The sequence below is a fragment of the Haloferula sp. A504 genome, from assembly GCF_044385805.1.
Classification (GTDB): Bacteria; Verrucomicrobiota; Verrucomicrobiia; order Verrucomicrobiales; family Akkermansiaceae; genus Haloferula.
This window is the reverse complement of record NZ_JBISBU010000041.1, coordinates 1-49,372: the sequence shown is the minus strand read 5'-3', so window position 1 is coordinate 49,372 and position 49,372 is coordinate 1. Positions and strand designations below refer to the sequence as shown.

Below are 49,372 nucleotides of genomic sequence, written 5' to 3'. Positions count from 1 at the left end.
CAGTCGGTGGTGGCCGGTGGTGGACGTCCTTCGGACTTCTACGCGGTGGACTTTGCCGATGCGCTGCTCGACGACAACAGCGAGCCGCAGACCGACCCGCTGTTCAGCTTCTACACGCGTGACGGATCGAACAACGTGACCTCGATCGATCCCCGCCCGACGGTGCTGAACACGAGTGTGCAGCCCGGCGCCCCCGTGGCAGCTGCTTACCGCGGTGCCTTTGACTCGGAGGATCTCTGGATCCTCAAGTGGACGGCACTTTCGGATTACGGGCTGCTTCGTCCCACCGCGGCCGACACCGACGGCGACGGCCTGAGCGACGACGACGAGAACAACATCTACGGCACCAACCCGAACAACCCCGACACCGATGGTGACGGCGTGGGTGACGGTGTGGAAGTGGCGAATGTCGCGCTTGGTTTTGATCCTCTCGTGGACGACGCCGCGACGGTGCTTGGCAGTGTTTACACCGAGTCCGCCATCTTGGACCTTCGTACCGCTGCTGGTGTGACGGTGCAGAAGGTCGGCAACACCGCCACCCTGTCCGTGCCGGTTGAGAAGTCCGACAACCTGGGTGGTTGGGATCCTGCCGGCAACATGACCCTTGACGTTGACGTCACAGGACTTGATCAGCAGTTCTACCGGCTCAACGTCCAGGACGCGAATTAAGTTGCTGCTGAAAGATTGCGAAATCCAAGCCGCCCGGTCATCCGACCGGGCGGCTTTTTGCTAGGGGAGCGCCGGGCTCACCCGGCATTCTTGAGCGGGGAGCAATCGCTGGACAAAGCGGATGCTTGACAGCGATGGAAAGTGTTCTCCAGCCGGGTCAATCCAGAGTGTCGTCACCTGCCGCGCCGATGGGTTTGACGAAACCGTCACATTGGGGCCATCGGCAAGCGCGGGTGTTCCCGATTGGATTCCGGCGCTGCCACCACCATGCGTTTGAGCCGATTCTTCATCGCCCTGCTATCCTTGGGAAGCGGGGTCCTTTTCGCCCAGGACGAGCCGGTCTCGAAGACCGAGGAACTCAAGGATTCCGTCCGTGAGTGGATCGAGACCATGCGCGAGATCCAGAACGCCGAGGATGCGTGGGAGCGCGATCGCGTGTTGCTGGAAGACCAGCGGTCGGCGCTGGAAAGCGAGATCGCGGACCTGACCGAAAGGGTCGGGGAAGCGAAGGTTGAAAAGGAGGGTGCCGAAAAGGAGTCGCTCGACGAGATTGCCAAGCGGGACGCGCTGGTCGCCGCCAACGACATGCTGGCCGTAGAGGTGAGGAAGCTGGAAACCGCGATGGTCGAGCGCCTGCCGTCGTTTCCCCGCCCGCTGGCCGACGAGCCACGGGTCAAGGAGTTGATGGAGCAGATTCGCCAGGATGCGGCCCTTTCCGGAAAGGAGGCGGAGGGGGGGCTGACCAAGCGACTGAACAACGTGATCAACCTGCTGACCGAAGCCGAGAAGTGGCAGCAGACGGTGCACCTTCGCGACGAACTGCACGTCTCCGACGACGGCCAGAAGTTCAACATGAAGGTCGTCTATTTCGGGCTGGGCGCGGCCTATGCGGTGAACGGCGCGGGCAACTTCGCGCTGGTGGGCACACCGGGTGACGAGGGCTGGGTCTTTGAAACGCGCAACGACCTGGCCGGGGACATCAAGGAGATGGTGGACGTGCTCAATGGCGACGTGGACGCCCGCTTCGTGGAACTTCCGATCGATTTGAAATGAGAGCCTTGATTCGTATGATCCTGCCCGTCCTGGCGGTGCTTCCCGCACTCGGGCAGACGGCCGCCGAGAAGCAGCTCGCCGAGGCGCGGCAGGAGTTGAAGGAAACGCAGATGGAATACACCGGGATGCGCACGGCCTTGTTCCGTGACATCAACCGTCTCGATGACCAGGCGATCGAGCTGGGTCGGGAGTTGCGGGCGCTGGAGACCGAGGCGGCCCGCCGCACCAGTCGCCGGGCGGCCCTGCAGCGCGAGATCGAGGGCCGGCAGGCGGGCTTCGACTACGCCACCGGCGTGTTGAACAACTACGGCGGCGGACTGCTGACCCGCACCCACCCGGCCGAGAACCAGCTCTACAAGGAGCGCTTGGAGGATGCCTCGGCCAAGGCCGCGGCCGCCGGTGACGACCTGGCGGCGGAATTGGGTCATCGCCTCGAAGCGGCAAGGATCGGGCTCGAGCGCCTGGCGGCGGTTTCCGGCGGGCACCGCTTCGAGGGGGAGGGGCTGCGCAACGGCAGCGAGGCGGTCAAGGGCAAGCTGCTGGTGCTCGGGCCGGCGGTTTACCTGAGCGAGGGCGAGGATGGATTCGAAGGCGTGGCGACCTTCGCCGCGACCGGTACCTCCCTGCCGACCGTGGTCGGCATCACCGGCGTCGAGGACGATGCGATCTCCGAGGTTCTGGCGACGGGATCCGGGAAGCTGCCGCTCGATGCCAGCATGGGCAAGGCCCTCGAGGTGCAGGCGGCCGAAGAGACGATCGGCGAAACGATCGCCAAGGGGGGCATCGTCGGATACGCCATCCTTTCCCTGGGCTTGGTGGCGATCGCGCTGACCGTTTTCAAAGTGCTCGAAATCACGCGCTTCCCGGTGCCGTCGCGCCGGGTGATCAACGAGATCATCGACGACCTGCTTGCCGACCGTCGCGAGGAGGCGGCCAAGCGGGCCGCCAAGCTCAAGGGGCAGGCCGGGCTGATGGTCAGGGCCGGGGTCGAGAATTTCTACGAGAAGCGCCGGGTGCTGGAGGAGGCCTTGTTTGAAAAACTGGTGGTCGTGAAGCCGCGGCTGGAGCGCTTCCTGCCCTTCCTCGGGCTCACTGCGGCGGCGGCGCCCCTGATGGGTCTTCTCGGCACCGTTCTCGGCATCATCAAGACCTTCAAGGCGATGGCGCTCTACGGTTCCAGCAACCAGAAGGCGTTCACCCAGGGGATCTCCGAGGCGCTCATCACCACCGCCGAGGGCCTGGTGGTGGCGATTCCGGTGCTGGTCCTGCACGGCCTCATGCGCAGCCTCGCCAAGGGCAAGTTCAGCGAGGTCGAGGGGGTCGCCATCGCGCTGATGAACGGCACGACCGAAATGGAGAAAACCGGGCCGGGTTCCTCGAAGGATTCCGACGATGACAAGGACATGGATCCCGAACTGATGCCGAACCCGGCTTGAGCTCGATGAACGTTTTCCGGGAAGCCCTGCAGATCTTCACCACCGGTGGGGGGATCATGTACATGCTCGGCGGCGTGGCATTCATCCTCTACGCCAGCGCCTTTGCGGCCCTGGCCTACGTGAACCGCGGAAACCTGACCGGCAAGGACGCGGAGGAGTGGCCCGAATGGCTCGAGGATCCCGAGCATGCGAAGGGCCGGATGGGGGAGGCGCTGCGCTATGTCCTGCACGGCGACCGGTTGACCATTAAGACGGTTCAACGACGGGTGCGCGAAGTGCGGCTCAACCTCGTCTCGGCCATCGACCGGCGCCTGCTGGTGATCAACACCCTGACGGCGGCGGCTCCCCTCGCCGGCCTGCTCGGCACGGTGATGGGGATGCTGGCGATGTTCGGCGGCCTGGCGCAGGGCGGGGCCGGCATGGAGGCGGTCGCCAGCGGCATGCAGGAGGCGCTGATCACCACCCAGACCGGGCTGACCATTGCCCTTCCGGGACTTTTCATCGCGCTCGTCGTGAAGGGGAAACGGGACGCCATCTCGGGCGCGCTCGCCCGGCTCGAAAGCCTGATTCTCACCACCCGGTTCAAGAAAGGTTAGATCATGTTCGGACGCAGTATCGGAGACGAAGCCGACGAGGAGGTTCACGTGGACCTCTCCCCGATGATCGATTGTATTTTCATCCTCCTGATCTTCTTCATCGTCTCGACGGTCTTCGTCGAGGAAACGGGAGTCGAGGTGAACAAGCCCGACGTCGGCGCCGCCGCCAGCGCCCTTGACAGCAATTCCATCCTCCTGGCTGTGACGGAAGAGGACAAGGTCTTCTACGGCGGCGAGAGCATCGGCATCCAGGGGGTGATCGGAAAGATCAAGCCGCTGCTCACCGAGACCCCTGACATGCCGGTGATCATCCAGGGCGACGAGTCGGCCAGCCACGGCGCGGTGCAGAAGGTCCATGGTCAGGCGCTGCTTGCCGGCGCGCAGAAGGACAAGATCTCGATCTCAACGAAGTAAGTGAAAAGGCAACTCCACGTTTACCGACCGCCCCGCGGGCGCAGGACCGGGATCTTCGCGATCCTCGGCGGCGTCGTGGCGACGGTTGCGGTCTTCGTGGCGATTCCGCTTTCGCAGAGGCTGGCCGAGCAGTTCTCGCCACCCGCGGCACCGCCGCCGGAGGTGACGATCGATCCGCCGGAGGACTTCGTGGTCGAGTTGGAGGAACCTCCGGAGGAACCGGACGAACCGCCGCCGGAGGAGCCACTCGAGGAACCTGCGAATCTCGATCTGGGCATGGATCTCGGCGACCTCTCGGTCGGTACCGGCGGGGCCTTCGTGGTGGAAATTCCGAAGTTCGCCATGGCCGGCGGCGACGACCCCTTCGGCGGGGGCATGATGGACAGCCCGCCGCAGCCGATTTCCAAGTCGCAGCCCGTCTATCCCAGCCGACTGCTGAGCAAGGGCATCGGCGGCAAGGTGATCGTCGCGGTGGTGGTCGACAACTCGGGCAAGGTCACCAGTGCGCGGGTGCGGACGTCTTCGGGCATCCGCGATCTCGACAACGCGGCGCTCAAGGCGGTGCGCAAGTGGAGGTTTCAGCCGGCTGTCCGGGGCGGCAAGAAGGTCAAGGCGACGGCGCTGGTGCCGTTCAATTTCGAAGTGAAGCGATGAAGAGAGAACCACGAATGGACGCGAATCCAACTACGCCAAGGCTACGTCGGACAGGTGGACGCGAATGCCGACCATGGAAGATGGCGGATGGAAGATCCTCCTTTGCCGAGGCTACGGCGGCCAGGTGGTGGATGGGGGCCTTGACTGCTGTTTCCCTGATGACACCCGCTTTCGGCGACAAGATCATCCCTCCCTCGAACCTGTTCCGCGATCCGCAGTTCGTCCGCGACTTCGTCGGCAGCTACGGCTTCCACTCCGAGGTCGAGCCCAAGGTGTCGCCCGAGGAAAGCCGTATCCTGGTGAAGCTGCGCGAACTCTTCGAGAAAGGTCGTTTCAGCGAAGCCGAGTCGGAACTGGTCCGCTTCATCAAGGAGACCGAAGCGCCGAGTGATCCCGAGAAGCAGCCGCGGGAGATCAGCCCGGCGATGGTCTTCGTTCTCGGCAACCTGTATTTCTCGGCGGACCGCACGGAAGAGGCGCGCCGGGCATTCCTCGAAGCCATCCGCCGCTTTCCGAAGTTCCGGCGGGCCCACGTGAACCTCGGCTATCTCTACGTCTCGAAGGAGGACTTCGACAAGGCGATGCGGCACTTCCAGGAGGCGGTGTCCCTGGGCGAGGGCAATCCCCGGGTCTTTGGACTGCTCGGCTATTGCTATCTTTTGAAGCAGCAGCCGCTGGCAGCAGAGAACGCCTACCGCCAGGCCTATCTGCTCGATCCCGGCTCGAAGGACTGGAAGTTGGGCCTGGCCCAGACCCTGCTGCAGCAGGAGAAACTGGAGGAGGCGACCGCGCTGCTCGGCACGCTGATCGAAAGCTACCCCGAGGACCAGCAGTTGTGGTTGCAGCAGACCCAGGCATTGCTCGGGCAGGAACGCAAGATGGAGGCGGCCGTGAACCTCGAGATCCTGCGGATGAAGGGGCTGGCCGGCGAATCCGAACTCAATCTCCTCGGCAATCTCTACATGGATCAGGGCGAACCGCAATTGGCCCTGTTCGCCTACCTGGCGGCGATCGAGAAGGGCAAGGAGCTGGACATCGAGCAGGCACTCAAGTCGGCGAAAATCCTCAACGACTACGGCTACCCGGAGAAGGCGGACCAGTTCGTCCGGCGCGTGCGGGCACTCGGAGGGGATCAACTCAGCGAGGAGGACGAGGTGGCGATCCGCCTCGTCGAAGTCGGCATCGCCCGCAGCGCGGAGGACCTCGACCGGGTCGGGGTGCTGCTCGAGGACCTGCTCGCCCGTGATCCGGCGAATGCCGAAGTGGTGCTCGAACTTGGAAAGCACTACGACACCCTGGCCAAGCTGGAGGAGGACGACGAGCAACGCCGGGAGTTTCTTGCCGAGGCCAAGACCCGCCTGCAGATCGCGTCGGGCATGGACGAGGTGGCCTACGGTGCCAATCTCGCGCTCGGCCAGCTTCACGTCCGCGAGAAGCAGTATGTGGATGCACTGCCGAAGCTCGAGCGGGCGCTGGAGTTGAAGGAGAGCGACACCTTGAAGTCGTATGTCGCGAAGGTGCGACGGGCGGCCGACCGCCAGCAGCAGCGCGAGGAGCGCGAGGCGGCGGAGCGCGAGGCGAAGGAAGCGGAAGAGAAAGCCGAGAAGGAGGCCAACCAATGATCATGAGAACCATTCCGGTCGTCGCGGGAATCGTGGCGCTGACCGTTCAGGCGGGTGCCAACGAAGCCCTCGATATCCTCGAGGGCAACAAGCAGGTGGAGGAGCTGAATCTTCCTCCGCTGCCCGAGGAAGAGGAAACCGCCTCCGATGAACCCGTGGTCTTCGTCGAGCCCGAGTGGGCACCGAGTCCGCTCGATCCGGTCTGGTCCCGGGCGGTCCTGTTCGAGGACGAGACGAATCCGTGGGTCCAGCAGGTGGCGATCATGGGTCTCTACCAGTGGGGCGGGGCGTGGGGGACGGCGGAGGTCGAGGGCGGCCGGAACGTGCGACTCGACACCACCCGCACCCGGCGGGCGCGTCTCGGGACCCGGATGAAGATCTTCGGGAATACCGAGCTGGAGGCGGTGGGCGAGTTCGCCGGCGATGCCCGCTACCAGCGGATCGAGACGCTCAAGGGCAAGACCAAGGTGCTGCCCAACCACTACGTCGAGTATGGCAAGTTCCGCCCCCGCTTCGGCATCGAGGGTTCGAAATATTCGAGGGATCCGGCGTCGTTGCTGACGCCCGAGACCACGCTTCTGACCAGCATGCTGATGCCGGCGAGCACCCTCGGCATCGCCTTCGGGCAGGAGTGCGCGCCCTGGGACTGGAGCGTCGGTTGGTTTTCGGGCGACACCGATCGCTACGTCCCCGGCATCGAGGGCCGTGGTTTCATCGCGGCCAACCTGGCCTACGAGACCGGTGAACGGCTGGATGACAACTCGGTCATGCGGACCCGCTGGCACCTCGACTACATTTACAACCTGGACGGGCGGAAGGGAGCCGGCACCCCGCGCTACCGCCCGAACGGCATGACGGCCTCGAACGGTCCGCAGCCGGTTCCGGCCAATCCGGCCTTCCGGCACCTCGTCTCCACCGGGATCGAGCTGGAGGGGGAGCGTTTTGCCTTCGAGGGCGACTTCATGCTGGCGAACGGCGATCTCAACGCCTGGGGTCTCACCCTGACTCCGAGCTACTGGGCCATCCCGGGAACGCTCAATGTCGTCGGCCGCTACCACTACGCCGACACCGACAACCCGGGCGGCCTGGTGGGCGGTCTGGGGGCCGGCAGCGATCCCTTCTATGATTCCTCACCGGTCTTCGTCGGTGATGAATTCCATTCGTTCTACCTCGGAGCGAACGTCCATCTCTATCAGGATAAGGTGGTCTTCCTCAACGGTCTCGAATACACCATCCTGGAGGATCAGGCCGGCGGCAACTTCGACACCGACGCGTGGATCTGGCATTCCGGGGCGCGCGTTTCATTCTGACCGATCCATCCCATGAGGCTTCTCTCCTTCCTTTTCGTTCTCGCCGGGCTCTGCCACGGCGCGGATCTCGACGTCGAGGCCGTCGGCCGCGATCTCAACGGCTGGCGGGGCGGAGTGGCCCGATATTCGCTTTCCGGCACGAACTTCGAAGTGACCCGGCCGGTGACCCGGAACGATGCCAACGGCAACCTGATCGCCACGACGGTGATTCGCGAACTCAAGGGAGGGACCCCGGTCTTTGAAGGTTCGCTCCGGATGCTGATCTCCCCGGACGGCCTGGTCCGGACGATGTCGATGGAGGGAACGGTGGATGGAAGGGAATTCACCACCGGGGAAACGACCCGTCCCGAGCCGATCCTTCCGGCTTCCGGAAGTCCGGACGGCGCGGTCGATGGAGAGGTCGACGTCACCCCCGTGAATCCCGAGAAGAGCATGCGGGAGTCTTTTTCCCAGGCCCTCCGTTCCGCGGTCGAGCGGGCCGGAAGCTCGAAGAAGCTGGTCAAGCGGGACCTCAGCTCGTGGATTTTTTCATCCGAGGCTTCGTCGGGTGAGGTGATCGCCGGTGGGGCGGATCCGGTCATCCAGGCGATCTTTCGCCAGAGCCGGGGCTGAATCGCCGGGCACCGGAAACCGGTTTTCATTGGACCTTCGGCGGATCCGGTTAAACTGCGCGTATGATCAAGCTTCTGGTGATTTCCGGCAGTGCGCGGCGTGACTCCGTGAACCTCAAGCTCGGTCGCGTTGCGTGCCGGATCGGAGAGGGACTGGGGGCGAGCTGCAAATTGATCGACCCGCGTGAATACGAGCTTCCGATCTATGATGGCGATCTTGAGGAGAAGGAGGGTCTGCCGCCGGGAGCGGTCGAACTGAAGAAGGCCTTCGAGGCGGCGGACGGCCTGCTGTTCTGCTCGCCGGAATACAATTCGTCGATCACGCCGCTGTTGAAGAATCTCATCGACTGGGTCAGCCGTCCGGCAAGCGGGGACGAGGCACCACTCTCCGCCTACCGCGGCAAGGTGGCCGGCCTGGTGTCGGCGTCACCGGGTGGTCTGGGCGGCATGCGGGGCCTGGTGCACCTGCGTTCGATCCTGGGGAACATCGGGGTGCACGTGATCCCCGCCCAGTATGCCCTGGCCGGCGCCTACGGGAAATTCGATGATTCCGGCGAGCTGACCGACGAAGAAGCGGTCGAAAAACTCACCGGGGTGATGAAGCAGCTGGTCGAAACGACCCGGCGGCTGTCGGATTGATCGACGCACCGGTCCCGGACCGTAAGCTTCCCCTGCCAGGCGGGGTCGGTCCGCTCTCTCTCCACCCACGAATCGCATGAAACTCCCTTCCATCACGTCTCTCATGATTTCCGGCATCGCCAGTCTGTCCGCCGCCCACCCGGTGCCGGATAGCGAGAGCTGGCTCACCTTCGAAGGGAAGGAGGGTCCCGGGAAGGGCAAGCACGTCGTCCTCATCGCCGCCGATCAGGAATATCGCAGCGAGCAGGCCATGCCGATGATGGCCCGCATCCTCGCCGAGCGCCACGGCTTCGACACCACCGTGCTCTTCGGGGTCAACGAGGACGGCCTCGTGGATCCGACGCTGCCGGTCTACCCCGAGAAGGGCAGGGAGTCCGAATTCAAGGAGCACAACATTCCGGGACTGGAGCATCTCGCGAGTGCCGATTGCGTGATCTTCTTCCACCGCCTGCTGACCTTGCCGGACGACCAGCTCAAGCACATCGTCGCCTACCTCGACTCCGGCAAGCCGATCATCGTGCTGCGGACCGCCAACCATGGTTTCCGCGGGCCGATCCCCTACGAGATCGATGGGAAGCCGGTGCGCTTCGAGGACATCATCGGCGGTCGCTTTCTCGCGCACCACGGCAACTGGCAGCGCGACTCGACCCGCGGTGACATCGTGCCGGAGATGAAGGACCATCCGGTGCTTGCGGGGGTGAGGGACATCTGGGGGACCTCCGATGTTTACCGTACTTACAAGGAGGGCGAGGGGCTGCCGGAGGGCTGCACGGCCCTGGTGAACGGCCAGCCGCTGATCGGCCGGGAGAAGGGTGGCGCCGACAATCCCGAGAAGGAACCGCTTCCGGTGGTGTGGGTGAAGAACTGGAAGACCAGCAAGGGCGGGTCCGCCCGGGTGCTGCACTCGACCATGGGCAGCGCCAAGGATCTGCGGTCCGAGGGTCTGCGTCGCCTGGTGATCAACGGAGTTTACTGGGGCATGGGCATCGAAGACAGGATCGATCCCGAACGCAGCGTGGACCACGTCGGCAGCTACAAGCCGCTCGACAGCGGCTTCGCCTACGACAAGCTCGGTGTGGTTCCCCGCAAGCCGGCGGATTACGTCGAGTGAACCGAATCAATAATCCACCGACTGCAGATACAAGCCGTCGGCGGGAGCGCAGAAGCTGGAGCGGCCGTGGGGTAGGCCCTCCGGTTGATCGAGGAACCGTGCGAAGTCGTCAGGCGGCAAACGGCCTTCGGCGACGCGGACGACGGCTCCGGTGAGCAGCCGTACCATCTTGTAGAGGAACCCATCGCCGCTCCAGGTGAGCCGCCAGCCGTGGTCGAGGGGCTCGACGCTGGCGCGGGTCAGGGTGCGGTGGTGGTCGGTGGCTTCGGTCTCGTTGCCCCGCTTCGCCGCAAAGGCCTCGAAGTCGTGCCGGCCGAGGGTGATCTGAAGCGCGGCTTCGAGCTGGGTGGGATCGAACTGCCGCGGCAGGTGCCACGCCAACCCGGCGCGGAAGGGCGAGAGCACCGGCTCGGTCGCGATGTCGTAGTGGTAGGTCTTTCCCTTCGCGGAAAAGCGCGCGTGGAAGTCCGCCGAGGCTTCCTCGGCACCCAGGACGCGGATGCTGGGTGGCAACTTGGTGTTGAGGGCGGGGACCCAGTTGAAGGGGTTCATGGTGAGCGCTTCGGGGGCGTCGAGGTGGGCGACCTGGGCCAGGGCGTGCACGCCGGCGTCGGTGCGTCCGGAACCATGGACGCGGACGGGCTCCTTGGCGACCTCGGTGGCCGCCGCTTCAAGAAGGTCCTGGACCGTGTTGCCGCCGGGCTGCGACTGCCATCCCTCGTGGGGCCGGCCGTCGTAGGAAAGGGTCAGCTTCAAGCGCATGGGGGGGAGGCTGCGCCTCCAAGTTCCAAGTGAGAAGTTCCAACTTCCAAGTGCCCAGACCGGGGAGCGGGTTTTGTCATTTGTCATTTATCATTGGTCATTGAAGGCGCAGCCTTCCGACGTGGATCGGGAGATCGAAGGATTCATCCGCTTTGTCGCGGTGGAGCGGGGGCTTTCGGAGGCCTACCAGCTGTCACTGCGCCAGACGCTTGAGGCGCTGGGTGGCTGGATGAAGAAGCGCGGGCTGCCGATCGAGGACCTCGGCACCGACGAACTCTCGGAGTTTCTTGCCGATCGCAAGCGTGGCGGACTCGCCGCGTCGTCGCTGCGGATCGCGACGGTGCACCTCAAGGTGTTCTTCCGCTGGCTGGCGGCGACCGGGGTGTTGCCGATGGATCCCGCCGAGCCCCTGCTGGCCCCACGCTCCGGCCAGGCGCTGCCGGAAACACTGAACCGGACGATGATCGAGCGGCTGCTGGACGGCATCGATCTCACGCGGCCGCTGGGGCTGCGGGACCGGGCGATGCTCGAGCTGTTCTATTCGTCGGGACTGCGCCTGAGCGAGTTGTGCGGGCTGAAACTCGAGCAATACGATGCCGACGACCGCTTCCTGCGGGTGACCGGCAAGGGCAACAAGACGCGCGTGGTGCCGGTGGGCGGAAAGGCCCGCGAGGCGCTCGAGGCGTATCTGGCCCGGGAGCGCCGGAGCCTGGTCGGGAAACGAACGGGCTCGGAGGTCTTTCTCAGCGTGCGGGGTGGGCGGCTGTCTCCGGACCGGGTGCGGCAGATCGTCAAGGAGCGGGCGGCCCAGGCGGGGATCGAGAGCAAGATCTACCCGCACTTGCTGCGGCACTCGTTCGCGACCCATCTTCTCGAAGGAGGTGCCGACCTGCGGGTGATCCAGGAGTTGCTCGGCCACGCCGACATTTCCACCACGCAGATTTACACCCACATCGACGGCGCACGGCTGAAGTCGATCCACAAGAAGTTCCACCCGCGCGGGTAGCGAACTCCGGACGGAGTGGCTCCTTGCAGGAGCCATGGCAGGGCGGGGCGACCTTCAGGTCGCGACTGACGGCTTGCCTCGATTCACCACGGGACCTTTCCCAGCGGACGGGAGTCCGCCCCGCCCCGTTATGGCGCTTTCAAAGCGCCACTCCCTCACTGCCCTTTCGAGCCGTAGGGCTTGATCTCGAGCGGGGGCGTCTTTTCTTCGGGCAGGGGAACGGCCTTCTGCGGTTCGGCTTCGCGGTCGTCCTCGGCCCGGCCGGCACCGCCGTCGGCGGGAGGCTCGGCCTTGAGCAGGCGCACGGCCTGATAGAGGAGGTTGTAGTTGTGGCGGACCGCCGCCGGGAAGGACACCCGCCCGGCTTCGACGATCTTTTCGCGCATCAGCTTGCTGGAAAGGTCGGCCACCAGGTTGCTGCCAATCTTCACCGCGCCTTCCGCCCCGACCAGGGCACCTCCGGCGTCGGCGGTGCTGCGGATGAGGTCGCTGGAAACGGTCCGCCCCTGAACGGCGAGGGTGGATTTGGCCGAGGTCACCGATCCGTCCGGGCCGAAGCTCACTTCGAGCACGGCATGGTCGTCGCTGGCGAGCCAGCCGCGGCGGTGGTCGATGCGGATCGAGGCAAAGATGCCGCCGTCGGGCGAGGGCGAGATCTCCGGCTGGTAGGTCCGGTAGTCAGCTCCCGAAAGGGTGTAGTCGACCGTCTTGTTTTTCCATCCGCCGAGGCTCTCGCCGAAGGCCTCGATGTCGATCTCGACGGCGGCGTGGAGCCCTGCGGGCAGCAGGAACAGGCTGAAAAGAAGCGGGCGGATCATGGTTCGTGGGGGAAGGTTACGGATCGGCGGGTGTGGATTTGTCCCGCATTCATCCCGGAAGCGCCGCCGGGCCGGGGATTTGTCGAGGGGCATTGCCAAGCACCGGGGCGCACCGATAGGCTGCGTCCGTGAGCCGGGCGGTGGATCTCCTCCTTGATCACCTGCGGGCCGAGCAGGCCCGGGGGGTGGAGCATGTGTACCTCGACGAGGAGGCGCGCGAGGTCCTGCGCGACCTTCATCGACGGACGGTGGCGGCGAAGAAGAACAAGGGAGGGACCGCCTCGTCGGCCCCCACTCAGGCGACTCCGGCTCGATCGAAGACGACGGCCCCGGCGAGGCCGCGGGAGGCACCCGCCGCGCCGCCGCCCGCCGAGTTGAAGGTCGAGGGCGCCACGGCGGCCGAGCGCGTCGCCTCGCTCAAGGCGCAGGCGGAGAACTGGCAGCCGGCCAGGGCGATGGGAACCCTGCGGGAGAAGATGGTGTTTTCGGTGGGCGATCCCGAGGCCGAGCTGATGCTCGTCGGCGAGGCTCCCGGCCACCACGAGGAACGGCAGGGCGAGCCCTTCGTCGGCCCCGCCGGCCAGAAGCTCAACGACATCCTCAAGGCGATGGGGGTCGAGCGCACCGGCGTTTACATCTCGAACATCGTCAAGTTCCGCCCGGCGATGCCGAAGCAGACCTCCAACAACCGCAAACCGACCCCCGAGGAAATGGCGGCCTGCCTGCCCTTCGTCCGCGAGGAGGTGAAGGTCGTGCGTCCCAAGTGCATCGTGGCCCTCGGCGGCACCGCCGCGGAAGGATTGCTCGGGCTGAGCGGATCGGTCGGCGCGATGCGCGGAAAGTGGCACGAGTTCGACGGGATCCCGGTCCGCGTGACCTATCACCCGGCCTATCTCCTGCACGGCTCCGCCGCCCTCGGCGACAAGCGCAAGATCTGGGAGGACATGCTCGAGGTGATGGAAATGCTCGGCCTGCCGATCTCGGACAAGCAGCGCGGGTTCTTCCTGCCGAAGGGGTGACGGGTTTTTGCCTCTCCAACCCGGGAATTGTCCATTAGGTTGCGCGTTGACGATGGATGGAAATCTCACGGAGCTGATCACCACCGCGTTTACCGGCGGGGCGAGCGATCTGTTCATTACGGAAGGTGAGCGGCCCCGGGTGCGCCATGATGGAGAGGTGATCATCGCCCATGGCGGCGGGGTGGATCGCGCGGCCATTGCCTCGATCTGGAACCAATGCGGCCTCGATCCGGAGCGGGATCTGGATGGCGACGCGAGCCTGGAGGTTCCCGGTGCCGGCCGCCTGAGGGTGAATGCCTTCCGGACCCTCGGCCGCCTCGCGGTCGTAATGCGGCCGATCAAGAGCGAGATTCCGGATTTCGACACGCTCGGACTTCCCGGCGAGGTGCTCGGCCGCTGGTTGGAACGCCGCTCCGGGCTGGTGCTCGTCACCGGGCCGACCGGCTCGGGGAAATCGACCACGGTCGCCGCCTGCCTGCAGTGGATCAACCAGCGCGAGGCGAGGCACATCGTGACCATCGAGGATCCCATCGAGTATCTGTTCCGGAACGACCGATCCTTCTTTTCCCAGCGCGAGGTGCACCACGACACCGGCGACTTCGAGAAGGCCCTGCGCCAGGCCCTGCGTCAGAATCCCGACGTCATCTTCTTCGGCGAGATCCGCGATTCGGAGTCGGCCTTGAGCGCCCTGCGGGCGGCGGAGACCGGGCATCTCGTGATTTCGACGATCCATGGCTCCGGGGTTTCCGGTGTGCCGGTGGCGATGGAGCGGGTGTCGCGACTCGTCGGCGACAACCGCATGGGAGCCTCGGGTCTGCTTTCCCAGCAGCTCATCGGGGTCATCTCCCAGCAACTTCTGCCGCGACTCGACGGCGGCATGGCGGTGGTGCTGGAGTTCTTCGAGAATGTCGCCGTGACCCGGAAGTGGATCGCCGAGGGTCGCTTCGCGGAATTGCGTGACCACGTGGACGAGTGTCGCGACGACACCGCCTGCTCCTTCCTGCGCTACCTGGTGGCGGCGGTGGAGCAGAACATCATCGATCCAGACACCGCGCGTGCTTCCAGCGACCGCCCGCAGGATCTGGATCGTGCCCTGCGAGGGATCTCCTGAATCGCAATCTCCAAGCCATGAGCGAAGTCCGAGAAATCACCGAATACCTGCGGCAGACCGTCGAACTCGGCGGATCCGACTTTCACCTTTCGGCCTGGGCCCCGCCGGCGGCGCGGGTGTCCGGAGTCTTGCGGCCTCTTGAGGATTTCCTGCTCGATCCCGGCACCGTCGCCCGCCTGATCGACGACACCTTGAGCGAGAAGCAGCGGGCCAAGCTGGCCGAGGATCTGGAGCTCGACTATGCCCTGCAGATCGAAGACGTCGGCCGCTTCCGGGGGAACGTCCACATCGTCCGTGGCAGTCCCGAGGCGGCCTTCCGCCACATTCCCGAGGAAATTCCGGAGTTGGGGACGCTCGGTCACCACCCGGTGGTCGACCAGATCTGCCAGTTGCACCGGGGCCTCGTGCTGGTGACGGGCATCACGGGATCGGGGAAGTCGACCACGCTTGCGTCCATGATCCGCCGGATTTCCGAGACCCGCTCGGGCATCATCGTGACCATCGAGGACCCGATCGAGTTCCTCTTTTCCCACAACAGCTGCCTCGTCAAGCAACGGGAGATCGGCCGCGACACGCGGGCCTTCCCGATCGCCCTGCGTCAGGCGCTGCGGCAGGACCCCGACGTGATCGTGGTTTCCGAGCTTCGGGATCTGGAGACCATCCGCATCGCCCTCACGGCGGCGGAGACCGGACACCTCGTGCTTGCCACCTTGCACACGCTTGACGCGCCGCAGTCGATCGACCGGCTGATCGACGTCTTTCCGGCCGACCAGCAGGCGCAGATCACCACCCAGCTCGCGGGGGTGCTCGAGGCCATCGTCTCGCAGCGGCTCATGCCGCGCGCCGACGGGCAGGGCCGGGTGCTGGCCTCGGAAGTGCTGCGCGCCAACCACGGCATCCGCGCCTGCATCCGCGACCTGAAGGTCGAGCAGTTGGTGGGTCTGATGGAGATCGCCCATCAGGACGGCAACCGCACGATCGACCAGTCGATCGCCGCCCTGTTGGAGAACGGCGTGATCACCCGCGAGGAAGCCATTGCCCATGCGCGCGAGCGGCGTAACTTCGACCAGCCCGAGCCGCCCAAGAAACCCAAATCGATCTGGACCTGATGGAACTCCGCGTCAGAGACGTCCTCCGCCTGTTGTTCGTCGGCATTGCCGTGCTTGTCGGCGTGCTGGTGGCGCTGAAGCAGTACCGCATCTATCGCGACAAGGGTGAGCTGGTGAACGAAGTCCGCGAACTCACGTCCGAAGCGTCGTTCTACCGGCAGTTTGATGCCGCCGGGGCCGAGAGCGTGCTCTTGCGCACCGTTGCCGCCGTGGAGGATGCCCGCGACCTGGGTCTGCCGCCGACCGAGCTTTTCGACCGCGTCTATGAGCGCCGGAAAAAGGACCGCTTCGACTACCGATCATCCCAGCAGTACCCGGTGCGGGAGCAGCTGGTCCGGCGCACGCTCGACCAGGCCCATCGTGCGGCGGATGAACTCGGCCTCCTCAGTTCGCGGTATCTGAAATCGTTGCGCGACGGGGAGATGCCGCGCACGGATGCTGGGCGGCCGGTCATCCTTCCACTCATCGACCCGGCGATCTCACCCGGGTTCGAGAAGATCGTTCCCAACCTCGAGATCCACCCGCCGGAGACCGATCCGCATCGTGAACTGAATGCGATCCAGACCGCCGCCGCGCGCCAACTCGCCCGCGACCTCGAACGCGCCAGCCTGATCGAGGACAGCGTGGCGGACCTCATTCTCGACCGCTACAAGACGGAAGTGCCGGTCGAAGCGGAGTAAGGCCGGTCAGTTGAGTATGTAGTTCCCCCTTCAGGGGGTCTTCAGAGCCAGGGTGAAGCCCCTGGCGTGGCGAGACGTTAGATCTTTCCGGGATGATCCGATGTGCTGGGCTTCACCGCAAAGGGCGTAAAGTCCGGACCGGTGAGATCAAAGTCCACCATCCGGAACTCAAGACGTCTGCTGAGTTCCCCAAGCTTGTAGCCGCTAACGGTTTGACCCCCTGAAGGGGGGAACTACGAACAGAACTTCATACCGCGTAGGCCTCGCGGAAGCGGAGCACGGGGTCGCCGGGAGCGTGCGGGAGGCACATGCGGTCGATCATCTCCTCCCACTCGTCGTGGCCCTTGAGGATCTCGACCTCGATGCGCAGGAACCAGATCGGCACGGTCATGTCGGTGGGGCGGGGGAAGCGCACGGCGTCCTTCTCGGTGGTGACGACCAGCTCCATGTCGCGCTCGATGCAGCGGGTCATGAAGGCGTCGACCTCTTTGCGGGTGAAGCGGTAGTGATCGGGGAAATGGCGGCGGATCTCGACCCGCGCTCCGAGCCGCTCGATGCTGCGCTCGAAACTTTCCGGCACGGCGATGCCGGAAATCGCGGCGACCCACTTGTCGCGCAGGAATTCAAGATCCTCGCGGCGGCCGGTGAACAACTCCTCGAGATAGCGGGGGCCGTGGGTGCATTCGATGATGGGGGCGAAGCGGTTGTGACGGCGGAGTTCCTCGATCAGCGTGTCGTTCGGCGTGCCGTCGCACTTGGTGATGAGGATGTAGCTGGCACGGCAGAGATTGGCCGGCGGTTCACGCAGCGTGCCGCGCGGCAGCAGGTGGCCGGTGCCGTAGGGGGCGGTCTTGTCGACCAGCACGATGTCGGTGCCGTGGGCGAGCCGCAGGTACTGCAGGCCGTCGTCGAGCACCAGCGTGTCGGCCTCGAGTTGCCGCACGGCGAAGCGGCCGCCCTTGATGCGGTCCTTGTCGACGACCACCGAGACCCCGTCGAGGTTGCGGGCGAGCATGAAGGGTTCGTCGCCCGCGTATTTCGAATCCAGCAGCAGCGCGCGGCCGTCCGAGACGACCTTCGGCATGTCCTCGGCGTCGATCGGCTGGCCTTCGGAGTCCTTCCACTTCTGGGTCTCCTTGAGGCGGCGGCTCTTGTAGCCCCGCGAGAGGATCGCCACCTTGCGCCCGCGGTCGCGCAGGGTCTTCGCGAGCATTTCGGTCACGGGGGTCTTGCCGGTGCCGCCGACGGTGATGTTGCCGATCGAGATGACGTGGGTGCCCAGATGGGCCTGCTGTTTCCAGCGCTTGCGGAAGATGAGCAACCGCAGCGCGACCAGCCCGCGGAAGACGAAGGAAAGCGCGCTCATCGCCAGGCGCGTCATGCCCGCGCGGAATCCCCGGGCGCGGCCGAAGATCACATCGGCGCCCCAGCGTTCCAGCTCGGCGAGGGTTTCCTTCATGAAGCGTGCCGACTATGGGGGATGCGGGAGCCTGGGGCAATAGGTCGTATGGGACCTATGGGACCTATGTCGCTTCGCTGTGCTCGCGGAAATCCTCCAACTTCCCCGCCACGGCGGCCGGCACCACGGCGTGCACCAGCACGTCGTTTCCCTCGTAGTCGGTGGAAAGGATCTTGGCGTCCTCGTGAAGCAGGGCGACGAGGTCGGCCCGGGACTGCGGAATGCGGTAGCGCACGCGGCGCACGCGGTCGGCCAGTAAGTGCGAGCACTCGGTGAGGAGGGCGTCGATCCCCTTGCCGGTGAGCGCCGAGGCACGCAGGGCGTCGGGATAGAGCTGGTCGATCCGGGCGAGTTCCTCGGGGTCCTCGACGCGATCGATCTTGTTGAGCACCGTGATGACCTTCTTGTCGCCGGCGCCCAGCTCCTCGAGGACCTCGAGTGTGGTGTCGTGGAAACGCTCGATCTCCGGGGCCGAGGCGTCGAGGACGTGGATGAGGAAATCGGCGAGCACCGCTTCCTCGAGCGTGGCCTTGAACGCCTCGACCAGGCGGTGGGGCAGGTTGCGGACGAAGCCGACCGTGTCGGTGAGCAGCAGCGGCTGGCCGTCGGGCAGGTCGATGCGGCGGGTGGTGGTGTCGAGGGTGGCAAAGAGCATGTCCTTCGACAGCACGTCCGAGCCTGACAGGCGGTTGAGCAGGGTGGACTTGCCGGCATTGGTGTAGCCGACGATGGCGGCGTGCGGAGTGTCGAGGCGTTCGCGGTTCTGGCGTTGGGTGGCGCGCTGCTTGCGGACGTCCTCGAGTTCGCGCTTCGCCCGGTCGATGCGCACCCGGGCCATGCGGCGGTCGACCTCGATCTGCTTCTCACCCATGCCGCGGGCGGCGGCCGCGCCGCCGGAGCCGCCGCCGCCCTCGCGGTCGAGGTGGCCCCACATCCGGGCCATCCGCGGCAGGGCATACTGCATGCGGGCGAGTTCCACCTGCAGCCGCGCCTCGCGGGTGGCGGCCCGCTTGGCGAAGATGTCGAGGATGACCTCCTCGCGGTCGATCACGCACAGGTCCGAGGCGGCCTCCCACTCGCGCTGCTGCGAGGGGGCGAGCTGGTTGTCGAAGACGATGCAGTCGCACTCGTGGGCCCTGGCGAGTTCGACGATCTCGGCGGCCTTGCCGGTGCCGCAGAGGAACTTCTTGTGCATCGAGCGCGACTTCGCGAGCAGCTTGTCGACCACCCCGATGCCCAAGGTGCGCACGAGCTCCTCGAGTTCCTCGAGCAGGGCCTCGGACTCGTCGGCTTCGCGGGGATCGAAGTAGAGGCGCACCAGCAGCGCCCGTTCGACCATCTCCGGCTTTTCGCGGACTTCAAACATGGAGTGGGGCGGGGGGAATAGCAGCGGGATTCCGGTCGTGCGAGGGCAAAGGTCGGGCCGGACCTCCGGGCCGACCGCGGGTCGGGGATCCCCGGTGTTCTGCCGGACGAGCGGGCCGCTCGTCCCTACCTGGTGTAGGCCGCCTTACGGACGAGCAACTATCCGTCAGGGCTGGATCGGGCCGGCTACCACGGATTTAGGGGGATTAAACGGATTACGTAGATTCTTTGGTCCCTGCAAATCTGCGTAATCCCCTCAATCTGCGGTTCCCAAAACCACCAATCTGTTGGACGGACCACACTAGCCCTCAGGCGCGAAGCTCATGATGATCCTGAAGCGGGCAGCTTCTTCCATCAACGACTTCAAGGAGCATCCTCGACCCTGTAGAAGGCGCTGGTGCCTGCGGGCAACACGACTTCCAGCGTCGTGGTGGCTCCGGTGGCGGTGAACGCGCCTCCGGGTGCCGCCACCGTGTCGGCGGTGACCGATCCTGCCGGCACCCCGAAGCTGGACAGATCGCCGGATTCGGTCAGCAGGTAGTCGGAGCCCGGGGCCAATCCGCTGATCTGGATCTGCAGCTTGTTGCCCGGGATCATGCCCACCGACTCGATTTTCGGGGCGCCGACCGGCACCTGCAGGGTGCCGGTGGCCTTGATGATGGCGTTGGTCTCGACCGTGAAGGAGTCGGCGGTTCCCTCGGCGTTCTGGTAGGTTTTGAATGAGGAGATGGGGAGGATCAGTGTCACATTGTAGGATCCTGGAGAGCTGCCCGTTGGTGTGAGTGTCACGGTTCCGGTGCCGTTGCCGGTGCCTGCGATGGGTTCCTCCTCTGAAACGGTTCGATCGATGGGGTTCACGCTAGGCGGAAAACCGAATACGTTCACAGTAATATCCCCCTCAAGGGTGCCGCCGATCACATTAAAAGTGTGTTCAGACGCATCGAACTCCCCATTGGCGATGCTTGTCATCGCGCCTGGACGAGTGGTCGTGAAGACCACGGTGGAGAGTCCATTGGCCCTCAGGTCATAGGTTACCGTGGTGAGGCCGTCGCGTGCGCTTCCGCCGAATATGAAGTCGTCGTCGCCGGGGTCGCCATCGTCGGCGAAAACGGTACCGCTTGTGAGGGTCAGCTCCGACGTCTTGTGTGTGGTCAGGTCTACGTCGAGCGTCGCATTCATCGAGCCGTTGAGATCACAGGTATCGGTGGATGGGGGCAGATCGAAGCCCTCTGCGGGCAAGGGATCGACCGTCATCGACAGGACATTGAAACCCGACCCCGGGGGTTCCAGCGTCAACTGGCAGGTCGCTTGAACGGCCCAGGCCTGGGTGACGAGCAGCGGGATGAAGGCAAATCGCATGGCGCGGAAAATCGGTGGCGGCGGCCCTCTTGTCAAAGCCCGGTTTCCATCCACCTCCGGAGGATTTCGACGGCGGCGGCCTGGTCGATCACCTCTTTCTGCCGCCTCGCCTTGCGGCCCGCCTGCCGCAGTTTTTCGGCGGCGTCGACGGTGGTGTGGGACTCGTCGACCAGGACGAGGGGGATTTCCGGCAGTCGCGCGGCGAGTTTTTCCGCGAATTTCCGGACTTTCGCGGCGGCGGGGCCTTCCTCGCCGTCGAGATTCAGCGGGAGTCCGAGGACAAGCGTCCGGATCCGCCGCTCGCCCGCAATCCCGGCGATGCGGTCGATCGGCGGGGTGGTGCGGAGGTCGATGGTCTCGACCGGATGGGCGAGAATGCCCAGTGGATCGGTGGCGGCGATGCCGATGCGGGCGTCGCCATGGTCGATGCCGAGGGCGGGATGGTGGAGTTCGGAGTTCAGATTTAAGAGTTCAGATTTCCGGACCTGAACCCTGCAATCTGCACTCTGCACTTGGTTAGAGCAGTTCGGGCGGGAGCTTCGGGGAGAGCTTCTTGATGTCGTCGGCCTGGTGGCGGTTGGCGATGAGCAGGGCGTCGCCGGTCTGCACGACGATCAGGTCGTCGACCCCGAGCAGCGCGATCTTGGCCCCCTTGCGATCGTTGAAGACGATGTTGTTCTGCGAGTCGATCTGGGCGACCGGGTCGTTGGAGCAGTTGTTGTCGGAGTCGGTCTCGAAATACTTCGCCACCGAGAGCCACGAGCCGACGTCGTCCCAGTCGAAGGTAGCCTCGATGTTGAGGACGCGGCCGGCTTTTTCCATGAGCGCGTAGTCGATGGAGATCGGCGTGAGTCCGGCAAACCGTGCGGCGACGGTGGCGTCCAGGTCGGTCGAGTTGCGGAGTTCGGCAACGAAGTCCGCCAGCTCCGGCGCATGGCGGCCGAGCTCGTCGACGACGGTCGGCAGCGACCAGACGAACATGCCGGCATTCCAGGAAAAGCTGCCGGCGGCGATGAAGGTCTCGGCCAGCTCGGCGCTTGGCTTCTCGCGGAACCGCTCGACCTCGAAGGGGCGGTTTTCACCCTCGAAGCCCGGGATCGATGCCGGCGAGCCGCGCTCGATGTAGCCGTAGGACGGGCAGGCCCATGTCGGCTTGATGCCGATGGTGACCACTCCGTTGGTGGCTTCGGCCGTGGCCACGGCGTCGCGCATCACGGCGTGGTAGGCTTCGGTGTCGCGGATGAGCTGGTCGGCGGGCAGGACCATCATGGTGGCGTCGGGGTCGCGGTTGGCGACGAGGCCGATGCCGAGGGCGACCGCCGGCGCGGTGTCGCGCTTGGCCGGTTCGGCGAAAATGTTCTCCTCCGGCAGCATCGAGGCGACCTCGCGCACGGCGTCGAGCTGCACGGCATTGGTGAGGATGAGGATGTTCTCGAGCGGGACCAGGCCTTCGAGGCGGCGGATCGTCTGCTCGAGCAGGGTTTCCTCACCGAAAAGCCGCAGCAGCTGCTTCGGGCGGGCATCGCGGCTCAAGGGCCAGAAACGGGTGCCGGAACCACCGGCGAGGATCAGGGCGTAGGTCGAAGGCATGTCGGCAATGGGCTGAGGGGGTGAACCGGGCGCACTTTAGGCACGAGGGTTCGGACGGAAAGCCTGAATCGGCGCGGTGCGTTTCCGGATTGTCCCCGCGCCGGGCACTGCTAGGTTCCCTTCATGAGTCACGAGAACGTTGATCCGGACATCGAGTGGACCGAGGCCTCCGCGCTGGCGTCGCCCGCCCTGCTGGGAGCCGCCGCCGGCCTGATCCTCGGGGAGGTGATGCACGACAATGCCCGCCGTGGCGTGGCGATCGGCCTGGCCGCCCTGGGCGTGGCAGCCCTGATGCCGCTCGCGGTGTCGGGGATTGTCGATCTGATCAATGGCCCGCATTCCCGCCGCGGTGTGCAGCGCCGGATCCGCGGGATCCGCGACGCGGGTGATGGCTTCGTCGAGACCCAGCTCGAAGACGCCGGGGTGATCTGATGCCGCGGATTGCCGTCACCGGCACCACCGGTCGGGTCGGGCGGGCGCTGGCACGGCGGCTGGCGACCGATCACGAGGTGATCGAACTGCCACGGACCGACTGGGATTTTTCCGATCCGTCGACGGTCGAAAGGGTGGGCGGACTCGGGTTCGACCTGCTCGTCCATCCCGCGGCGGTCACTTCGCTCGAGCGCTGCGAGGAAGAGCCGGAGCTGGCCAGGCGGGTCAATGCCGAGGCTCCCGCGGCATTGGCGGCGCTGTGTCGTCGGCACGGCGCGGCGATGATCCATTTCAGCACCGACTACGTGCTCGAGGGATCGTCGCCGGGCCTGCGGGACGAGTCGGCAGCCGTCGGGCCGCTGTCGGAGTATGCCCGGACGAAGCTCGCGGGCGAAGAGGCGGTGCTTGCCGGGGGCGGTTGCGTGCTGCGGGTCTCGTGGGTCCATGGTCCGGAGCGTCCGGCCTTTCCCGAGCAGGTCGTCGGGCGGGCGCTGGCCGGGCAGCCGCTGGCGGCGATCGACGACAAGTTCTCGCTGCCGTGCCACACCGGCGACCTCGCCGAATGGGTGGCGGAGTTGATCGACCGGGGACCGGGCAACGAGCTCCTCCACGCCTGCAATCCGGGCGAGCCGGTCAGCTGGAAAGACATGGCCGAGTGGGTGGTGGAGATCATGCTCGAGAGGGAAGCCATCCCGGGGCGTCCGGAAATGATCGCCCAGCACCTCGACGAGGTCCCGTTTTTCAAGGTCCGCCGTCCGCGCCACACCGCCATGGCGACCGGACGCCTCGCGCAGCGTCTCGGCCGGCCCCTGCGGCCGTGGCAGGAAGCCATGCGCGAGCACGTCACGGTCCTGTTGGACGATCTCCTAAGCCGTTGACCCGGGGGATCCGGCATGCGAGCTTTTCCCTGATCATGAATGCGCGCGTTCCCTGTATTTCAGCTCTCGGGCTGCTTCTCGTCGGTTGTGAGACCGGCGGACCGATCAATTCCAGCTTTGACCCACTCGATGCCGCGGGCGGGTATGGCACCCAGGCCAACGTGATCAACACCGGCTACCGTGCCGGGGAGTTCGTGACCGCGGTGATGGACAACACCGGATTCTACAAGGAACGCCCCGACGGCGAGGCCAATGCCGACAAGCTGCTCAAGGCCGATACCTCGATGAAGGTGATCTCGGACGATGGAAGCTTCGTCAAAGTCGAGCTCGACACCGGTGAGCTCGGATACGTCTCGACCGTGCAGGTGATGGGCGAAAACGAGGGGTCGAATTTGCCGCCGGGCTCCGAAGTTCAGGTATGGCCGCCGGTGGATGGTGGCCCGATCCCGGTTGCGGATCCGAGTGAAGCGGATCCCGACGTTCCGCTCGTGCCGACCGACATCGATCCGGACGCGCCGATCGACGAGCCAATCCTCCCGGACGTCGCGCCGGAGGACGATCCGGCGGTCGATATTCCGCCACTTCCCGATCCGGTGGATGCCGGAGCGGATGGGGCTGGAGAGGATGCCGCTGCGGACGGCGAGGCCGGGAACGACCCCGCGCCCGCTGCGGAATAAGAGGAGAGCCAGAGGAAGAGGAGAGCCAGAGGAGGGCCGCTCAGCCCAATTCGCCGAGCACCTTGCGGATCGCGTCGAAATCCGGGAGATCCTTCGGGTGGTCCTGAATGTCGACGTGGCGGACGATGCCGCCCTTGTCGATGACGAAGGCGGAGCGCTTCGGCACGCCGCCCATGATCAGGTTCGCTTCGGGGAGGAACTGCTCGTAGGCCACGCCGTAGGCCTTGGCCGCCTCGTGTTCGTAGTCGCTGAGAAGTTGCACCTTGATGCCTTCCTTCTGGGCCCAGGCTTCCTGAGCGAAGGGGTTGTCGCCCGAAACTCCGACGACGACGGCGTCGAGCGCCTCATACTCGGACATGCCGGCGGTGAGGTCGCAGAATTCCTGGGTGCAGACGCTGGTGAAGGCCATCGGGAAGAAAAGCAGGACCACGTTGCCCTTGTCGGTCAGGTCGCTGAGTTTCACCACTTCGGGGCCGTCCGCGCCTTTGCTGACGAGGTTGAAATCGGGGGCTTGATCGCCAATCTGGAGTGCCATGAGGATTGTTGGTTTGAGGTTCAGGCGGACTATGACCATGCTCGGGCGGAGGTCAACGGCTCATGGATTTTGAATTTTCACGGCTCGGGCACGAGCTTGCGTCACCGAGCGGCATCAGCGAACTGATGGAGGATCTCGGCAGTGCGCTGAACTCCGGGGAGGATGTAAAGATGCTCGGAGGCGGCCAGCCGGCGCACATCCCGGAGGTCAATGCCCTGTGGCGTCGGCGGATGGAGGAAATCCTCGCCGATCCCGGCGCCCTCGAGCGGATGCTGGCCAACTACGACCCTCCCCGTGGCTCGCCAGGGTTCATCGCCGCCCTGGTGAAGTTGTTCCGGCGCGAGTTCGGGTGGGAAGTCGATGAATCGAACTTCGCGGTCACCGCCGGGGGCCAGACGGCGTTCTTTTTCCTCTTCAACCTCCTCGCCGGGAACATGCCCGACGGTCGGCGGAAGAAGATCCTGCTGCCGCTCGTTCCGGAGTACATCGGCTATGCGAACCAGGGCACCTGCGGCGAAATGTTCCGCGCCGTCCCACCGAAGATCGAGAGAATCGGCGAGCACGAGTTCAAGTACCGGGTCAATTTCGACAGGCTGGAGATTGGCGACGACATCGCCGCGATCTGCGTGTCGCGACCGACGAACCCGACCGGCAACGTGCTGACCGACGGGGAGATCGCCCAGTTGTCGGACATCGCCAAGGTCCACGGCATCCCGTTGATCATCGACAATGCCTATGGTGCCCCGTTCCCGAATGTCATCTTCACCGAGGCGACGCCGGTGTGGGACGAGCACATCATACTCACCCTGAGCCTGTCGAAGATCGGCCTGCCGGGGACGCGAACGGGAATCGTCGTCGCCCATCCCAAGATCGCCGCGGCTGTCGCGGGGATGAGTTCGGTTGTCGGGCTCTCCAATCCCAACATCGGCCAGGCGATCGCCCGGCCATTGGTCGAGAGCGGGGAAATCCTGAAGCTGTCGAACGAGACCGTGCAGCCGTTCTACGTCGAGAAAAGCCGGCTGGCGCAGAAGTGGGTGGCGGAGTCCTTCGGCGATGACTTCCCCTACCGGGTCCACCGCAGCGAGGGGGCGCTGTTCCTGTGGCTGTGGTTCCCGGACCTGCCGATCACTTCCAGGGAGCTCTATCAGCGACTCAAGGAGCGCGGCGTGCTGATCGTGCCGGGGCACTACTTCTTCTTCGGTCTCGAGGATGAGGCATGGCGTCACCGTGACGAGTGCCTGCGCATGACCTTCACCATGGACGGGCCGACCGTGCGCGAGGGCATCCGCATCATCGGTGAGGAAGTGCAGCGGGCGTGGGGCCGATAAGGAGCAAGGAGCGCCGATTATGAAATCGGCACCCGCACGATTCGAGTTCAGGACGATGAGGCCGATTTCATAATCGGCGCTCCACCTCACGGTGGGTCAGCGCACCGGTCGGGCAAGCGGCGATGGCTTCCTCGGCGGCGATGCGCAGGCCTTCGTCGAGGGTGCCGTGGAAGGGCACGCCGAGGTGGACGTCGAAGCCCCGGCCGATGAAGGTCAGCCCCAGCGCTTCGGCATGCCTGCCGGCGACCTTGATGCAGTTGCCGCAGCGGATGCACTTGGCCGGTTCGAAGCGGACCAGCGGATGCTCGATGTTGCGCGAATACCGGAGCCGCTCGCCGGTGTTGTAGCGCTTCGGGTTGACCTCGTAGTCGATCGCGAGCTGGCGCAGCTTGCAGGTGTCCGCCTTGGCGCAGTGGCACATCACGCAGCGCCGCGATTCGGCCAGCGCGTGGTCGATATCGACCGTCTCTTCCCGGTGGGCGTCCGAGGATTCCTTGAGGAAGTCGTCCATCTCACCGTCGAGGAGTTTCCCCATGAAGATGGAAAAAGGCTTCGGCGGGCGTTGGACGGGCCGTCCGCGGAGGTGCTGGTCGATGCAACTGGCGACCGCCTTGGCATCGGCGACCGATTGCACCGGCTTGCCGGTCGGTCGCAGCACCCGGCCGGCGGCGAAAATCCCGGCGGTGCCGACGACCCTCATCGTGTCCTTGTCGACCTCCGGCTTGTCGTCCCCGGGTCCGGTGGCGATGAGAACGGCATCGAACTCGCCGAGCAGGGGCGCCGGATCGTCGATCTCCCGGCCGGTCACCAGTTCGACTCCGGACGACTTCAGCAAGTCGAGTTCGGCGGCGAGGGCCGTGCCGGGAAGATCGGGATACTCGCGGCGGATGCTGTCGGCGGGGCCGTCGGCGCGTTCGAAGACCACCGGTCGATAGCCCTGCCGGGCGAGAAACCAGGCCGCGGAAAGACCCGTGAATCCGGAGCCGATGATGGCGATCCGTTCGTCACGGACCTCCGCTGCCGGGGAAGGAGCGGAGGTCGCCCCGACATTGATGGCGTGAAGCACGAGCTCGGCGATGGCGACCGGTTCGTCGTGGGTGCCGCGACGGCAACCCGATTCGCAGGGCCGGTGGCAGACGCGGCAGAGGACGCCGGGGAGCGCCAGATCGCGGCGGACGATGCCGGCGGCCTGGTCCGGCTCGTCCTGGCGGAGGTGCTCGAGCACGGCGGGGATGGTGAGCTGCGCCGGACAGATGCGCTGGCAGGGCGAGAGGCAGTCGCCCATGTGATCGCTGAAGAGAAGCTCGAGCGCCATCCGGCGGGCACCCCGGACGTCGTCGGAGGCGGACTCGATTTCCATGCCGTCGACCACCTTTGAAGCGCAGGATGGGATGAGCTGCCCGCTGTGCTTCAATTTCACCGCGCAAACCATGCAGGAGGCCCCGGCCTCGTAGCCCTCCATGTGGCAGAGCGTGGGGATCTCGATGCCGGCGGCCCGGGCCGCCTCGAGGATGGTGCCATCCTCCCGGGCGGGGATTTCGCGGCCGTCGATGGTGATGGTGGGCATGGGTGAAGGAGCGCGCGACGCTGTCGCGCATCGTGAGTTCTGGAAGTTGGTGGAGTGGATGGGTTGGCGGGATTGGGAAGAGGTCGCGTTGGGATATTCCCTCAATCGTGAGGCATGGTGGCCGGAGTGGATTCGGTGGCGGGTTTCGAGGCGGTGCGCGACAGCGTCGCGCGCTCCTTGCTGGCGACGGTGATGGCATTCTCCGGGCACGCCTCGAGGCAGGCGTTGCAGCGGGTGCAGAGGGCGTCGTCGATGTGGTGGCGCTGGTAGGGGGTGGCGGCGATCGCATCGGCCGGGCAGCGTTGGGCGCAGAGCGTGCAGCCGATGCATTCGGCGGTGACCGAGTAGTGAATCAGGTCGCGGCAACTGGCGGCGGGGCAGCATCCGTCGAGATGGGCCTCGAATTCGTCCCGGAAATGCCGGATCGCGGTCAGCACCGGGTTGGGGGCGGTCTTGCCAAGGCCACAGAGCGAGGCGCGCTTCACCATCTCCGAGAGTTCCAGTAGTTCGTCGAGGTCCGTGCGCTTTCCCCGGCCCGAGACCAGGCGGTCGAGGATGTCGAGCATGCGTCGCGTGCCGACCCGGCAGAAGGTGCACTTCCCGCACGACTCGCACTGGCAGAATTCAAGGAAGTAGCGGGCGATCGAGACCATGCAGTCATGCCGGTCGAGCACCACCAGTCCGCCGGAGCCCATGATCGCGCCGGCTTCCGAGAGCGACTCGTAGTCGATGGGGGTGTCGGCGAGTTCCGCCGGCACGCATCCGCCGGACGGGCCGCCGATCAGGACGGCCTTGAAGGGCGAGCCATCGGGCGTTCCCCCGCCGATGTCCTCGACGATCTCGCGCAGGGTGAGACCCATCGGCACCTCGATCAGCCCGCCGCGCGCGACCTTTCCAGCCAGCGCGAAGACCTTGGTGCCCTTGCTCTTTTCGGTGCCGATCACGTGGAAGGCCCCGGCGCCGTGGCGCAGGATCCATGGCAGGTTGGCATAGGTCTCGACGTTGTTGATCAATGTCGGCCTGCCATGCAGTCCCTGCTCGGCGGGGAAGGGCGGCTTGAGGCGCGGGATGCCGCGGCGGCCTTCCATCGATTCGAGCATCGCCGTTTCCTCGCCGCAGACGAAGGCACCGGCTCCCTGGAACACCTCGAGGTCGAGGGAGATCCCGGAGTCGAACAGGTTGTTGCCCAGGCAGCCCCTTTCGCGGCAGATGCGGAGGGCTTCGTTCAGGCGCTCGACCGCCGCGGGATACTCGGCGCGGACGTAGAGGAATCCCTTGTCGGCACCGACGGCGTAGGCGGCGATGGCCATGCCCTCGATCACGCGGAAGGGGAAGGACTCCATCAGCATCCGGTCCATGAAGGCACCGGGGTCGCCCTCGTCGCCGTTGCAGATCACGTAGCGGTGCTCGGCCGCGGTGGCGCGGACCACCCGCCACTTGCGGGCCGTGGGAAAGCCCGCGCCGCCCCGCCCGCGCAGGCCGCTCCGCTCGACCTCGTCGATGACCTCCCCCGGAGCCATCCCGGCGAGGCATTTCCGCAGTCCGTCGAAGCCCCCGTGGGCGAGGTAGTCGTCGAGGTCGAGCGGGTCGAGACGGCCGTAATGTTCGGTGGCGATGTGGGTCTGCGGTCCGAAGAAGGCCGCCACCGGTGGCGGCGGATCCTGCTCGGGTGGGACGGGGTCGGGTGATCCGCCGATCAGGCGGTCGCAGGCAAGCGAGACCCCGTTCCGGATCCGGGGCCACAGGCCCTCCGGCCGGAAATGTCGCAGCAAGGTCGGCTCGACCTGCTCGGGCGTCAGCCCGGAAAAATCCAGCGTGGGCTCGCCGGGACGCGCCAGCCCGATCATCGGCGTGCGATCGCACATCACCACGCAGCCGACGCGCTTGATGGCGACCGGCAGGTTCCGGCGCCGGATCGTCTCCCGCAGCGCGTCGTGGGTGGCGCCGCATCCGCGGGCGACGCAGCAGGAGTCGAGGCACAGGCTCACTTCCCCGAGCGGACGGGACGGGGGCGCCAGGGGACGCGGCTTGCGGCGTCTGCGTGCGCGCTTTTGTCCGGCGAGAAAGCGGTCGATCAGCCCGGGTGCCTGTTCGCGGGTGAGGTGGCCGTGGGTCTGGTCGTCGATCTGCACCACCGGGGCGAGCGTGCAGCAGCCGACGCAGAACACCTTCTCCAGCGTGAAGCGCTGGTCGGCATCGGTGTCTTCGCCGGGGCCGAGGCCGAGGTGGTCGGAAAGCGCCTCGTGAACGATGCCCGCGCCCTGGATGTGGCAGGCGGTGCCGTTGCAGACGCGGATGTGATGGCACCCCATCGGCCGGTGCCGGAACTGGGTGTAGAAGGTCGAAACCCCCGCGAGGGTGGCGGGGTCGATCTCGGTGAGTTGGCAGACGCGCTCCAGCGCGGGCTCCGGCAGATAGCGATAGTGGCTCTGCAACTGCTGCAGGATGGGCAATGCCTGGTCGGTGCCGTGGCCGAGCCGGGCGACGACCTCATCCACGTAGCCGAGATCGACGTCAGCCTTCATCGCCTCCGATCGCGTAAAGGTGTTCCCGGCCCCGCAGGTAGATGCGGCCCGGTCCGAAGGCGGGGGTGGCTCCGATTTCCTCGCCGAGCGGGTGGCGTGCGACTTCGTGGAAACCTTCGGCGTCGACGTCGCCGATGATCGTCTCGCCTTCCATCGTCAGCAGCCAGAGACGACCGTTCACCAGGACCGGCGAGGCCTGGAAGTCGTCCTCGAGATCGTGTTCCCAGACTTGATCGCCGCTCTGCGCGTCGTAGGCGAAGAGCCGGCCGTAAACGACGGTGTAAACCCGCGGGCCGTCGCACAGCAGGCTGCAGATGTCCGGGTAGTCGTCCTCGTCGCGCTTCCAGAGCACGTGGCTGTCGGTGACGTCGCCGCGGCCGTCGACCTTCACCGCGATCAGGCAGGCACCGGTGTTGGTGAAATAGGCGACGCCGTCGTGATACGCCGGCGATGGGGCGACATCGCCGGACATCGCCTTGACCTTCCACAGCTCGGATCCGTCGGCCGGGTCGTAGGCGATGATCCAGGGGTTGGCCGCCGTCAGGATCTGCGGCTGGCCCTCGTGCTCGATGACCATGGGGGAGACCCACGAGGCCGGCACGGGCCGGTCGGTGGACCAGCGGGTCTCGCCGGTGGCGGCGTCGAGCGCGAGAATGCGCGACAGGCCGTCCTCGGCACCGCCGCGGTCGTAAACGACGATCACCAGGTCGCGCCACATCGCCAGCGAGTTGGCATGGCCGTAAAGGTTGTCGGCCTCGCCGAGGTGCCGCGCCCAGAGCGGGCTGCCATCGGTGCCGACTCCGACGATTTCGCCATTGGCAAAGATCGCGATCACGCGACGACCGTCGGTGACCGCGGTCGGTGCGGCGAAGCCGGTTTCCTCCATCACCGCGGGGGGATCGAAGCGGCTGCCTTGGGGAGTGCTGACGGGCGCGCTCCACAGGATCCTGCCGGTCGTGGCATCGATGCCGTAGATCGCGCGCTCGTCCTCGGTCGCGCCGCTCAGGTAGATCCGGTCTTCCCAGACGACTGGCGAGTTTTCCCCGGGGAGGGGGATGGCGGTCTTCCAAAGGATGCCTTCACCGGTTTCTCCATTCCACCCGGCGGGGAGCTTGTCGACGGTCGCGACGCCCATGCCGCCGGGGCCGCGGAAGCAGGGCCACTGGGCCGCCCATTCTTCGGGCTCGGGCCACCACGCCTCGTTCACGGTTGGCGCCGGTTCGGGGAGGTCACCCCCGACGGCGGGGGCGGCCTGCCATTGGCGGGTGCGGCCGCCGACCATGGCGGCGGTCAGGCCGGTGAGCACGATCAGCGTGCCGCCGACGGCCTTCGCCGCGACTTGGGCGGAACGCATGCGGTCCTCCGGTTTGGCGGAAAAGACCGGGACCCGGGGTCCGCGCAGGTGGCGAGCCAGGTGCAGGGCGACGATGAAAGCCAGGCCGCCTCCGAGCAGGGTGAAGCCGCCCCGGGTGGCGAAGCTTTGGCGACGGAAATACTCCAGCCGGAGATCCTGATCGAGGGTTCGGATCCGGTCCTTGAGGTCGGCGTCGCCCGGGTCGGCGGCGAGTTGCTGCTTGAGGCCGACGAGCTTTTCGGAATCGACCAGGCGGAAGCTTTCGTCGGCCCGGTGGAGCTGGATGCCGTTGTGCCACAGCAGGCCTGCCAGGACGGCGCAGAACACGCCGGCCACGATCGCGATCCGGTGGACGGCGACACGCAGGGCGGAGCGGACTTCGGGATCAGACATGGCTGCCTCCGGGGATGTCAGTGGGAAGACCGAGCCGCTGCCGCTCGTAGGGGCAGGAGCTGAAGCAGCGGGCACAGGAGACGCAGTCGGCTGCGTCGGTCTCGTAGTCCGCCGTCGGCCGCGGAAAGGCCACGCGGATGAGATGGAGCGCGGCGGCCACGCCGAAGATCGCCCCGAGGATCCGTCCCAGCGTGAGCGAACGTTCCTCAAGTACGGCGACCGCCGTATTCAGCGAGGTGCGATCCGCACCGGACTGCCGCCAGGCGGTGATTTCGTCGGGTGCCGGTTCGGGCAGCGTGCCGGCATCGGCCATCGCCACCTGCCCGGCCAGTTCCCCGGTGGGATGCCATGCCACCGAAACCAGGCCGACCTTTCCTCCCAGCCAGCCGAACAGCACGGCGGCCAGCGGCACGAGAACCAGCAGGGATAGGGTGCGCAACCGGGCATCCCGGTCGTCGGCGGGGGCGGTGGGCGTCCGGGTCGGCAGGTGGATCGCGCCGTAGGGGCAGGCGTTCTCGCACAAGCGGCACTGCGAGCAGTGGTCGGGCGTGACCGAGGGGCGGAAGCGCGAGACCCGCGAAAGCAGGCCGAGCAGGGCGCCGTAGGGGCAGAGCCAGCGGCAGTAGGGGCGGCCGACGAACATCGAAAGCACCAGCAAAACGCCGCCGACCAGCAGCATCGTCCGCGGGCCTCCCATCCTGAAGATGCCGACGAAGGGGTCGTACTTGCAGATCAGGAACATCCCGCCGGTGGCCGCCAGCAGGACGGCCAGGGTGAGGTAGATCCACGGCAGCAGGCGCAGCGGCTGGTCGAGCCAGTGGGGAACCTTCAGCGGACGGACGAGCACGAGGTCCTGGATCGCCCCGTGGGGGCAGACGCCGGCGCAGAAGCTGCGGCCCCAGATCAGCGCGGTGAGCAGCGGCAGGCTGAAGAAGGCGATCACCGCCAGCGGCACCGCGTAGCCCGGATCGGCGAGCCCGAGCGCGACATTCTGCACCGAGCCGATCGCGCAGACGCAGCCGCGCCGCCAGAAGCCGAAGTAGGCGAGGGCCACCAGCGAAAGGATGACGAGGCCCTTGCGCGAGCGGAGGCGGAGCGAGATCCACGAGGCCAGGAGAAGGCCGAGGCTGAGCGCGGCGACATCGATCCACGCCTGCGTTCTCGCTTGGGAGGCGGGAACGACGGTTTCGGGGATCTGATGCCCGCCGCTGAAGTCCGGCGGCGGGAAGCGCTCGATGCCCAGAGCGGGCAGTGCCAGCAGCGCCAGGAGCAGCAGAATTCTCACGCCTCCTCCTTTCCTCGCAGCAGGTAGGGCTCGGAGCGGGGGACCAGGCGGAAGGCCTCTGCGGGGCAGGCGGTGGCGATCGCGCAGCGGTTGCAGTCGACACAGCGGTCGTGGTTGACCTGGAGGTAGAGCGAGCCGTTGCCGAACATGTTGCAGCCCTTGACGCATTTGCCGCAGCCGACGCAGAGGTCCGGCTTGATACGGTATTCGTAGTAGGGATGTTCGATGTAGGTCCGCTCGATCGCCCCGGTCGGGCACAGCTGGTTCTCGGCACCCTCGTCGAGGTTCACCGGGTCGGGTTCGAAGTAGCCGGTGCACAGCTCGCAGTAGCCGCACATGCCATGGGAGTGCACCGTCTTCACCGCGGAGATCTCAAGCACGCATTCGGTGGCGCACAGACCGCACTGGATGCAGGCGTCGGGATCGATCTGCCACACCTCGTCGTCGCGCTTGTCGCGAGTCGCCAGCGCTCCGGTGGCGGTGCCGATGCCCAGCAGGCCCAGCCCGCGAAGGCCGCCCGAGAGCAGTGCGCGGCGGTTCATTCCGGGGGCCTCAGCCATCGCCGTCCTCCTTTCGAACCATGATTCGCACCGTGCCGCCGATCGCGTCGAGGATGAGCACGCGGCCCGCGGCATCGACCACCACGTAGATCCCCGCGCTTGCCGCCTCGGGTGTGCCGGCCTGCGTGGCCTGCACATACTCCGGGAAGGACTCGGTGCCGGCGACGATGCCGGTGAAGGCACCGCACTCGTCGTAGGTTTTGACGCGGGGCAGGCCCTTCTCGCCGGTCACATAGCCGCCATCGGGAAGCAGCGCGAAGCTGACGGGATTGCAGCAGCCGCAGAAGCCGTCGATCGCGAACGAGGCCCGGCCCCAGGCCAGCTCGAGGTCGCCGTCGGTGGTCCAGGCTTCGATGGTGTGCTTGCCGGGATTGGCGATGCGCAGCAGTCCGTCGGGTGCAGCACGGACGCAGAAGTAGGGACTCGGCACGACGAAGCCCTCGATGCCCTTGTCGGGATCCCGTTGTCCGATCGTTTGGAGCGGGCGCCCTTCGAGATCGAGCACCCGGATCACCCGGGCATGGGCATCGGCGAGGAAGATCCGCGAGTCGGCGACGGCGATCGAGGTCGGCAGCACGTCTTCAAGTTCCCAAACGGCGCGGACCTTGCCGTCCGGTGCGATCACCTGCACCTGGTCGGGAAGGCCGGCGAGCAGGCTTTCGTCCGGCAGCACGGCGACGGCGTGGACCCGGCCTTGGATCGGGCTGAACCCGAGCTCCCGGCCGTCGGCATCGAAGCGCCGGATGCCGTCGTCGCCGCAGACGAGGATGTGGCCCCCGGGGGTGGTGCAGAGATTACGGGGGCGCTCGAGGCCGCTCGGGAACCGGCTGAGCTCGCGCCATTGGATCAGGCCGGGGTCGGAGGTCTGAAAACGGGAGACGTCGTAGGTGAACTCGGGTCCGAGCGGTGGACGCTTCGGGGCCGGGGGGTCCTGGGTGAGGCGCTTGACGCCGATCCCGCCCAGCGCACCGAGGCCGGCCAGACCGCCGCCCCACAGGGTCGCCCGCAGCAGCCGGCGACGACCCGAATCGGGTTCTGACCTTTGCTCAGCCATCGTCGGAAGGATACGTCCGGGGGATGCCCGCATGCTTGGCCGATTCTGCCTTTGGCAGCGCACAGCCATCGAAAAGCGGACAGCCGCCGCAGGGGCCCCGGGTGCGGCATTCGCCTTTCAGCGAGCGGGCACCCAGCCATGCGGCGACGCCACCGACGGCCCCGAGTCCTCCGTAGCGAAGGCTGCGGCGGACCATTTCGCGGCGGGTGAGGGTGGGTTTCATGGGGAAGGATCGAGGCGAAGATCGAGGCAGCGCATTTCGGTCAGGTCGCGGACGATGAGCAGGCCGCCGGCGATCGCCATCGGGGCCCACGAATCGTGGCCGTCGAGCACCTTGGCCCGGGCCAGCATTTCGAAGCGCTCGTTCGATGCCGCCGCCATGGTGAGTTCACCGTGGTCGTCCATCACCAGCAGCTTGCCGTCGGCGATCAGGAAGGGTCCGAGCCCGAAGCGGTGCGAGGGACCGCTGCTCCAGAGCACGCTGCCGTCGGGGTCGAGACACACCAGCTCCCCGTCCGGCCGCACACCGAACAGGTGATCCTCATACCAGATGGGGGTCTGCTGGGTCGCGCCGAAGGCATCGTCGTCGAGGCGGAACAGCGGTTCGCTTTTCCAACCCTCGGTTCCCGAGCGGACCTGCAGCATCAGGCTGCCGGCCTTGTAACCTCCGGACAGGAACAGCCGCCCGTCGGGCAGCGGCACCGGGGTCGGCACGGTGGCCAGGCTGATCCGCCATTCCGGGGTGCTCCACAGCAGGGTGCCATCTTCGGCGGAAATGCCGGCCACGCCGCGGTGACCGCAGTAAACGTAGGTCCGGACCCCTTCGATCTCGGCGACCGCGATCGAGGCGTGGGTCATTTTCCAGGAGAGTGTGTTCGGGGTGCTCCACAGGGTTTCGCCGGTGGGGAGGTCGAGGGCGCAGAGCAGGGGGCCGTCGGGCGGCCTGCCGGCCGGTGCGAGGATCACCCGGTCGCCATCGACCAGCGGACACTGGCCGGCATACCAGGGTGGGATCTCGGTGCCGTGGTCGCGCACCAGGTCGGCGCCCCAGCGGAACTCGCCGGTGGCGGCATCGACGCAACTCACGTGGCCCATCGGACCGAGCGCCACGACCGCATCGCCCGCAACCGCGGGCACCGTGCGGGACATGCCGTGGTTGCGCTTGACCGCGACCGGGTAGGAGAAGCGCCAGATTTCGCGCCCGTCGGCGAGCGACAGGCAGCGCAAGGCATCGGCCTGCGCTTCACGGTCGTAGTCCATCAGGTAGACGCGCCCCGCATGGATCGCCGGCCCGGCGTAGCCTTCGCCGACGGCCACCGACCACTGCTGCGGCGGTCCTTCCTCCGGCCACGAGTCGAGCAGCGGGATGCGCTCCGGTGAGATGGCATCGAGGCCCGCACCACGAAAGCCCGGCCATGAGCCCGGCAGTTCCGCGGCAATACCCGGACCCGCGGTGGTGGTCCCGGACTCGAGCGGAGAGGGTCCGCTCAACGCGGCCGCGTCCTTCCGCCCTGCCGCCGGAATCCGGAGCGAAACCTCATCCGGCCCACCACGAAAGGCGAAGACAAGCAGACCCCCCGCCAGCAGCGCGAAAGCGAGCGGCGCGAGCAAAGTCGGCCACGACCGAAAAGCGGTCATGGAAGGATCCTCGGATTTTTGTGACTCATTCACAAGCAATGACTCATGAATACGCAGGCGATGCGCAGCGATTGCCGGGATTTGCGGGGCGGGGGAGGAGGTTCGGCCCGGCAACCGGCATCGGTGCTGCTCAGCGTTCCTCCGCGATTTCGAGTTCCTTCAATGTGCCGCGCAACCAGTGCAGCGACTTCTCCAGCAGCGGACCGCCCTGTCCCTCGCACTCGATGCTGAGGTGGCCGTCGAATCCATGGTCCCGCAGGATCTCCAGGCAGCGCTTGATGTTGTCCGCGTTGGCACCCTCGCCCACCGAGCAGTGGCTTAGCGCGATGCCGGTCTGTCCACCGCGGGCGATCGCGGCGAGCGATTCGCTCACGTCCTTCACGTGGACGTGACTGATCTTGTCCTTGAAGCGCTCGCAGAACGCCACCGGATCCTGGCCGGCGATAAAGCTGTTGCCGGTGTCGAAGTTCAGCCGCAGGAAATCGCTGTCGACGAAGTCGAGCATCCGCTCGAGCATCTCGGGCTTGGTGGTGAAGTAGCCATGGACCTCGATGTTGATGGTGATCTCGTAGGCCTCGGCCACCTCGAGGATCTGCGCATACTGGCGCTTCATCATCTCCATCGCATCCTCGTCGGAAAGTCCTTCCGGCCGGTGCAGACCGTCGGTGGTCGCGATGCGCTCGCAGCCCGCGAGTTTCGCCCACGGCAGGGTCTTCAGCACGTAGGGCACGCCGTAGGTCGGGCCATCCACGCCGGATAGCGGAAAGGCGGCATCGACCTGCGAGAAGGCCACCCCCTGTTTCGCCATCCGGTTCCTGAGCATCAGCGGGTCCTCGTAGAGTGCCACGTGCGGCTGGTAGCCGAGACCGTGGATCCAGCTGACCCCGTCGATCAGTCCGCACTCGATCCAGTGCACGTCGTTCTTCTCGGCCCAGTCGACACAGTGCTGGAAGTCCTTGAAGGAGGTGTTGAAGGCGTCGGTGTGGAAGGAAATCTTCATCGTGGAATTCATGGGTTTGGGGATTTCAAGCCGGCGGCCCACGCGGTCGCCTGCCGGTAGAGTTGCCGGACTCCGGAGGCGGCGTAGGCCTCAACGTCATGCCCGAGCGTGCAGAGGAAGACCCGCCCGCTGCCAGGTTCGAAGGCGAAGGCCTGCGGCTGCGGGGACTTCTTCACCTTCGAGTAGGCGTCGCAAAGCAGGTGGATCTCCGCGGTTCCCTTGAGGCAGAAGTAGAGTTCGTCGTCGGTCACGAAGTCCCCGAGTCCGCGCGTCACCGGGTGTTGCGGGTCGACCACCCGCACCGTGAACGGGCCGCGCTTGTCGTGCCCCTCGCCGTTCCAGACGCGCCCGGCAAGCTCCACGAACTCCGGCCATTCCTCCATCGCCCCGCAGGCGAAGTGGGAAAGGCACATGCCCCCGCCGCCGCGCACATGGCGGTCGAGGTTTTGGTGCATCGCCGGGGTGGATGGCAGCGGGCCCCCGTAGTTCTTGAAGTGCAGGAAGATCACGTCGTAGGTGTCGAGTTGGGTGAGGCCGAGCGCGTAGGGAGTTTCGCAAATCGTCACCTCCATCCGCGGATCCTCCTCGATGATCCCGGCCATCACCGGGCCGGTCTTGCGCCAGTGATGCCCGGGGAAGTCCTGGCCGGAGACGAGCAGCACCTGCTTGTCTGCGGCCGTCCCGCTTCGCTTCATGATCCACAGCTCGCTGCACACCGCGTTCGGGCCGGCAAGCTTGCGGATGCTGAGTTTCAGCGATCCATCGACAAGCTGCCCGGGAAGCAGGGCGAAGCGGATCCGCACCGGTGTCGGCTTGCCCTCGTCCCAGGCCACCGCCCGCGTGTCGGGAAGCACCTCTCGGCCGTTGATGTCCAGGGCCTGCCGGCGGCCGTTCCCGTCGACATCCCACCAGGTCATGCCGAGCACGTAGTCGGTATCGGGGAGCAGGCCACGGACCGAGAAGTCGAGCGACTCCGCGGCAAAGGCCACCGACATCGAGGGATCGGTGCCCGGCCCGCTGTTCCAGTCGCGGCCGTTCAGGCACTCGAGGGTCACGCCTCCCTGCTGGATCGTGGCCCGGGGTCCACAGTCCAGGTAGGCAGCCACCTCGAACCGGCTTGGTGTGTCCGCATCAAACTTTCCCGGCGGCAGGAAACCTCCGGATGGCCTGCCGGATTGAGGCGGCCCACCCATCGGATCGAGCGGTGCCTCCGGCTTGAGCGTCTCCAGACGGTTCGCCATCGACTCCAATGCTTTCCGGACTCCCGCGGATGATTCGCCACCCCGGGCCCTCAGTCGGGTCGCCGCCTTTGCGTAGTCGGCCTGGCGGCGCGCCAGGGTCCACACCGAGGCCTGCAGGTCTTTCTCGACCGGCGAGCCTTCGGCAGAAGTGAAGGCCTGCATCACCTGATCGAAGGCTTCCGGCGGCGATGCCATTCCGAGGGCGGCCGCGGCGGCCTTGCGGTTCGGGTTGTTCTCGTCGCCGACCACCCCGAGAAGTTGATCGACGCAGGCGGTGGTGCCTCTCGCCGCGGCCAATTCGATGGCCCTGGCCTGCCGGTCGGGGCGGTCGCTCCGCAAGGCGCCTTGTAAAAGCGCCTCCAGCACTCCCTCTGGCGCGGCAAGCAGCCCGTCCCGGGCGGCGGCGGCCATGGTCTCTTCCGCCGCGCCGGCCCACTCGAACAGCCGTTCAAGGTCCTCATCGCGACCCACCGTTCCGAGCTGCCGGATCGCCGCCAGTTTGGCATGGCCGCCACCTTCGCTCGAAAGATGGCGAATCACCTCGACCTTCTCCGGTGCATCCAGGCGCAGCAGCACGTTCATCGCCACCACCTGGCGCGCCGTGCCGAGCTTCGTGATGTTTGCGCCGAGCCACTCGCAGGCCTTGTTCGCGGCCACTCCCCCGGCGACCACCTCCATGGCCGCCCGCGCCAGGGTCTCGTCGTCGCCGAGCCATGCCCTGGTCAGGACCCCGACCGGGTCATCCGAGGACATCACCTCCGCCTTGAAACGGCCGGTCCGGCTGGTCGCCGCCGCGCCGGCAGCCGACCGCTCCCCCAGCGCGTCCAGCGCCGCCCGGGCGAGGTCGGAAAAATCTTCGTCCGCCACGAGTGTCTTCAGCACCGGAACGCTCGCCTCGGTCGCCAGGTCACTGAGCCACAGGCAGGCCTCGCGCCGCGCTGCCAGGGTCGCCTCCGATTGCACAAATTCGAGCAGCAGTTGTTCGTGCTTCGCCCGCCTCACCGGGTCGTCGGCCCCGCGGAACGCGCCCATCCTTGCCTCGTGCAGAACCTTCTTCGAGTCGCCATGCTTGTAGGTGGCGAAGTTCTTCAGCGCGTCTCCAAGCTCCGCGGCGGCCAGCGCGCCGCAGGTCAGGAAAAGGAAAAACAGTTTCATCATCCGAGGTGCTTCGAGCTTCATGCCAGCTTCCAGGGATTGCGCATCGGCCGGCCCCGCAGGCGGTTGGCCTGGGCGTCATCGATGATCGATTCCGTCTTCCCGTCCCAGCGCAGCGGCCGCTGCACGTCGATGCCGATCTGGGTCAGGTGGCAAAGCGTCGTCGATAGGTGCCCGGTCTCCACCGGCGCGGTCAGCCGGGAGCCGTCCCGGATCGCATCGATCAGGCTGCGGAAGTGCTCCGCCTGGCCGCCGCGGTCGAGCAGTTGCAGCTCCGGGTCGTCCTTCGGCCAGCTTCTTTCGACGAGATGGGGCGGATTCGACCAGACCTTGCCGCGGGTCGCGGCCACCCAGCCCTTCTTGCCGACCACCACGATTTCGCCGGGCACCTTCGGGCACTCCGGGCGATCCTGCGTGAGGTAGATGATCTTCTTTCCATCGGCGTAGGTGATCTCGGAATGCCACGAGTGGCAGGTGTCGAAGATGCCGGTCTCGGGATATTTGCCGCGCGCCTCGACCTTCACCGGCGCCTCATGGTCCTTGCCCAGCGCGAACTGCGCCGAGTCGACGTGGTGGCTTCCCCAGGCCGTCACCCAGCCGCCACCGAAGGCCGAGGTGAAGTACCAGCCGGGCGTTCCCTTGCGGATCGCCAGCTCGCGGAAGAACGGCGTCCGGGGGGCCGGGCCGGTGAAGAAATCGTAGTCGTAGCCCTCCGGCATGCGGGTGTCGGTCGGATCCCCCCCGATGTGTCCGACCGGGGAGATCGCATAGACCTTCTCGATCTCGCCGAGGAAGCCGTGCTTCGCCAGCCAGGTCGCGCGCTGGAAGTAGCGGGTCGACCGCTGCTGGGTGCCGTGCTGCAGCAGCACCGCGTTGCGTTTCACCGCCTCGACCACCGCCCGCCCCTCCTCGATCGAGTAGGCGAAGGGCTTCTCGAGATAGAGATGCTTGCCGTGGTTGGCCGCCTCGACCGCCATCAGCGCGTGCCAGTGGTCCGGAGCGGCGATGCTGACGACATCGACTTCGGGGTCGGCCATCATCTCCCGGTAGTCGTGGTAGGTCTTGCAGTGGGTGTCGCCGTTTTGTCGGTCGACCTCCGCCTTTCGCTCCATCGTCCTCAGCGGCCAGATGTCGCAGACCGCGACCACCCGCACGCCGGGGATTCGGGAGAAGTCGGCGACGTGCGAACGACTGCGTCCACCGGCCCCGGCGACGGCCACGTTGAGCGTGCGGGACGGCGCCTCCGCGCCGAAAAGGCGCGCGGGCAGGACCATGGGAGCCGCGGCGATGGCGCAGGACTGCAGAAACCGGCGGCGGGGAAACATGGGCGTTGTTCTCATCGGCTTGGATGGCCGGACCGATGGCCCGGCATGGTCGGTTCAGGAGGAATCGTGGTGCCGGACCTCCCCTCCGGATGGATCAGACGATCTCCTCTTTCGCGGCATCCCAGCGGACCTGCCGTTTCTCGCGGAAGGACTCCATCGACATCGCGATGACCGCGGTTTCGATGAAGGCCTCGTCCTCGTCGCAGCGCGGCTTCTCGCGGGTGCGGACGCAGTTGAGGAAGTCCTCCATGTGGTCAGGCCGCCGGTGCTCCTTGCCGGCCTTGAAGAACTCCGTCGGCTCGGGTCTCGGGTGGCGGGCGATGCGGTGGGCGGCCTCGTCGCCGAAGATCTCGAACAAGGAGGCATTCTGGCCGATCGAGTTGAAGATCATCCGGCCGTCGCGCCCGATGTACTCCGGCGATTGCGAGCGCCGGGAGTTCATGCAGCCCTCGTAGATCACCGAGCAGTCCTTGTCCTCGAAGACGAAGGAACTGAGCCAGGTGTCGGGCACCTCGCGGTCGTCCTTCCAGTAGGCGTTGTGGGCGTGGGTGGTGCAGGTGTCCGGAATGCCGTAGCGCAGGACCGTCTGCACGTGGTCCAGTTCGTGGGAAAGCAGGTCGCCCGCCTGGCCCGTGCCGTAAGGCCAGTAGCAACGCCAGTGCCAGAAGTGGCGCTCGTTGAAATCGATGGCCGGCGCATCGCCGAGCCAGCTCTCCCAGTCGAGGTCCCGGATGACCTGCTCCGGATCGGGCCGTTCATAGTTACTGTAGGTGCCGTACCAGCGCCATGGCGGACGCTCGTCGGGGCCGTTGAAGAAACGGCCGGTGTTGACCAGGGTGACCTCTCCGATCGCCCCCTCCTCGATCAACCGGCGGCCTTCGTCGGCGGCGGCGAGCTGGCGGCCCTGGTGACCGAGCTGCATCACCGCCTTGGCGTCCTTCACCGCCTTGCGCATGCGCTTGGCGGACTCGACCGTGGTGGTCCACCCCTTCTCGCAGTAGACGTCCTTTCCGGCCTTCACCGCGTCGATCAGCATCCGCTCGTGCCAGTGGTCCGGGGTGGCGATGATGACCGCCTCGATCTTCGGATCCTCGAGCATCTTCCGGTAGTCCGTGAAGGTCGCCACGTCGGGATTCCCAGAGGGTTCGATGCCCCTCTCGAGGTGCGGCTTGTAAACGTCGCAGATGGCCACGACCTGGCACGACTTCCGGCTTCCGGCGGCCTGGATCAGGTTCTGGCCCCGGGTGCCGATACCGATCTGAGCGACCCGCACCGGCTCGGCGGTCGGCTCGACGCCCTTGACGATGGCGGGTGCCTCGACGGTGCCGGTGGCCGCGGGGCTGCCGGTGGTCCCGATCAACGAGCTGGCAGCGGTCAATCCGGTGCTCTGAATAAATCCGCGACGTGAAAACTGAGCGTTGGTTGTCATCTCCCCGGATACGGTGGAAGCGGCGGATTCCGAACGTTTGCCGCCTGATCCCAGAACGGATGCGCAGAAATCCGCGAGCGATGCGCAGGGGATCACCCTGGTCTCAGGCGGGTCCGACAGTGTCTGGAACGAGAAGACCCGGTCCTTCGATGTGATTCGCCGGGATGACGACACCAAGCTCATTCCGTGGGATGCCGTCGTCGACATCGGCGAAGGCAGCATCATCACCGGGCGGGATCGTGTGGGAGGGCACAAGTTCTCCGTGGCCGGGGGCGAGGCCACCTTCGGAGGGGAGATTCGCTACCGCAAGGCGAGGGCCCTGAAGGTGCTGTGCGACAGGAGCCTCAAGAGCGAAGGCTTCGATCTCTCCGGCACTTCGAAGGCATGGAACGGCTACACCGATTCCGAGGTGCGGATGATGAGCAAGCAAGAGCGGGAGGAGCAGACTCCGGATGCCCTGAACAGTGGATTTGTGTTTCACCACCGCTACCTCAAGGGCGGACTTGAAGGTGCGCTTGCTGCGTTGAGGAGAATGCACCAGACCTTCGGCGGCGAAGCCTCGTCTGGGGCGTGAGGTTCAAGCTGGGATCGACATCGACGGATGGTGGGAAGAAGCCGATTTCATCATCGGCGCTCCTTTCAATCAGCGATGGTCGTGCCGAAACGGGAAATCTTCTTGCTGAAATATTCCTGTACGCGATCCTGTCCGGGTGAAGGCGATTTCTTACACGGCCGCTCGCGAGACTCTGGCGGCCACGATGCAGTCGGTCTGCGACGACCGGGAGCCGGTGATCATCACGCGGAAGCGCGATCAGGCGGTGGTGATGATGTCCCTCGACGATTTTGAATCGATGCAGGAGACTGCCTACCTGCGCCGCTCACCGGCGAATGCCGAGAGACTGGATGCCGCCGTCGCCCAGCTCGAATCGGGCCGCGGTCGGGAGAGGGCGCTTCCGGAAGCGGAATGAAGTTGCGGCTGATCTTTGCGGATCAGGCTTGGGAGGACGTCTGCCATTGGATGTCCAACGATCGGAAAGTCCTGAAGCGCTTGATCCGCTTGATTGACGAGTGCCGATCGACGCCGTTCGAAGGGATCGGCAAACCGGAACCCTTGCGGGAAAACTGGTCCGGCTACTGGTCCCGGCGGATCACGGACGAGCACCGCTTGGTTTACAAGGTCTCGGATGGCGAACTGTGGATCGCCCAAGCGCGCTACCACTACACCCGATGATGGCCGGGCCCGTCGGTGGCGGGAAGATGCCGGGTTCCTAACCGGAGGTCTGTTCAATCGAGAAACTTTCCAGGATTGAGGATGCCCTTGGTGTCGAGGGCCCGCTTGAGGGCGCGGTGGACGTCGAGGCCGGTTTCGCCGAGGGCGGCCTTGATCCACGGTTGCTTGGCCAGGCCGACCCCGTGTTCGCCCGTGATCGCGCCGCCATGCTCGAGAACCCACTGGAACAGCCGGTCGACGGCGGCATCGGCCTTCTCGCGGACCTTCGGGTCGTCGTAGTCGGCAACCATCAGGTTGGTGTGGATGTTGCCGTCGCCGGCGTGGCCGAAGCAGGCGACGGGAATGCCGGTGGTCCGCTCGAGTTCGCGGGCGTAGTTGACGAGTTCGACCAGCTTCGAGCGGGGGACGACGATGTCCTCGTTGAGCTTGGTCAGGCCGGTGTCGCGCAGCGAGTAGGAGAACTCGCGGCGGAGCTGCCAGATCGCGTCGCAGGCGACCTCGTCCTCGGCGCGGTCGATGTGGGTGGCGCCGAGTTCCCCGAGCAGGCTTTCCAGCTCGTCGAGCTCGTAGTCGACGGCGCGCGGGCGGCCGTCGATCTCGACGATGAGATGCGCCTCGCCGGCGGGCAGCGAGTCGGGGCCGAGCCGGCGCCGGGCGGCGGCGAGGGTGAAGCTGTCGGTGATTTCCAGCGCGGACGGCAGGTGTCCGCGGTCGAGCACGCCCTGGACGGCGGCCGCCGCGGTGGCGAAGTCGGGGAAAAGGGCCGCCAGCATCGAGCGGGCGGGGGGCTTGGGAATCAGGCGGAGGGTGGCCTCGGTGACGACGCCGAGCATGCCCTCCGAGCCGGTGAACAGCCCGACCAGGTCGAAGCCGGTCTTGTTCTTGTGGACGCGGCCGCCGCAGCGGGTCACGCGGCCATCGGGCAGGACGACCTCGAGGCCGAGGACGTAGCTACGAGTCACGCCGTACTTCAGGCAGCGCGGGCCGCCGGCATTGGTGGCGATGTTGCCGCCGATCGAGCACTCCTTGAGCGAGGCCGGGTCGGGCGGGTAGTCCCAGCCGAGCGAGCGTGCGGCCTTCTGCAGGTCGCCGGTGATCACGCCGGGCTGGACGACCGCCACGCCGTCCTCCGGGTTGACCTCGACGATGCGGTTCATGCGCGCCAGCGAGAGGGCGATGCCGCCGCGGATGGGAACGCAGCCGCCGACGTAGCCGACGCCGGCACCGCGGGTCGTCACGGGCACCCGGTGGCGGTGGGCGATCTCGAGGGTCTCGGCCACATCCAGGGTCGACTCGGCGAAGACGACGACGTCGGGCTGGCGGCTGGCGTGCCACTTGTCGGTGGCGTGGAGCTCGAGGTCATCGGTGCGGATCGAGACCTTGTCGTCGCCGAGGCGGGCGACCAGCACTTCCAGGATGCGGTCAACCTCGGCGGCGCGCTTGGTTTCGTCGGCGCCGAATTCCAATTCACGGAAGACGTCTTCCTGGAAACCGGTCTCGGTGGCAGGCCGCCCCGAGGGCTTGGCGGTGCCCTGGCTGACCCAGCGGTTGCGTTTTGGTGGGATCTTCACGCTGGGGCGAACCCTCTCGCTGGAAGCCTCCGGGGTCAACCCGAGTTCCTGGCGGCCGAGGCGGCGGCATCGAAGGCGATGCGGTGGCCCTCGATGAAGTCGGCCTCGTCGCCGGCCAGCAGGTCGGGCAGGGCCTCGATGAGCCCGAAGTCACCGCCGCCGTGGCCGGCGTAGCCGCCAGAGGGAGTGTCGTCGACCGGGATGACGGTCGTTTCGCCCTCGTGGAGGCGGCATTCGATCCAAGGCTCCCGGCCGTCGGCATGGGTGGCGCCTTCGATGATGCCCCGCGTGCCGTGGAGGCGGATGCGGCGGCCGGTGTCGAAGGCGGTCATGGTGAGGGTGGCGGTGACCCCGTTGGCGAACTGCATCGAGACGACCTGGTGTTCCGGGGCGTCCTGGTCGCAGCGCCAGGCGCAGCGTCCCCAGTCGCTCGTCCGCAGCCACTCGAGGATGTCCTCGTCGGTCATCGATTCCGCATCGGCGCGGACCATTCGCAGCCAGCGGCGCTGGTCGTCGAGGTAGCGATGCGCGTCGTAGCGGCAGGTGCCGGCGTGCGGGCAGCCGTCGGTGCAGCGGTCGGTGGCGCCTTCCGGTTCCCGGTCACGCGTGAAATAGGGGCGGTCCTGATAGCTGGAAAGGGAGGTCACCTCGGAGCCGGTGAGCCAGTGCAGGAGGTCGGTGTCGTGGCTGCACTTGGCGACGATCATCGGTGTGGACTCGGCACTCTTCGCCCAGTGACCGCGGATGTATGAGTGCGAGTAGTGCCACGGACCGACGCCTTCGGAGGCGTTGATGCAGACAAGGTCGCCGATCATGCCGTCGTCGACCGCCTTTTTGAGGGCGCGGTAGAAGGGGGTGTAACGGAGCACGAAGCAGAGCAGCAGCTTGCGTTTCCGGTCGCGGGCGAGCCGGGCGAGTTCCTCGACTTCCTCCGAGGAAGTGGCGGCGGGCTTTTCCAGCAGGACGTCGTAGCCCTGGAGGAGGGCTGCCTTGGCGTGCTCGAAGTGCTGGGCGTCCTGGGTCGAGACCAGCGCGACATCGGCGAGCCGGGGTTCCTCGAGCAGTTCCTCGCCGGTTTCGAATGCACGGGTGGCCGGGTCGCCGGAAATCTCGCGCATCGTTTCGCGGGCTTCGGAAAGGGGATCGGCGAAGGCGGCGATCGAGTGCCCGAGGTCGCGGGCGATCCGCATGTAGGTGCGGCCGCGGGATCCGCAGCCGATGACGGCGAAGGTGAGAGTCTGCTTCACGGCGGGAGGAGACTCGAAAGTCCCCCGCAAAGCGACTTCGAACTGCGTCCTGCAAGTCGCAACCCGGCGTCAGCCGCCCTCGACCTCGATCATCAACTCCGAGAAGCGGGCGTCGCCGCCGCTGCGACCGCTGCGATCGAGGCTCACTTCGGTGAGCGCGCCGATGGTTTCGGCGGGCACCTCGATGGTCTGCTCGTAGGGATCGCTGCCTTGCTGGGTCACGGTCACGGAGAGACGCACGCTGTCGTGGCCCTGCCGCAGGACCGAGACCCGCATCTGCTGGGGCTTCTCGGTCGACGGGGTGAATCCCATGTTCTGGTTGCCTCCGAGGTGTTTGTTGCCATCGACCCCCTCGAAGCGGAAGCCGCCGCCGCGGTAGTCCGGATGGTAGAGCGCCCGGACGCCGCCGACGGTGATGCCGAGATGCCAGGTTCCGGAGCCTCCCGGCGTGCCTTGAAGGGTCGCGGTCAGGGTGAATTGGTCCGGGAAGACCTCGGTGCCCGGCCACTCGGTCGCCCGGAGAACCAGCCGTTGGTCATCATCGCCGGGGCGCTGGCCCTCGTGCACGAGCGTCCGCTCCTCGACCTTGGACTTCATGCCCGCCGGGGCCATGAGGTGGAACCGGCGGTAGCCCTTCCCGAGCTCGGGAACCTTGTCGCCGAACCAATCGTAGAAGATCCCGCCGGTGGCAGGATCGCGGGCCTTGCCGAGTTCCCTGAGAAGCGAGCGGGCGGCGTGCACGACCATTCGGTCGCGCCGGTCGTCGGAGTTCAGCTCGAGGAGCCGGCGGATGTTTGCCACGCGCGCGTGGATCTCCGGATTGTCGGTGGGTGGTTGTTCTCTGAGCCAGGCGAGGGCCTCGGGGCCTGCCGAGATGATGGCCTTCTGGGCGCGCTGCCTTTCCGGGTAGCTTTCCGAGCCAAGTTGCTCATAGGAGGTCGCCAGACGTTTCCGGTCGAGTTCGTCCCCTTTCAGCGCCTTGCGAAGCTCGGCCTCGGTGGTGCCGAAACCCGCCTCCGCCAGCAGGTCCACGCGCCAGTCCTCCGCCCACGTGAGCGCGGGCAGGAGCAGCAGAAGACCGATGAGGCGGTTCATGGGGTTGAAGGGTGCCGGGGGAAGCGTTCCGGTTCAATCTTTCCCTCCCGGGTGGGATCGTCTCTGGAAAGTCCGGCCATCCGGCGCGATGATGGGGCATGGACGAGAAAATCGAATCCGCATTGGCGCGGCTCGACGCACCCCTGGTACCGGGTTGCGCGGAAGGCATGGAGGAACGGGCCGGGTGGTTGCGGGCGATCGCCGACCGGCTCGAGTCCGGGGCGGGGGAGTTCGCCGTGATGATGGCCCGGGAGATGGGCAAGCCGGTCTCGCAGGGCCGGGCCGAGGCGGAGAAGTGCGCCTGGGTCTGCCGCTTCTACGCCGATCACGCCCTGGGGTTTCTCGCCGACGAGGCGATCGACTCCGGGCGTGCCGACTCGAGGGTGACCTGCGCGCCGCTGGGCATCGTGCTCGCGGTGATGCCGTGGAACTTTCCCTTCTGGCAGGTCTTCCGTTTCGTCGCGCCGGCCCTGATGGCGGGCAACCGCGTACTGCTGAAGCATGCCTCCAACGTGAAGACCTGCGCGCGGGCGATCGAGCAACTGATCCAGGAAGCGAGCGGTCGCAACGACCTGCTGGCGTGGGTCGATGTGCCCGGCAGCGGGGTCGCGGAACTGATCGCCGACGAGCGGGTCGCGGCCGTGACCTTCACCGGCAGCACCCGGGCGGGTCGTGAGCTGGCGGCCAACTGCGGGCGGCACCTCAAGAAGCCGGTGCTCGAGCTCGGCGGCAGCGACCCCTACCTCGTGCTGGAGGATGCCGATGTGGCGCATGCCGCCGCCATCTGCGCGCAGGCGAGGATGATCAACAACGGGCAGAGCTGCATCGCCGCCAAGCGCCTGCTGGTCGCCGCGCCGGTGCATGACGAGTTCGTCGAGCGCCTGTGGGACGAGTTGAAGGCCTACCGCATGGGCGACCCGCTCGATCCCGACACCCGGCTCGGACCGATGGCCCGCAAGGACCTGCGCGACGAGTTGCACCGCCAGGTGGTCGCGAGCACCGGGCCGCGGACCAAGGTGCTGATGGGTGGCGAAATCCCGGACCGGGAGGGCGCGTGGTATCCGGCCACGCTGGTGACCGGCGTCGCGCCCGGCATGCCGCTTTTCGATGATGAGACCTTCGGGCCGGTCGCCGCGGTGTGCCGGGTCAACGGGCCGAGCGAGGCTGTCGGACTCGCCAATCGCTCCGCTTTCGGCCTCGGGGCGGCGGTATTCACGGGCGACCTCGAAATGGGCGAGCGCATCGCCTGCAAGCTGCGTGCCGGCACCGTGGCGATCAACGCGCAGGTTGTTTCCGACCCGCGCCTGCCCTTCGGCGGGATCCGGGACAGCGGATGGGGCCGGGAACTGGGACGCGAGGGGATTCGCGAGTTCGTGAACGTGAAGACGATCGTCCGCGAGGAGGTTACGGATCAGGCCTGATTTTACCATCGTCAGCACGGGTCGATTTGCTACGACGT

Annotated in this window: 47 protein-coding genes; 24 read left to right on the top strand and 23 right to left on the bottom strand. The window is 66.4% G+C overall.

Annotated features, from left to right (window positions below):
* The 11 genes from ACG2LG_RS16940 to ACG2LG_RS16890 all read left to right on the top strand — a co-directional run.
* The coding region (locus ACG2LG_RS16940; protein WP_396260950.1) for a thrombospondin type 3 repeat-containing protein at nucleotides 1-669 on the top strand (669 nt) is incomplete at its 5' end.
* Nucleotides 670-936: 267 nt separating this feature from the next.
* Complete coding sequence (locus tag ACG2LG_RS16935) at nucleotides 937-1,722, top strand: DUF3450 family protein (RefSeq protein ID WP_396260948.1); 786 nt, start codon at nucleotides 937-939, stop codon at nucleotides 1,720-1,722.
* Nucleotides 1,723-1,736: 14 nt separating this feature from the next.
* A complete protein-coding gene (locus ACG2LG_RS16930) occupies nucleotides 1,737-3,158 on the top strand; it encodes a MotA/TolQ/ExbB proton channel family protein (RefSeq protein WP_396260946.1) in 1,422 nt (473 codons plus the stop codon).
* 5 nt (nucleotides 3,159-3,163) lie between these two features.
* Complete coding sequence (locus tag ACG2LG_RS16925) at nucleotides 3,164-3,754, top strand: MotA/TolQ/ExbB proton channel family protein (protein WP_396260945.1); 591 nt, start codon at nucleotides 3,164-3,166, stop codon at nucleotides 3,752-3,754.
* A 3-nt stretch (nucleotides 3,755-3,757) separates the two neighbouring features.
* Nucleotides 3,758-4,168 (top strand): ExbD/TolR family protein, encoded by a 411-nt coding sequence (locus tag ACG2LG_RS16920; RefSeq protein ID WP_396260943.1) that lies wholly within the window; start codon nucleotides 3,758-3,760, stop codon nucleotides 4,166-4,168.
* Nucleotides 4,169-4,822 carry an energy transducer TonB gene (locus ACG2LG_RS16915; RefSeq protein WP_396260941.1) on the top strand — a complete coding sequence of 218 codons (654 nt, stop codon included), beginning with the start codon at nucleotides 4,169-4,171 and terminating at the stop codon, nucleotides 4,820-4,822. It abuts the gene before it with no gap.
* Nucleotides 4,823-4,980: 158 nt separating this feature from the next.
* A complete protein-coding gene (locus ACG2LG_RS16910) occupies nucleotides 4,981-6,444 on the top strand; it encodes a tetratricopeptide repeat protein (protein ID WP_396260940.1) in 1,464 nt (487 codons plus the stop codon).
* A gap of 2 nt (nucleotides 6,445-6,446) precedes the next feature.
* Nucleotides 6,447-7,754, top strand: a complete 1,308-nt coding sequence (locus tag ACG2LG_RS16905; protein WP_396260938.1) for a hypothetical protein — start codon at nucleotides 6,447-6,449, stop codon at nucleotides 7,752-7,754.
* A 12-nt stretch (nucleotides 7,755-7,766) separates the two neighbouring features.
* Nucleotides 7,767-8,366, top strand: coding sequence for a hypothetical protein (locus ACG2LG_RS16900; RefSeq protein WP_396260936.1), 600 nt, complete (start codon nucleotides 7,767-7,769; stop codon nucleotides 8,364-8,366).
* A gap of 62 nt (nucleotides 8,367-8,428) precedes the next feature.
* A complete protein-coding gene (locus ACG2LG_RS16895; protein WP_396260935.1) occupies nucleotides 8,429-9,004 on the top strand; it encodes an NADPH-dependent FMN reductase in 576 nt (191 codons plus the stop codon).
* A gap of 76 nt (nucleotides 9,005-9,080) precedes the next feature.
* Nucleotides 9,081-10,115, top strand: a complete 1,035-nt coding sequence (locus ACG2LG_RS16890) for a ThuA domain-containing protein (protein ID WP_396260933.1) — start codon at nucleotides 9,081-9,083, stop codon at nucleotides 10,113-10,115.
* Nucleotides 10,116-10,121: 6 nt separating this feature from the next.
* Here the strand turns inward: ACG2LG_RS16890 and truA are convergent, their stop codons facing one another.
* Nucleotides 10,122-10,877 (bottom strand): tRNA pseudouridine(38-40) synthase TruA, encoded by a 756-nt coding sequence (gene truA / locus ACG2LG_RS16885; RefSeq protein ID WP_396260931.1) that lies wholly within the window; start codon nucleotides 10,875-10,877, stop codon nucleotides 10,122-10,124.
* A gap of 121 nt (nucleotides 10,878-10,998) precedes the next feature.
* On the opposite strand from truA, the gene ACG2LG_RS16880 reads away from it, so the two are divergent.
* Complete coding sequence (locus ACG2LG_RS16880; RefSeq protein WP_396260929.1) at nucleotides 10,999-11,883, top strand: tyrosine recombinase; 885 nt, start codon at nucleotides 10,999-11,001, stop codon at nucleotides 11,881-11,883.
* 155 nt (nucleotides 11,884-12,038) lie between these two features.
* Here the strand turns inward: ACG2LG_RS16880 and ACG2LG_RS16875 are convergent, their stop codons facing one another.
* Nucleotides 12,039-12,701 carry a hypothetical protein gene (locus tag ACG2LG_RS16875; protein ID WP_396260928.1) on the bottom strand — a complete coding sequence of 221 codons (663 nt, stop codon included), beginning with the start codon at nucleotides 12,699-12,701 and terminating at the stop codon, nucleotides 12,039-12,041.
* A gap of 128 nt (nucleotides 12,702-12,829) precedes the next feature.
* Between ACG2LG_RS16875 and ACG2LG_RS16870 the strand changes: the two genes are divergently transcribed.
* The 4 genes from ACG2LG_RS16870 to ACG2LG_RS16855 are packed head-to-tail and all read left to right on the top strand — an operon-like array spanning nucleotide 12,830 to nucleotide 16,620.
* Complete coding sequence (locus tag ACG2LG_RS16870; RefSeq protein WP_396260926.1) at nucleotides 12,830-13,720, top strand: uracil-DNA glycosylase family protein; 891 nt, start codon at nucleotides 12,830-12,832, stop codon at nucleotides 13,718-13,720.
* 52 nt (nucleotides 13,721-13,772) lie between these two features.
* A complete protein-coding gene (locus tag ACG2LG_RS16865) occupies nucleotides 13,773-14,831 on the top strand; it encodes a type IV pilus twitching motility protein PilT (protein WP_396260924.1) in 1,059 nt (352 codons plus the stop codon).
* 17 nt (nucleotides 14,832-14,848) lie between these two features.
* Nucleotides 14,849-15,940, top strand: coding sequence for a type IV pilus twitching motility protein PilT (locus tag ACG2LG_RS16860; protein ID WP_396260923.1), 1,092 nt, complete (start codon nucleotides 14,849-14,851; stop codon nucleotides 15,938-15,940).
* The gene (locus ACG2LG_RS16855; protein ID WP_396260922.1) at nucleotides 15,940-16,620 is read left to right on the top strand and encodes a hypothetical protein; all 681 of its coding nucleotides are present in this window, start codon (nucleotides 15,940-15,942) and stop codon (nucleotides 16,618-16,620) included. Before ACG2LG_RS16860 ends, ACG2LG_RS16855 begins: the two co-directional genes overlap by 1 nt.
* A 247-nt stretch (nucleotides 16,621-16,867) precedes the next feature.
* Here ACG2LG_RS16855 and lpxK read toward each other — a convergent pair whose 3' ends face one another.
* From lpxK to ACG2LG_RS16830, 5 genes are all read right to left on the bottom strand, one after another.
* Nucleotides 16,868-18,079 (bottom strand): tetraacyldisaccharide 4'-kinase, encoded by a 1,212-nt coding sequence (gene lpxK, locus ACG2LG_RS16850; protein ID WP_396260920.1) that lies wholly within the window; start codon nucleotides 18,077-18,079, stop codon nucleotides 16,868-16,870.
* A gap of 64 nt (nucleotides 18,080-18,143) precedes the next feature.
* Complete coding sequence (gene hflX, locus ACG2LG_RS16845; protein WP_396260918.1) at nucleotides 18,144-19,445, bottom strand: GTPase HflX; 1,302 nt, start codon at nucleotides 19,443-19,445, stop codon at nucleotides 18,144-18,146.
* 362 nt (nucleotides 19,446-19,807) lie between these two features.
* A complete protein-coding gene (locus tag ACG2LG_RS16840) occupies nucleotides 19,808-20,803 on the bottom strand; it encodes a hypothetical protein (RefSeq protein ID WP_396260916.1) in 996 nt (331 codons plus the stop codon).
* A 32-nt stretch (nucleotides 20,804-20,835) separates the two neighbouring features.
* Entirely contained in the window at nucleotides 20,836-21,264 is a 429-nt protein-coding gene (gene ruvX / locus ACG2LG_RS16835) for a Holliday junction resolvase RuvX (RefSeq protein ID WP_396260954.1), read from the bottom strand.
* 55 nt (nucleotides 21,265-21,319) lie between these two features.
* Complete coding sequence (locus tag ACG2LG_RS16830) at nucleotides 21,320-22,393, bottom strand: mannose-1-phosphate guanylyltransferase (protein WP_396260914.1); 1,074 nt, start codon at nucleotides 22,391-22,393, stop codon at nucleotides 21,320-21,322.
* 123 nt (nucleotides 22,394-22,516) lie between these two features.
* Here ACG2LG_RS16830 and ACG2LG_RS16825 point away from each other — a divergent pair, with 123 nt between their 5' ends.
* Genes ACG2LG_RS16825 through ACG2LG_RS16815 form a run of 3 tightly spaced genes read left to right on the top strand, consistent with a single transcriptional unit; the run spans nucleotide 22,517 to nucleotide 24,380 of the window.
* Nucleotides 22,517-22,825 (top strand): hypothetical protein, encoded by a 309-nt coding sequence (locus ACG2LG_RS16825; protein WP_396260912.1) that lies wholly within the window; start codon nucleotides 22,517-22,519, stop codon nucleotides 22,823-22,825.
* Nucleotides 22,825-23,703 carry an SDR family oxidoreductase gene (locus tag ACG2LG_RS16820; protein ID WP_396260910.1) on the top strand — a complete coding sequence of 293 codons (879 nt, stop codon included), beginning with the start codon at nucleotides 22,825-22,827 and terminating at the stop codon, nucleotides 23,701-23,703. Before ACG2LG_RS16825 ends, ACG2LG_RS16820 begins: the two co-directional genes overlap by 1 nt.
* Nucleotides 23,704-23,738: 35 nt before the next feature.
* On the top strand, nucleotides 23,739-24,380 hold the full coding sequence (locus ACG2LG_RS16815) for a hypothetical protein (RefSeq protein WP_396260908.1): 642 nt from the start codon (nucleotides 23,739-23,741) through the stop codon (nucleotides 24,378-24,380).
* A 40-nt stretch (nucleotides 24,381-24,420) separates the two neighbouring features.
* On the opposite strand, the gene ACG2LG_RS16810 is transcribed toward ACG2LG_RS16815, so the two are convergent.
* Nucleotides 24,421-24,915, bottom strand: a complete 495-nt coding sequence (locus ACG2LG_RS16810; protein ID WP_396260906.1) for a redoxin domain-containing protein — start codon at nucleotides 24,913-24,915, stop codon at nucleotides 24,421-24,423.
* 62 nt (nucleotides 24,916-24,977) lie between these two features.
* Between ACG2LG_RS16810 and ACG2LG_RS16805 the strand changes: the two genes are divergently transcribed.
* Nucleotides 24,978-26,243: a valine--pyruvate transaminase gene (locus ACG2LG_RS16805; protein WP_396260905.1), complete on the top strand. Its 1,266-nt coding sequence runs from the start codon at nucleotides 24,978-24,980 to the stop codon at nucleotides 26,241-26,243.
* Between the two features lie 67 nt (nucleotides 26,244-26,310).
* Here the strand turns inward: ACG2LG_RS16805 and ACG2LG_RS16800 are convergent, their stop codons facing one another.
* The 12 genes from ACG2LG_RS16800 to ACG2LG_RS16745 form a co-directional block, all read right to left on the bottom strand.
* Entirely contained in the window at nucleotides 26,311-27,810 is a 1,500-nt protein-coding gene (locus tag ACG2LG_RS16800) for an FAD-dependent oxidoreductase (RefSeq protein ID WP_396260903.1), read from the bottom strand.
* Nucleotides 27,811-27,911: 101 nt separating this feature from the next.
* Nucleotides 27,912-30,335 (bottom strand): NAD(P)H-dependent oxidoreductase subunit E, encoded by a 2,424-nt coding sequence (locus ACG2LG_RS16795; RefSeq protein WP_396260901.1) that lies wholly within the window; start codon nucleotides 30,333-30,335, stop codon nucleotides 27,912-27,914.
* Complete coding sequence (locus tag ACG2LG_RS16790; protein WP_396260900.1) at nucleotides 30,325-32,082, bottom strand: PQQ-binding-like beta-propeller repeat protein; 1,758 nt, start codon at nucleotides 32,080-32,082, stop codon at nucleotides 30,325-30,327. Before ACG2LG_RS16790 ends, ACG2LG_RS16795 begins: the two co-directional genes overlap by 11 nt.
* Nucleotides 32,075-33,367, bottom strand: coding sequence for a 4Fe-4S binding protein (locus tag ACG2LG_RS16785; RefSeq protein WP_396260898.1), 1,293 nt, complete (start codon nucleotides 33,365-33,367; stop codon nucleotides 32,075-32,077). The genes ACG2LG_RS16790 and ACG2LG_RS16785 overlap by 8 nt, the downstream gene beginning before the upstream one ends.
* The gene (locus ACG2LG_RS16780) at nucleotides 33,364-33,909 is read right to left on the bottom strand and encodes a 4Fe-4S binding protein (protein WP_396260896.1); all 546 of its coding nucleotides are present in this window, start codon (nucleotides 33,907-33,909) and stop codon (nucleotides 33,364-33,366) included. The genes ACG2LG_RS16785 and ACG2LG_RS16780 overlap by 4 nt, the downstream gene beginning before the upstream one ends.
* A gap of 10 nt (nucleotides 33,910-33,919) precedes the next feature.
* On the bottom strand, nucleotides 33,920-34,981 hold the full coding sequence (locus ACG2LG_RS16775) for a hypothetical protein (protein WP_396260895.1): 1,062 nt from the start codon (nucleotides 34,979-34,981) through the stop codon (nucleotides 33,920-33,922).
* Nucleotides 34,974-35,204, bottom strand: coding sequence for a hypothetical protein (locus tag ACG2LG_RS16770; protein ID WP_396260893.1), 231 nt, complete (start codon nucleotides 35,202-35,204; stop codon nucleotides 34,974-34,976). The genes ACG2LG_RS16775 and ACG2LG_RS16770 overlap by 8 nt, the downstream gene beginning before the upstream one ends.
* Complete coding sequence (locus ACG2LG_RS16765; RefSeq protein WP_396260891.1) at nucleotides 35,201-36,619, bottom strand: PQQ-binding-like beta-propeller repeat protein; 1,419 nt, start codon at nucleotides 36,617-36,619, stop codon at nucleotides 35,201-35,203. The genes ACG2LG_RS16770 and ACG2LG_RS16765 overlap by 4 nt, the downstream gene beginning before the upstream one ends.
* Before the next feature lie 130 nt (nucleotides 36,620-36,749).
* Nucleotides 36,750-37,619, bottom strand: coding sequence for a sugar phosphate isomerase/epimerase family protein (locus ACG2LG_RS16760; protein ID WP_396260890.1), 870 nt, complete (start codon nucleotides 37,617-37,619; stop codon nucleotides 36,750-36,752).
* An 8-nt stretch (nucleotides 37,620-37,627) separates the two neighbouring features.
* Nucleotides 37,628-40,015 (bottom strand): ThuA domain-containing protein, encoded by a 2,388-nt coding sequence (locus ACG2LG_RS16755; protein ID WP_396260888.1) that lies wholly within the window; start codon nucleotides 40,013-40,015, stop codon nucleotides 37,628-37,630.
* A gap of 20 nt (nucleotides 40,016-40,035) precedes the next feature.
* Entirely contained in the window at nucleotides 40,036-41,355 is a 1,320-nt protein-coding gene (locus ACG2LG_RS16750) for a Gfo/Idh/MocA family protein (protein ID WP_396260886.1), read from the bottom strand.
* A gap of 79 nt (nucleotides 41,356-41,434) precedes the next feature.
* Nucleotides 41,435-42,769, bottom strand: coding sequence for a Gfo/Idh/MocA family protein (locus tag ACG2LG_RS16745; protein WP_396260884.1), 1,335 nt, complete (start codon nucleotides 42,767-42,769; stop codon nucleotides 41,435-41,437).
* Between ACG2LG_RS16745 and ACG2LG_RS16740 the strand changes: the two genes are divergently transcribed.
* The 3 genes from ACG2LG_RS16740 (at nucleotide 42,759) to ACG2LG_RS16730 (ending at nucleotide 44,000) form a co-directional block, all read left to right on the top strand.
* The gene (locus ACG2LG_RS16740) at nucleotides 42,759-43,343 is read left to right on the top strand and encodes a hypothetical protein (RefSeq protein WP_396260883.1); all 585 of its coding nucleotides are present in this window, start codon (nucleotides 42,759-42,761) and stop codon (nucleotides 43,341-43,343) included. The two genes, ACG2LG_RS16745 and ACG2LG_RS16740, sit on opposite strands and share 11 nt — an antisense overlap.
* 136 nt (nucleotides 43,344-43,479) lie before the next feature.
* Entirely contained in the window at nucleotides 43,480-43,737 is a 258-nt protein-coding gene (locus tag ACG2LG_RS16735) for a type II toxin-antitoxin system Phd/YefM family antitoxin (RefSeq protein WP_396260881.1), read from the top strand.
* Between the two features lie 2 nt (nucleotides 43,738-43,739).
* Nucleotides 43,740-44,000 carry a Txe/YoeB family addiction module toxin gene (locus tag ACG2LG_RS16730; protein WP_396260952.1) on the top strand — a complete coding sequence of 87 codons (261 nt, stop codon included), beginning with the start codon at nucleotides 43,740-43,742 and terminating at the stop codon, nucleotides 43,998-44,000.
* A gap of 53 nt (nucleotides 44,001-44,053) precedes the next feature.
* Here ACG2LG_RS16730 and ACG2LG_RS16725 read toward each other — a convergent pair whose 3' ends face one another.
* From ACG2LG_RS16725 to ACG2LG_RS16715, 3 genes are all read right to left on the bottom strand, one after another.
* Nucleotides 44,054-45,571, bottom strand: a complete 1,518-nt coding sequence (locus tag ACG2LG_RS16725; protein ID WP_396260879.1) for an FAD-binding oxidoreductase — start codon at nucleotides 45,569-45,571, stop codon at nucleotides 44,054-44,056.
* A 35-nt stretch (nucleotides 45,572-45,606) separates the two neighbouring features.
* Entirely contained in the window at nucleotides 45,607-46,818 is a 1,212-nt protein-coding gene (locus ACG2LG_RS16720) for a Gfo/Idh/MocA family protein (protein ID WP_396260877.1), read from the bottom strand.
* Nucleotides 46,819-46,887: 69 nt separating this feature from the next.
* Complete coding sequence (locus ACG2LG_RS16715) at nucleotides 46,888-47,913, bottom strand: hypothetical protein (RefSeq protein ID WP_396260875.1); 1,026 nt, start codon at nucleotides 47,911-47,913, stop codon at nucleotides 46,888-46,890.
* A 98-nt stretch (nucleotides 47,914-48,011) separates the two neighbouring features.
* Here ACG2LG_RS16715 and ACG2LG_RS16710 point away from each other — a divergent pair, with 98 nt between their 5' ends.
* Nucleotides 48,012-49,334, top strand: a complete 1,323-nt coding sequence (locus ACG2LG_RS16710) for an NAD-dependent succinate-semialdehyde dehydrogenase (protein WP_396260874.1) — start codon at nucleotides 48,012-48,014, stop codon at nucleotides 49,332-49,334.
* Nucleotides 49,335-49,372 lie beyond the last annotated feature (38 nt).

Excerpts from the sequence above, each read along its gene's own strand:
- ACG2LG_RS16935 (WP_396260948.1), top strand. The coding sequence starts at position 937 with ATGCGTTTGAGCCGATTCTTCATCGCCCTGCTATCCTTGGGAAGCGGG.
- ACG2LG_RS16930 (WP_396260946.1), top strand. The coding sequence starts at position 1,737 with ATGATCCTGCCCGTCCTGGCGGTGCTTCCCGCACTCGGGCAGACGGCC.
- ACG2LG_RS16925 (WP_396260945.1), top strand. The coding sequence starts at position 3,164 with ATGAACGTTTTCCGGGAAGCCCTGCAGATCTTCACCACCGGTGGGGGG.
- ACG2LG_RS16920 (WP_396260943.1), top strand. The coding sequence starts at position 3,758 with ATGTTCGGACGCAGTATCGGAGACGAAGCCGACGAGGAGGTTCACGTG.
- ACG2LG_RS16910 (WP_396260940.1), top strand. The coding sequence starts at position 4,981 with ATGACACCCGCTTTCGGCGACAAGATCATCCCTCCCTCGAACCTGTTC.
- ACG2LG_RS16905 (WP_396260938.1), top strand. The coding sequence starts at position 6,447 with ATGAGAACCATTCCGGTCGTCGCGGGAATCGTGGCGCTGACCGTTCAG.
- ACG2LG_RS16900 (WP_396260936.1), top strand. The coding sequence starts at position 7,767 with ATGAGGCTTCTCTCCTTCCTTTTCGTTCTCGCCGGGCTCTGCCACGGC.
- ACG2LG_RS16895 (WP_396260935.1), top strand. The coding sequence starts at position 8,429 with ATGATCAAGCTTCTGGTGATTTCCGGCAGTGCGCGGCGTGACTCCGTG.
- ACG2LG_RS16890 (WP_396260933.1), top strand. The coding sequence starts at position 9,081 with ATGAAACTCCCTTCCATCACGTCTCTCATGATTTCCGGCATCGCCAGT.
- truA (WP_396260931.1), bottom strand. The coding sequence starts at position 10,877 with ATGCGCTTGAAGCTGACCCTTTCCTACGACGGCCGGCCCCACGAGGGA.
- ACG2LG_RS16875 (WP_396260928.1), bottom strand. The coding sequence starts at position 12,701 with ATGATCCGCCCGCTTCTTTTCAGCCTGTTCCTGCTGCCCGCAGGGCTC.
- ACG2LG_RS16865 (WP_396260924.1), top strand. The coding sequence starts at position 13,773 with ATGGATGGAAATCTCACGGAGCTGATCACCACCGCGTTTACCGGCGGG.
- ACG2LG_RS16860 (WP_396260923.1), top strand. The coding sequence starts at position 14,849 with ATGAGCGAAGTCCGAGAAATCACCGAATACCTGCGGCAGACCGTCGAA.
- ACG2LG_RS16855 (WP_396260922.1), top strand. The coding sequence starts at position 15,940 with ATGGAACTCCGCGTCAGAGACGTCCTCCGCCTGTTGTTCGTCGGCATT.
- lpxK (WP_396260920.1), bottom strand. The coding sequence starts at position 18,079 with ATGAAGGAAACCCTCGCCGAGCTGGAACGCTGGGGCGCCGATGTGATC.
- hflX (WP_396260918.1), bottom strand. The coding sequence starts at position 19,445 with ATGTTTGAAGTCCGCGAAAAGCCGGAGATGGTCGAACGGGCGCTGCTG.
- ACG2LG_RS16840 (WP_396260916.1), bottom strand. The coding sequence starts at position 20,803 with ATGCGATTTGCCTTCATCCCGCTGCTCGTCACCCAGGCCTGGGCCGTT.
- ACG2LG_RS16830 (WP_396260914.1), bottom strand. The coding sequence starts at position 22,393 with ATGCCTTCGACCTACGCCCTGATCCTCGCCGGTGGTTCCGGCACCCGT.
- ACG2LG_RS16825 (WP_396260912.1), top strand. The coding sequence starts at position 22,517 with ATGAGTCACGAGAACGTTGATCCGGACATCGAGTGGACCGAGGCCTCC.
- ACG2LG_RS16820 (WP_396260910.1), top strand. The coding sequence starts at position 22,825 with ATGCCGCGGATTGCCGTCACCGGCACCACCGGTCGGGTCGGGCGGGCG.
- ACG2LG_RS16815 (WP_396260908.1), top strand. The coding sequence starts at position 23,739 with ATGAATGCGCGCGTTCCCTGTATTTCAGCTCTCGGGCTGCTTCTCGTC.
- ACG2LG_RS16810 (WP_396260906.1), bottom strand. The coding sequence starts at position 24,915 with ATGGCACTCCAGATTGGCGATCAAGCCCCCGATTTCAACCTCGTCAGC.
- ACG2LG_RS16805 (WP_396260905.1), top strand. The coding sequence starts at position 24,978 with ATGGATTTTGAATTTTCACGGCTCGGGCACGAGCTTGCGTCACCGAGC.
- ACG2LG_RS16800 (WP_396260903.1), bottom strand. The coding sequence starts at position 27,810 with ATGCCCACCATCACCATCGACGGCCGCGAAATCCCCGCCCGGGAGGAT.
- ACG2LG_RS16795 (WP_396260901.1), bottom strand. The coding sequence starts at position 30,335 with ATGAAGGCTGACGTCGATCTCGGCTACGTGGATGAGGTCGTCGCCCGG.
- ACG2LG_RS16790 (WP_396260900.1), bottom strand. The coding sequence starts at position 32,082 with ATGTCTGATCCCGAAGTCCGCTCCGCCCTGCGTGTCGCCGTCCACCGG.
- ACG2LG_RS16780 (WP_396260896.1), bottom strand. The coding sequence starts at position 33,909 with ATGAACCGCCGCGCACTGCTCTCGGGCGGCCTTCGCGGGCTGGGCCTG.
- ACG2LG_RS16775 (WP_396260895.1), bottom strand. The coding sequence starts at position 34,981 with ATGGCTGAGCAAAGGTCAGAACCCGATTCGGGTCGTCGCCGGCTGCTG.
- ACG2LG_RS16770 (WP_396260893.1), bottom strand. The coding sequence starts at position 35,204 with ATGAAACCCACCCTCACCCGCCGCGAAATGGTCCGCCGCAGCCTTCGC.
- ACG2LG_RS16765 (WP_396260891.1), bottom strand. The coding sequence starts at position 36,619 with ATGACCGCTTTTCGGTCGTGGCCGACTTTGCTCGCGCCGCTCGCTTTC.
- ACG2LG_RS16760 (WP_396260890.1), bottom strand. The coding sequence starts at position 37,619 with ATGAAGATTTCCTTCCACACCGACGCCTTCAACACCTCCTTCAAGGAC.
- ACG2LG_RS16755 (WP_396260888.1), bottom strand. The coding sequence starts at position 40,015 with ATGAAACTGTTTTTCCTTTTCCTGACCTGCGGCGCGCTGGCCGCCGCG.
- ACG2LG_RS16750 (WP_396260886.1), bottom strand. The coding sequence starts at position 41,355 with ATGAGAACAACGCCCATGTTTCCCCGCCGCCGGTTTCTGCAGTCCTGC.
- ACG2LG_RS16745 (WP_396260884.1), bottom strand. The coding sequence starts at position 42,769 with ATGACAACCAACGCTCAGTTTTCACGTCGCGGATTTATTCAGAGCACC.
- ACG2LG_RS16715 (WP_396260875.1), bottom strand. The coding sequence starts at position 47,913 with ATGAACCGCCTCATCGGTCTTCTGCTGCTCCTGCCCGCGCTCACGTGG.
- ACG2LG_RS16710 (WP_396260874.1), top strand. The coding sequence starts at position 48,012 with ATGGACGAGAAAATCGAATCCGCATTGGCGCGGCTCGACGCACCCCTG.